The sequence below is a fragment of the Streptococcus mitis genome (assembly GCF_001281025.1).
GTDB classification, from domain to species: Bacteria; Bacillota; Bacilli; order Lactobacillales; family Streptococcaceae; genus Streptococcus; species Streptococcus mitis_AK.
This window is the reverse complement of record NZ_CP012646.1, coordinates 57672-115342: the sequence shown is the minus strand read 5'-3', so window position 1 is coordinate 115342 and position 57671 is coordinate 57672. Positions and strand designations below refer to the sequence as shown.

57 protein-coding genes, 1 tRNA gene and 3 pseudogenes (2 of these 61 cut by a window edge) are annotated in these 57671 nt (G+C 40.6%); 49 read left to right on the top strand and 12 right to left on the bottom strand.

The genetic code is table 11. The features are described 5' to 3' along the window. From RN80_RS00635 to pflA, 5 genes are all read left to right on the top strand, one after another. Positions 1 to 220, top strand: partial view of a DNA recombination protein RmuC gene (locus tag RN80_RS00635; RefSeq protein WP_060627170.1) — the 3' portion only. The gene continues 1037 nt to the left of window position 1, outside the view; only the last 220 of its 1257 coding nucleotides appear in the window; its start codon lies off the left edge, out of view; its stop codon occupies positions 218 to 220. Further along, positions 210 to 1151 (top strand): 3'-5' exoribonuclease YhaM family protein, encoded by a 942-nt coding sequence (locus RN80_RS00630; RefSeq protein ID WP_060627169.1) that lies wholly within the window; start codon positions 210 to 212, stop codon positions 1149 to 1151. Before RN80_RS00635 ends, RN80_RS00630 begins: the two co-directional genes overlap by 11 nt. Before the next feature lie 104 nt (positions 1152 to 1255). Beyond that, the gene (gene purR / locus RN80_RS00625) at positions 1256 to 2083 is read left to right on the top strand and encodes a pur operon repressor (RefSeq protein ID WP_004238844.1); all 828 of its coding nucleotides are present in this window, start codon (positions 1256 to 1258) and stop codon (positions 2081 to 2083) included. Positions 2084 to 2149: 66 nt separating this feature from the next. Next, positions 2150 to 3400, top strand: a complete 1251-nt coding sequence (locus RN80_RS00620) for a diaminopimelate decarboxylase (RefSeq protein ID WP_060627168.1) — start codon at positions 2150 to 2152, stop codon at positions 3398 to 3400. 125 nt (positions 3401 to 3525) lie between these two features. Next, a complete protein-coding gene (gene pflA, locus RN80_RS00615) occupies positions 3526 to 4320 on the top strand; it encodes a pyruvate formate-lyase-activating protein (protein ID WP_001288286.1) in 795 nt (264 codons plus the stop codon). A gap of 51 nt (positions 4321 to 4371) precedes the next feature. Here the strand turns inward: pflA and RN80_RS09475 are convergent. Beyond that, positions 4372 to 5720, bottom strand: a protein-coding gene (locus RN80_RS09475; protein ID WP_155455657.1) for an IS3 family transposase whose coding sequence is annotated in 2 segments (ribosomal slippage) — positions 4372 to 5279 and positions 5279 to 5720 — 1350 coding nt in all. Because the reading frame shifts where the segments join, the coding sequence is not laid out codon by codon here. Between the two features lie 207 nt (positions 5721 to 5927). On the opposite strand from RN80_RS09475, the gene RN80_RS00600 reads away from it, so the two are divergent. From RN80_RS00600 to RN80_RS00580, 5 genes are all read left to right on the top strand, one after another. Continuing rightward, the gene (locus RN80_RS00600; protein ID WP_060627165.1) at positions 5928 to 6638 is read left to right on the top strand and encodes an ABC transporter ATP-binding protein; all 711 of its coding nucleotides are present in this window, start codon (positions 5928 to 5930) and stop codon (positions 6636 to 6638) included. A 1-nt stretch (position 6639) separates the two neighbouring features. Continuing rightward, positions 6640 to 7425 carry an ABC transporter permease gene (locus RN80_RS00595; RefSeq protein ID WP_049502259.1) on the top strand — a complete coding sequence of 262 codons (786 nt, stop codon included), beginning with the start codon at positions 6640 to 6642 and terminating at the stop codon, positions 7423 to 7425. Between the two features lies 1 nt (position 7426). After that, on the top strand, positions 7427 to 8146 hold the full coding sequence (locus tag RN80_RS00590) for a hypothetical protein (protein ID WP_049502260.1): 720 nt from the start codon (positions 7427 to 7429) through the stop codon (positions 8144 to 8146). A gap of 61 nt (positions 8147 to 8207) precedes the next feature. After that, on the top strand, positions 8208 to 8894 hold the full coding sequence (locus tag RN80_RS00585; RefSeq protein ID WP_000323582.1) for a response regulator transcription factor: 687 nt from the start codon (positions 8208 to 8210) through the stop codon (positions 8892 to 8894). Further along, positions 8864 to 9952: a sensor histidine kinase gene (locus RN80_RS00580; RefSeq protein WP_060627164.1), complete on the top strand. Its 1089-nt coding sequence runs from the start codon at positions 8864 to 8866 to the stop codon at positions 9950 to 9952. Before RN80_RS00585 ends, RN80_RS00580 begins: the two co-directional genes overlap by 31 nt. Positions 9953 to 10128: 176 nt before the next feature. On the opposite strand, the gene yidC is transcribed toward RN80_RS00580, so the two are convergent. Further along, positions 10129 to 11055 (bottom strand): membrane protein insertase YidC, encoded by a 927-nt coding sequence (yidC, locus tag RN80_RS00575; RefSeq protein WP_060627163.1) that lies wholly within the window; start codon positions 11053 to 11055, stop codon positions 10129 to 10131. Between the two features lie 77 nt (positions 11056 to 11132). Next, complete coding sequence (locus RN80_RS00570; protein ID WP_001174612.1) at positions 11133 to 11411, bottom strand: acylphosphatase; 279 nt, start codon at positions 11409 to 11411, stop codon at positions 11133 to 11135. Positions 11412 to 11444: 33 nt separating this feature from the next. On the opposite strand from RN80_RS00570, the gene RN80_RS00565 reads away from it, so the two are divergent. The 11 genes from RN80_RS00565 (at position 11445) to RN80_RS00515 (ending at position 20368) form a co-directional block, all read left to right on the top strand. After that, positions 11445 to 12185, top strand: coding sequence for a TrmH family RNA methyltransferase (locus RN80_RS00565; protein ID WP_060627162.1), 741 nt, complete (start codon positions 11445 to 11447; stop codon positions 12183 to 12185). 54 nt (positions 12186 to 12239) lie between these two features. Further along, positions 12240 to 12923: a Bax inhibitor-1/YccA family protein gene (locus RN80_RS00560; protein ID WP_060627161.1), complete on the top strand. Its 684-nt coding sequence runs from the start codon at positions 12240 to 12242 to the stop codon at positions 12921 to 12923. Positions 12924 to 13033: 110 nt separating this feature from the next. Beyond that, positions 13034 to 14026 (top strand): aspartate--ammonia ligase, encoded by a 993-nt coding sequence (asnA, locus tag RN80_RS00555; protein WP_060627160.1) that lies wholly within the window; start codon positions 13034 to 13036, stop codon positions 14024 to 14026. Positions 14027 to 14090: 64 nt separating this feature from the next. Continuing rightward, positions 14091 to 14630: a 16S rRNA (guanine(966)-N(2))-methyltransferase RsmD gene (gene rsmD / locus RN80_RS00550; RefSeq protein WP_060627159.1), complete on the top strand. Its 540-nt coding sequence runs from the start codon at positions 14091 to 14093 to the stop codon at positions 14628 to 14630. Next, positions 14620 to 15108, top strand: a complete 489-nt coding sequence (gene coaD, locus RN80_RS00545) for a pantetheine-phosphate adenylyltransferase (RefSeq protein WP_060627158.1) — start codon at positions 14620 to 14622, stop codon at positions 15106 to 15108. Before rsmD ends, coaD begins: the two co-directional genes overlap by 11 nt. Beyond that, the gene (locus RN80_RS00540; protein WP_060627157.1) at positions 15092 to 16129 is read left to right on the top strand and encodes a SepM family pheromone-processing serine protease; all 1038 of its coding nucleotides are present in this window, start codon (positions 15092 to 15094) and stop codon (positions 16127 to 16129) included. The genes coaD and RN80_RS00540 overlap by 17 nt, the downstream gene beginning before the upstream one ends. Positions 16130 to 16186: 57 nt before the next feature. Continuing rightward, entirely contained in the window at positions 16187 to 16417 is a 231-nt protein-coding gene (locus RN80_RS00535; RefSeq protein ID WP_000250396.1) for a DUF1146 family protein, read from the top strand. A gap of 23 nt (positions 16418 to 16440) precedes the next feature. Continuing rightward, positions 16441 to 17724 (top strand): UDP-N-acetylglucosamine 1-carboxyvinyltransferase, encoded by a 1284-nt coding sequence (murA, locus tag RN80_RS00530; RefSeq protein ID WP_060627156.1) that lies wholly within the window; start codon positions 16441 to 16443, stop codon positions 17722 to 17724. Then, a complete protein-coding gene (locus RN80_RS00525; RefSeq protein WP_025169706.1) occupies positions 17717 to 17905 on the top strand; it encodes a DNA-directed RNA polymerase subunit beta in 189 nt (62 codons plus the stop codon). Before murA ends, RN80_RS00525 begins: the two co-directional genes overlap by 8 nt. A 38-nt stretch (positions 17906 to 17943) precedes the next feature. Then, positions 17944 to 18768 carry a DNA-entry nuclease EndA gene (gene endA / locus RN80_RS00520; protein WP_049543728.1) on the top strand — a complete coding sequence of 275 codons (825 nt, stop codon included), beginning with the start codon at positions 17944 to 17946 and terminating at the stop codon, positions 18766 to 18768. 268 nt (positions 18769 to 19036) lie between these two features. Continuing rightward, a complete protein-coding gene (locus tag RN80_RS00515; RefSeq protein WP_049543730.1) occupies positions 19037 to 20368 on the top strand; it encodes a hemolysin family protein in 1332 nt (443 codons plus the stop codon). A gap of 197 nt (positions 20369 to 20565) precedes the next feature. Here the strand turns inward: RN80_RS00515 and RN80_RS00510 are convergent. Then, positions 20566 to 20636: transfer RNA gene (locus RN80_RS00510), tRNA-Cys, on the bottom strand. Positions 20637 to 20793: 157 nt separating this feature from the next. On the opposite strand from RN80_RS00510, the gene RN80_RS00505 reads away from it, so the two are divergent. The 19 genes and pseudogenes from RN80_RS00505 (at position 20794) to yidD (ending at position 37388) form a co-directional block, all read left to right on the top strand. Further along, positions 20794 to 22773, top strand: a complete 1980-nt coding sequence (locus RN80_RS00505) for a peptide ABC transporter substrate-binding protein (protein WP_020902007.1) — start codon at positions 20794 to 20796, stop codon at positions 22771 to 22773. Positions 22774 to 22839: 66 nt separating this feature from the next. Continuing rightward, positions 22840 to 24336 (top strand): ABC transporter permease, encoded by a 1497-nt coding sequence (locus RN80_RS00500; protein WP_000759915.1) that lies wholly within the window; start codon positions 22840 to 22842, stop codon positions 24334 to 24336. Continuing rightward, positions 24336 to 25262, top strand: a complete 927-nt coding sequence (gene oppC, locus RN80_RS00495) for an oligopeptide ABC transporter permease OppC (RefSeq protein WP_060627155.1) — start codon at positions 24336 to 24338, stop codon at positions 25260 to 25262. The genes RN80_RS00500 and oppC overlap by 1 nt, the downstream gene beginning before the upstream one ends. 8 nt (positions 25263 to 25270) lie before the next feature. Next, a complete protein-coding gene (locus RN80_RS00490) occupies positions 25271 to 26338 on the top strand; it encodes an ABC transporter ATP-binding protein (protein WP_000159549.1) in 1068 nt (355 codons plus the stop codon). Between the two features lie 10 nt (positions 26339 to 26348). Next, a complete protein-coding gene (locus RN80_RS00485) occupies positions 26349 to 27275 on the top strand; it encodes an ATP-binding cassette domain-containing protein (RefSeq protein WP_049523558.1) in 927 nt (308 codons plus the stop codon). 452 nt (positions 27276 to 27727) lie between these two features. Then, positions 27728 to 28705, top strand: coding sequence for an ABC transporter substrate-binding protein (locus tag RN80_RS00480; protein ID WP_060627154.1), 978 nt, complete (start codon positions 27728 to 27730; stop codon positions 28703 to 28705). Between the two features lie 11 nt (positions 28706 to 28716). Beyond that, on the top strand, positions 28717 to 29610 hold the full coding sequence (locus RN80_RS00475) for an ABC transporter permease (RefSeq protein ID WP_060627153.1): 894 nt from the start codon (positions 28717 to 28719) through the stop codon (positions 29608 to 29610). 12 nt (positions 29611 to 29622) lie between these two features. After that, positions 29623 to 30426, top strand: coding sequence for an ABC transporter ATP-binding protein (locus RN80_RS00470; protein WP_000157661.1), 804 nt, complete (start codon positions 29623 to 29625; stop codon positions 30424 to 30426). Positions 30427 to 30495: 69 nt separating this feature from the next. After that, positions 30496 to 31083, top strand: a pseudogene (locus tag RN80_RS00465) (alpha-amylase family glycosyl hydrolase); the annotation flags it as partial. A 141-nt stretch (positions 31084 to 31224) separates the two neighbouring features. Next, positions 31225 to 31473 (top strand): YneF family protein, encoded by a 249-nt coding sequence (locus RN80_RS00460; RefSeq protein WP_000364990.1) that lies wholly within the window; start codon positions 31225 to 31227, stop codon positions 31471 to 31473. Positions 31474 to 31672: 199 nt separating this feature from the next. Further along, complete coding sequence (racE, locus tag RN80_RS00455) at positions 31673 to 32467, top strand: glutamate racemase (RefSeq protein WP_060627152.1); 795 nt, start codon at positions 31673 to 31675, stop codon at positions 32465 to 32467. Beyond that, entirely contained in the window at positions 32464 to 33435 is a 972-nt protein-coding gene (locus RN80_RS00450) for a nucleoside-triphosphate diphosphatase (protein ID WP_060627151.1), read from the top strand. Before racE ends, RN80_RS00450 begins: the two co-directional genes overlap by 4 nt. Further along, on the top strand, positions 33411 to 33932 hold the full coding sequence (locus tag RN80_RS00445; RefSeq protein WP_023947098.1) for a metallophosphoesterase: 522 nt from the start codon (positions 33411 to 33413) through the stop codon (positions 33930 to 33932). Before RN80_RS00450 ends, RN80_RS00445 begins: the two co-directional genes overlap by 25 nt. Beyond that, a complete protein-coding gene (gene cbpB, locus RN80_RS00440; protein ID WP_023947100.1) occupies positions 33929 to 34390 on the top strand; it encodes a cyclic-di-AMP-binding protein CbpB in 462 nt (153 codons plus the stop codon). The genes RN80_RS00445 and cbpB overlap by 4 nt, the downstream gene beginning before the upstream one ends. Continuing rightward, entirely contained in the window at positions 34387 to 35121 is a 735-nt protein-coding gene (gene xerD, locus RN80_RS00435) for a site-specific tyrosine recombinase XerD (RefSeq protein ID WP_301280307.1), read from the top strand. The genes cbpB and xerD overlap by 4 nt, the downstream gene beginning before the upstream one ends. Continuing rightward, the gene (locus RN80_RS00430; RefSeq protein WP_060627149.1) at positions 35121 to 35849 is read left to right on the top strand and encodes a segregation/condensation protein A; all 729 of its coding nucleotides are present in this window, start codon (positions 35121 to 35123) and stop codon (positions 35847 to 35849) included. Before xerD ends, RN80_RS00430 begins: the two co-directional genes overlap by 1 nt. A gap of 18 nt (positions 35850 to 35867) precedes the next feature. After that, on the top strand, positions 35868 to 36437 hold the full coding sequence (gene scpB, locus RN80_RS00425; RefSeq protein ID WP_060627148.1) for an SMC-Scp complex subunit ScpB: 570 nt from the start codon (positions 35868 to 35870) through the stop codon (positions 36435 to 36437). After that, the gene (locus tag RN80_RS00420) at positions 36424 to 37146 is read left to right on the top strand and encodes a pseudouridine synthase (protein WP_001222228.1); all 723 of its coding nucleotides are present in this window, start codon (positions 36424 to 36426) and stop codon (positions 37144 to 37146) included. The genes scpB and RN80_RS00420 overlap by 14 nt, the downstream gene beginning before the upstream one ends. Further along, positions 37146 to 37388, top strand: a complete 243-nt coding sequence (yidD, locus tag RN80_RS00415; protein WP_000821624.1) for a membrane protein insertion efficiency factor YidD — start codon at positions 37146 to 37148, stop codon at positions 37386 to 37388. The genes RN80_RS00420 and yidD overlap by 1 nt, the downstream gene beginning before the upstream one ends. 92 nt (positions 37389 to 37480) lie before the next feature. Here yidD and RN80_RS09455 read toward each other — a convergent pair. The 6 genes from RN80_RS09455 to galE form a co-directional block, all read right to left on the bottom strand. Beyond that, positions 37481 to 38829 (bottom strand): IS3 family transposase gene (locus RN80_RS09455; protein ID WP_155455681.1). Its coding sequence is split into 2 segments (ribosomal slippage): positions 37481 to 38388 and positions 38388 to 38829, totalling 1350 coding nucleotides; the frame shifts between segments, so codons are not numbered across the junction. A gap of 108 nt (positions 38830 to 38937) precedes the next feature. Further along, positions 38938 to 39903 (bottom strand): siderophore ABC transporter substrate-binding protein, encoded by a 966-nt coding sequence (locus RN80_RS00400; protein ID WP_060627145.1) that lies wholly within the window; start codon positions 39901 to 39903, stop codon positions 38938 to 38940. A gap of 95 nt (positions 39904 to 39998) precedes the next feature. Then, complete coding sequence (locus tag RN80_RS00395; RefSeq protein ID WP_060627144.1) at positions 39999 to 40751, bottom strand: iron ABC transporter ATP-binding protein; 753 nt, start codon at positions 40749 to 40751, stop codon at positions 39999 to 40001. Continuing rightward, positions 40748 to 41704, bottom strand: a complete 957-nt coding sequence (locus tag RN80_RS00390; RefSeq protein WP_060627143.1) for an iron chelate uptake ABC transporter family permease subunit — start codon at positions 41702 to 41704, stop codon at positions 40748 to 40750. The genes RN80_RS00395 and RN80_RS00390 overlap by 4 nt, the downstream gene beginning before the upstream one ends. After that, positions 41694 to 42653 (bottom strand): ABC transporter permease, encoded by a 960-nt coding sequence (locus RN80_RS00385; RefSeq protein ID WP_060627142.1) that lies wholly within the window; start codon positions 42651 to 42653, stop codon positions 41694 to 41696. The genes RN80_RS00390 and RN80_RS00385 overlap by 11 nt, the downstream gene beginning before the upstream one ends. A 143-nt stretch (positions 42654 to 42796) precedes the next feature. Further along, a complete protein-coding gene (gene galE, locus RN80_RS00380; RefSeq protein WP_080998460.1) occupies positions 42797 to 43795 on the bottom strand; it encodes a UDP-glucose 4-epimerase GalE in 999 nt (332 codons plus the stop codon). Positions 43796 to 44089: 294 nt separating this feature from the next. On the opposite strand from galE, the gene pepA reads away from it, so the two are divergent. Beyond that, positions 44090 to 45154, top strand: coding sequence for a glutamyl aminopeptidase (pepA, locus tag RN80_RS00375; RefSeq protein WP_060627141.1), 1065 nt, complete (start codon positions 44090 to 44092; stop codon positions 45152 to 45154). Between the two features lie 21 nt (positions 45155 to 45175). Continuing rightward, positions 45176 to 45472 (top strand): bacteriocin immunity family protein, encoded by a 297-nt coding sequence (locus tag RN80_RS00370; RefSeq protein WP_045605599.1) that lies wholly within the window; start codon positions 45176 to 45178, stop codon positions 45470 to 45472. Positions 45473 to 45568: 96 nt separating this feature from the next. Here RN80_RS00370 and RN80_RS00365 read toward each other — a convergent pair whose 3' ends face one another. Continuing rightward, a complete protein-coding gene (locus RN80_RS00365; RefSeq protein ID WP_060627140.1) occupies positions 45569 to 47200 on the bottom strand; it encodes a Na/Pi cotransporter family protein in 1632 nt (543 codons plus the stop codon). A gap of 303 nt (positions 47201 to 47503) precedes the next feature. Here RN80_RS00365 and RN80_RS10225 point away from each other — a divergent pair. From RN80_RS10225 to glnA, 6 genes and pseudogenes are all read left to right on the top strand, one after another. Then, positions 47504 to 47566, top strand: a pseudogene (locus tag RN80_RS10225) (YSIRK-type signal peptide-containing protein); the annotation flags it as partial. A 291-nt stretch (positions 47567 to 47857) separates the two neighbouring features. After that, positions 47858 to 52768 carry an endo-beta-N-acetylglucosaminidase gene (locus RN80_RS00360; protein WP_419965905.1) on the top strand — a complete coding sequence of 1637 codons (4911 nt, stop codon included), beginning with the start codon at positions 47858 to 47860 and terminating at the stop codon, positions 52766 to 52768. Positions 52769 to 52857: 89 nt separating this feature from the next. Next, positions 52858 to 54054 (top strand): phosphoglycerate kinase, encoded by a 1197-nt coding sequence (locus RN80_RS00355; RefSeq protein WP_001096743.1) that lies wholly within the window; start codon positions 52858 to 52860, stop codon positions 54052 to 54054. A gap of 134 nt (positions 54055 to 54188) precedes the next feature. Continuing rightward, entirely contained in the window at positions 54189 to 54716 is a 528-nt protein-coding gene (locus RN80_RS00350; RefSeq protein WP_000119915.1) for an FUSC family protein, read from the top strand. Between the two features lie 76 nt (positions 54717 to 54792). Further along, positions 54793 to 55149, top strand: a complete 357-nt coding sequence (gene glnR / locus RN80_RS00345; protein WP_000659548.1) for a transcriptional repressor GlnR — start codon at positions 54793 to 54795, stop codon at positions 55147 to 55149. Positions 55150 to 55185: 36 nt separating this feature from the next. Then, a complete protein-coding gene (gene glnA, locus RN80_RS00340; RefSeq protein WP_001122886.1) occupies positions 55186 to 56532 on the top strand; it encodes a type I glutamate--ammonia ligase in 1347 nt (448 codons plus the stop codon). A gap of 95 nt (positions 56533 to 56627) precedes the next feature. Here glnA and RN80_RS09450 read toward each other — a convergent pair whose 3' ends face one another. Continuing rightward, on the bottom strand, positions 56628 to 56735 hold the full coding sequence (locus RN80_RS09450) for a glutamine synthetase (protein ID WP_080998548.1): 108 nt from the start codon (positions 56733 to 56735) through the stop codon (positions 56628 to 56630). 236 nt (positions 56736 to 56971) lie between these two features. Here RN80_RS09450 and RN80_RS10060 point away from each other — a divergent pair. Continuing rightward, positions 56972 to 57671, top strand: a pseudogene (locus RN80_RS10060) (restriction endonuclease subunit S) (its annotated part continues 491 nt past the right edge of the window); the annotation flags it as partial.

The window sequence follows — 57671 nt, the reverse complement described above, 5'->3', positions numbered from 1 at the left end:
CAAGACTCTTGCCAGTGTCAAGACCGAGTTTGGCAAGTTCGGTGGCATTCTGGTTAAGGCACAAAAACACCTCCAACATGCCTCTGGCAATATTGATGAATTATTAAACCGTCGCACTACAGCTATCGAGCGGACGCTCCGTCACATTGAGTTGTCAGAAGGTGAGCCTGCGCTTGATCTACTCCATTTCCAAGAAAATGAGGAAGAATATGAAGATTAGTCACATGAAAAAAGATGAGCTGTTTGAAGGCTTTTACCTAATCAAGTCAGCTGACCTGAGGCAAACTCGAGCTGGGAAAAACTACCTAGCCTTTACCTTCCAAGATGATAGTGGCGAGATTGAAGGGAAACTCTGGGATGCCCAACCTCATAACGTTGAGGTCTTTACCGCAGGTAAGGTTGTCCACATGAAAGGACGCCGAGAAGTTTATAACAACACCCCTCAGGTCAACCAAATTACTCTTCGCCTGCCTCAGCCTGGTGAACCCAATGATCCAGCTGATTTCAAGGTCAAGTCGCCAGTTGATGTCAAGGAAATCCGTGACTACATGTCGCAAATGATTTTCAAAATTGAAAATCCTGTCTGGCAACGAATTGTCCGAAATCTCTACACCAAGTATGATAAGGAATTCTACTCTTATCCAGCTGCCAAGACCAACCACCATGCCTTTGAAACGGGTTTGGCTTTCCACACTGCAACCATGGTGCGTTTGGCAGATGCTATTAGCGAAGTCTATCCTCAGCTCAATAAGAGCCTGCTTTATGCAGGGATTATGTTGCATGACTTGGCTAAGGTCATCGAGTTGACGGGACCAGACCAGACCGAGTACACAGTGCGAGGTAATCTCCTTGGGCATATCGCTCTGATTGATAGTGAAATTACCAAGACAGTGATGGAACTCGGTATCGATGATACCAAGGAAGAAGTCGTTCTACTTCGTCACGTCATACTCAGTCACCACGGCTTACTTGAGTATGGAAGTCCAGTCCGTCCACGCATTATGGAAGCAGAGATTATCCATATGATTGACAATCTGGATGCAAGCATGATGATGATGTCAACAGCTCTTGCTTTGGTGGATAAGGGAGAGATGACCAATAAAATCTTCGCTATGGACAATCGTTCCTTCTATAAACCAGATTTAGATTAATAATTTAAGAAAAACGAGCATTTTTAGGATAAGAATGTTCGTTTTTTTATGTGAATATGGTATAATAGATAAAATATCAAAATTAAATGAAGTGGGAAATAGAAATGAAATTAAGAAGAAGTGATCGGATGGTTGTCATTTCCAACTATTTGATTAATAATCCTTATAAACTAACTAGTCTCAATACTTTTGCTGAAAAGTATGAATCTGCTAAATCATCCATCTCAGAGGATATTGTCATTATCAAACGCGCCTTTGAGGAAATTGAAATCGGTCATATCCAGACAGTAACTGGTGCTGGTGGTGGTGTCATTTTCACACCATCAATCTCAAGTCATGATGCCAAGGAAATGGTTGAGGACTTGCGTGCCAAGTTGTCAGAAAGTGACCGTATCTTGCCAGGTGGCTATATCTACCTGTCTGATTTGCTTAGCACACCAGCTATCTTGAAAAATATTGGTCGCATTATTGCCAAGAGCTTTATGGACCAAAAAATTGATGCAGTTATGACTGTAGCGACTAAGGGTGTTCCTCTTGCAAATGCAGTTGCCAATGTCCTCAATGTTCCTTTTGTTATTGTGCGCCGTGACCTGAAAATTACCGAAGGTTCAACTGTCAGCGTCAACTATGTATCAGGTTCAAGTGGTGACCGCATTGAGAAAATGTTCCTTTCAAAACGTAGTCTCAAGGCAGGCAGCCGTGTCTTGATTGTGGATGACTTCTTGAAAGGCGGAGGAACTGTCAACGGGATGATCAGTCTCTTGCGTGAGTTTGATTCAGAATTGGCAGGTGTAGCGGTCTTTGCGGACAATGCCCAAGAAGAACGTGAAAAGCAGTTTGACTACAAGTCACTCTTGAAGGTAACCAATATTGATGTCAAGAACCAAGCCATCGATGTTGAAGTTGGCAATATCTTTGACGAAGATAAATAAGAGATAGAACTAAAGGTTGGAACGATTGTCCCAGCCTTTCTTTGCAGATAGAATAGAAGGAAACTTATGAAAACACCATTTATCAATAGAGAAGACTTGGAAGCGATTGTTGCTGAGTTCCCAACACCCTTTCACTTGTATGATGAGAAGGGGATTCGTGAGAAGGCAAGAGCTGTCAACCAAGCCTTTTCGTGGAACAAGGGCTTTAAGGAATATTTTGCAGTAAAGGCTACTCCAACTCCAGCTATTTTGAAAATTCTCCAAGAGGAAGGTTGCGGTGTGGACTGCTCTAGTTATGTGGAGCTTTTGATGAGCCATAAACTGGATTTTCCAGGTTCTGAGATCATGTTCTCTTCAAACAATACGCCAGATAAGGAATATGCCTATGCGCGTGAATTGGGTGCGACCATTAACTTGGATGCCTTTGAAGATATTGAACATCTGGAGCGAGCAGCAGGCATTCCAGAAATCATCTCATGTCGTTACAATCCTGGAGGCGTTTTTGAACTGGGGACAGACATTATGGATAATCCTGGAGAAGCCAAGTTTGGTATGACCAAGGACCAGCTCTTTGAAGCTTTTGCCATCTTGAAGGAAAAAGGAGCCAAGACCTTTGGGATTCACTCCTTCCTAGCATCCAATACGGTGACCCATCTCTATTATCCAGAGTTGGCTCGTCAGCTTTTTGAATTGGCTGTTGAAATCAAGGAAAAGTTGGGCATTTCGCTAGACTTTATCAATCTTTCTGGCGGTATTGGTGTCAACTATCGTCCAGACCAGGAGCCGAACGATATCGCCTTGATTGGTGAGGGGGTTCGTAAGGTTTATGAAGAGGTCCTTACGCCAGCAGGTCTTGGTCAGGTCAAGATTTTTACCGAATTGGGTCGTTTTATGTTGGCACCTCACGGTGCTTTGGTCACAAGAGTTACCCATAAGAAAAAAACCTACCGTACTTATCTGGGTGTGGATGCATCAGCAGTCAACCTCATGCGTCCAGCTATGTACGGAGCCTACCACCATATTACCAATATGACTCATCCAGAAGGACCAGCTGAAGTGGTAGATGTGGTTGGTTCACTCTGTGAAAACAATGATAAATTTGCAGTGAATCGCGAACTGCCTCATACAGAAATAGGTGATTTGCTGGTAATTCATGATACAGGTGCTCATGGTTTTTCCATGGGCTACCAGTACAATGCTAAACTTCGTTCTGCGGAAATCCTTTATACCGAAGAAGGTAAAGCCCGTCAAATCCGCCGTGCAGAGCGCCCTGAGGACTACTTTGCAACCTTGTATGGCTTTGATTTTGAAGAATAAAATGATAAGTAATTGAAAATGAAATTGAAAAACAGATTGCTTTCTAAAAAATAGGCAAAAATCTTGTTTTTCCTTCAAGTCATGATATAATAAAACTATAAAACGTTTTCAAGGAAGGTAACGATATGTCTGAAGAAACAATTGATTATGGACAAGTGACAGGAATGGTGCATTCGACAGAAAGCTTTGGGTCAGTAGATGGGCCTGGTATTCGCTTTATTGTTTTTTTGCAGGGCTGTCACATGCGTTGCCAGTATTGCCACAACCCTGACACTTGGGCTATGGAGTCCAATAAGTCACGTGAACGGACGGTAGATGATGTCTTGACTGAAGCCTTGCGTTACCGCGGTTTCTGGGGGAATAAGGGTGGGATTACAGTCAGTGGAGGAGAAGCCCTCTTGCAGATTGATTTCTTGATTGCCCTCTTTACCAAGGCCAAAGAACACGGAATCCACTGTACCTTGGATACCTGTGCACTGCCTTTCCGTAATAAACCACGTTACCTTGAGAAGTTTGACAAACTCATGGCTGTTACTGACTTAGTTCTCTTGGATATCAAGGAAATCAACGAAGAACAGCACAAGATTGTCACTAGCCAAACCAATAAAAATATCTTGGCTTGTGCCCAGTATCTATCAGATATTGGAAAACCTGTCTGGATTCGCCACGTGCTAGTTCCAGGTTTGACAGATAGAGATGATGACTTGATTGAACTTGGTAAGTTCGTCAAGACCCTCAAAAATGTGGATAAGTTTGAAATTTTACCTTATCACACTATGGGTGAGTTCAAATGGCGTGAATTGGGAATTCCATATTCCCTCGAAGGGGTTAAACCACCAACAGCAGATCGCGTCAAGAACGCTAAGAAACTCATGGATACCGAAAGTTACCAAGACTATATGAAACGTGTACATGGATAAAAAAAAGCCTGATGGAAACATGTACTGACCCCAAAAAGTTAGACAATTAATTTATCCGAAGGATTTAGTTCTGTATTGCACAGGACTGAGTCCTTTTAGTTTTACCTTAATTCGTTTATTGTTGTAGTAATCAATATAGTCTACAATGGCTTGTTCCAATTGGTTGAGCGACTCAAATGACTTCTCATAACCATAAAACATCTCCGATTTCATAATGCCAAAGAAAGATTCCATCATGCCGTTGTCTGGGCTGTTACCTTTACGTGACATGGATGCTTGAATTCCCTTACCCTCTAGAAACTGATGATAAGAATCGTGTTGATATTGCCAGCCTTGGTCACTATGGAGAATCGTATTCTCGTAGCGCTTCTCTGTGAATGCTTGTTCCAACATTGTTTTTACTTGTTCTAAGTTGGGTGAAGTTGAAAGATTATAGGCGATAATTTCGCTATTAAAGCCATCTAAAACTGGTGATAAGTAAAGCTTTTGAGCGCTTGCTGGAATGGCAAATTCTGTCACGTCCGTATAACACTTTTCCATTGGTTTAGCTGCTTCAAATTGGCGTTGAATAAGGTTGTCTGCTTTCTTGCCAACATCTCCTTTATGAGAAGAATACTTGCGTTTCTTGCGGATTCTAGCTTGTAAATTGAGCACTTTCATAAAGCGTTGAACTCTTTTATGATTGACCACATAACCACGATTTCTTAATTCTAAATGGATTCGACGATATCCGTAATTTCCTTTTTGTTCGGTAAAAATAGCTTGAATTTCAGCTTTAAGCTTTTGATCCTTATCTGGTTTGTCTAGCTGTTTCAAATGATAGTAGTAGGTCGAACGAGCGAGTTTAATGGTTTTTAGAAGAATATCTAACGAAAAATCAGTGATTAATTCTTGAACAATTTCTGTCTTTCTTCTTTCTCTTTTTCCTCCTTCAAGCGGAGTTCTCTCAACTTTTTTAGGACAGCATTCTCCGCTCTCAGATACTCGTTTTCTGCTTGAAGTCGTTCTAACTCTGTCATCTCTTCGGGTTTCTTCTTTGGTTTACGTCCCATTTTAGATGGTCTCCCTTTTGTTTTCTCAACAATAGTATACCCGTTTTTCTTGTATTGTGCCATCCAATTTGGAAGCATACCACGATTTGGGAGAGCATATTCGAGAGAAACTCTATCTTGAGACCAGTTTTCATGTAGGACTTTATCAATCATTTCTTGTTTTAATTCAGGAGAATAGTAACGATTTTTTTCTTTTTTGACGAACTCTATTCCATAACGATCAATCAATTTAATCATGTACCTAATATTAGAATTGTTTATCCCAAATTTATTTGAAAGCTTCTCTAAGCTATATCCTTGTTTTCTAAGTTCATAGATCTGAACTTTATCATCATAAGTTAATTTCATAATAAAAGCCCCCCAAAAGTTAGATTTTTTCTGTCTAACTTTTGGGGGGCAGTTCAACATCGGGCTTTTAAGTTTACACAAATCTAGATAGTTAAATGAAACAAAATTTTAAATCTTTTTTACTCTCTAAATTCTGAAAAAAATCCGAAAATGAGTGTATAAGATATAGTTACTTTTAGAAATATTAAATAGAAGAGGAGAACATCTATGGAACAAAGTATTGCCATTAAAAATTTATGTAAGTCATATGGCCAAACTCAAATTTTAAAAGATATTTCTTTTGAAGCAAAAGCAGGTAGAGTGACTGCTTTCCTGGGTCCAAATGGGGCTGGTAAAAGTTCAACCTTACGTATTTTATTAGGATTAGACAAAGCAACATCTGGTCTTACCAAAATTGGAGATCAAACTTATAAGGAATTAAAATTTCCTCTAAAGACTGTAGGAGCTTCATTTGATAGTGTAGGAGCTCCTGATGATCGGACTGTTTATCAACATTTGAAAATTGTTGCTGCTAGTAATGGGATATCTAGTCAGCGAATTGATCAAGTCTTGGATATGGTGGATATTAGCCATAAGAAAAAATCTAAAATTGGAAAATTATCATTAGGAGAAGGACAACGCTTGGGGATTGCAACAGCTCTATTAGGAAATCCTCAGTACCTGATATTGGATGAACCGACTAATGGGTTGGATCCAAGAGGAATTCGGTGGTTTAGAGAGTTTATAAAAAAACAAGCTCAAGAAGGGAAAACAGTCTTGCTATCATCTCATATATTATCGGAAGTGGAAGCAGTAACAGATGATGTAGTTATCATAAATAAAGGAAAAGTTCTTATAAAAGGGACTTTACAAGAAGTGATGAAAAATCTTTCTTCACTAGAGGAAGTCTTCTTTAGTTTAACAGAGGGAGGGAAGTGATATGGCACTTATTTTCTCTCTTCATTCTGAAATATTGAAATTACTTTATAAGAGAGCTACTCATGTTGTACTATTCTTGATACTGGTATTTCAAACATTTTTAGCAAATATTGGTGCTTCTCAAATTGTTTCAGTTGGTATCCATGCTACACCAGAGACAAATCCAGAATTAGCAGAAGCTATACCTCCTATTGAATTTTTAGGTTTTGATGTCACTTTATTTGGTGTTTTTATTATGATTATCCTAGGCTCAATTTACGGAGCCGAGGAGTATAAAGGCTCTGCTATTCGTACAAGCCTCCTCTCTATTACAAATCGAAGTACTTTCCTAGTTTCAAAAACATTAGTTTGGATTGTATTTTCTTTTTTCATTTCCTTTCTATCAATATTCCTTACGATTAACATGACACATTATGTTTTAGGACAAGATGGCTTATTGCTTTTTTCACTAAATGGGAGAGTTTGGTTCTATATATTTTTAGCCAGTATAGCTTGGACTTTGTTGGGACTTCTAGCCTATATTATGGCTTTGACATTTAAAACAGCCATTGTTCCTCTATTATTTTTGCTTCCTCAAGTCTACAATTTAGGAACATTCTTAGCAAACTATATATCGGTTGCAAAATTTCTTCCAGTTGCATTGGGGCAAGGATTGATTGCTACATCTCCTCAAATTTTAGAACATAATAGTTTACAAAATATTTTATTGTTACTTTGTTGGAACTTCTCATTCTTGGTTTTAGCAATTTACCGCTTACTTAAGTCAGATATCGGAGGAGGTGAATAGGTTGAAAGAACAACTTAAAAGTGAGTATCTCAAGTTTATTATGAATCCTTGGCACTGGTTGATTATAGGTGCTCTATTACTGTGTATTCCGGCGATGGTTGTGTTTTTAAATAGTAAGCCAGATCAGTTGACTCTACAGTTTGTTTTGGAACAGCTACTGCAAAGTCTCTATTTAGGACAGGCAGGTTTCGTTAGTCTAGCGGTTCTATTTATAGGTCAAGAATTTACAGGTTCTAGCCTTCGTACCAGTTTTCTTACCTGTCAAAATCGTTTGAAATTTATAATCTGTAAACTAGCTATTGTATTATGTATGGAAATTGTATTATTGGTTGCTGTAATATCATTATGCATACTAATCGCGCAAGGATACTACAATATCAATCTTTTGAGTAATATTAAACATGTTCTAACAATTCTATTTCCAGCTTGTATTTCTATTCTAACCTTCTCTCTTTTAAGTGGTATTTTTGTATTTATTTCCCAGTCTTTTATCTTAATTTTGGGAATCAGTTTATCCCTTTTATTGGGGTTGGGACAAATGTTATTACAATTCAGTTCTTTTTTTAGAAATTTACCATTACTGGCTAGTATGAATTGTTTTTATACCTATCCATTATCTCTTTATTATCCAGTATGGCAAGGCTTAGGGATACAAATAGTTTGGTTATTAATTGTTTTTCTATTTGCTACATTGATACTTATAGGAAAAAATGTACGCTAAAGACAGGGGATATCCTGTCTTTTTCTCAGTTAGTGCTATAATATATTCAGGAGGGTGAGTTATGGCTTATAAAATTTTGGTTGTAGATGATGATCTTGCTATTCTTCGCCTAATAAAAAAAGTACTAGAATATGAAAAATATGAAGTAGTCATACGAAATAAGATAGAAGAGATTGATCTTTGTGATTTTACAGGCTTTGACTTGATTCTATTAGATATTATGATGCCTGTTAGTGGTTTAGAAATCTGTCAGATGATTCGCGAGCAGATAACTGTTCCTATCTGTTTTATAACTGCCAAGGATATGGATGAAGACTTAGTAGCTGGAATCAATGCAGGTGCTGATGATTATATTATGAAGCCCTTTAGTATGCAAGAACTTTTAGCACGTGTTAAAATGCACTTGCGTCGTGAAGAACGGACTAAAGGAAATGTTCATCAAATAAAGATTGGGAAGCTTATACTATATACGGATAGTAAGGAACTATTTGTAAACGATGATAAGATTGCTCTGACAAGGAGGGAATTTGACATAGTGAATCTTTTGGCAAGCAACCCAAGTAAAATATATTCTATTGAGGAAATTTATAATTATCTATATCCACAAAGTTCAGAAGCGCTTTTACGTTCGGTTTCAGAGTATATTTATCAAATTCGTCAAAAGCTGAAACCTTATCAATTAAATCCAATTAAAACCTTGTACGGTGGAGGATATCAATGGGTAGAATCAAAAGTTTTAGACAATTAATTCGAGAAACCTGTTGGAGAATTATTTGGCAGTTTAGTCTTGGCTTACTAATGGCCTATCTTATTCCTTTAGCTTCAGTATCTATACAAATAAATGAAGACGGGAAACCTCTAAAAAATAGTGGTGTTCTATCAATTTTTTTCAATGTGTCATCATGGATATATATTTGTGTTTTATTGATTGTTCTAATAAGTTATCACATTGGAAAATTGTTGAAAAAACTGAGTTATGAAATGACTTTGATTTATGAAAATAGTATGTGGTTGGAGAGGGAATGTACAGAAAGTTTAACGGTTAAAGAATTTCGTGAGACAGGAAATCGGATTATTGTGATGCAAGATAGAATTCGACAATTAATAGTTGATGAGAAACAGCAGAAAGAAGATTTGATGTTTCAGGTTTCAGCAGCTTCTCATGATTTAAAAACTCCCTTAACCATTATTAGGGGAAATGTGGAATTTTTGCAGGCGATAACTGAAAACGACCAATCTCAAGAATGCTTAGCAGATATAGGAAGAGCTAGTCAACAGTTACTAGATTATTTCAATCAATTGATTCACTATTCTAAAACCTATTATGATGATGAGACAGGTTGGATGGAGTATTCCTCTTCAGATTTTATCAATGAATTAGAGAAAGAAGTCTCTTTTTTGATAAAAAATCAGATGAAGTTCTCTTTTGAACAGAATGTGAAAGGAACTGAAAACTATTATATAAATCCATCTCTTCTGATTCGTGCCATACAAAATATTTTAACAAATGCTTTGGAGTATGCAGATAAACAGAATCCTAAAATTAAAATTAGGGTAGAGCAAGAGGCGAAAGAATTGAAAATAGGTATATGGAATAATGGCTCTGAATTTCCAGAGGAAGTTTTAACTAATTTTGGAAAGCTCTTTTATCGTATGGATAAAGCTAGATCGTATAAAGAGCAACATTATGGTATTGGACTTAGTTTTGTATGTAGAGTTGCAAAACTACACAAAGGCCGAGTTGAGCTTAGAAATAGAGACGCGGGAGCAGAAGTTTTAATAACTGTGAATTGTATTAAATCATAGTGATTTACTTGTTAATTTATGATTGAATAGTTTTTATATGTAAGCTTTTAAACTATTTAACTTTTTTGACTAGTATAAGATGTAACGGTAGATAATAAAAACGAATGATGATATCTAGTTGATGAAAACTATTTATCATTCATTCGTTTTTTAATTATTGGATAATTTACGTAGCTTTATCTCGAACGTTGTTTTCCAGCGTTGCGATTTTTGTGTTTTTTCTTGCTTGTGATAGCAGTTGGTTGTTCAGGGGTAACGTCTTTTCGTCCATTTGGTGTTGAGAAAGCACGTGCTTTTGGTGGGTTCTTGGCTAGTTCTTCACGGACTTTTTTGCGAAGTTTTGGACGAACGATATAGTTGACGATAAACTGTTGGAGAATCATCATGAAACCACCGACAACCCAGTAAAGTGTGACACTGGCTGGTGAGAAGAGGGAGAAGACGACGATCATGAGTGGGCTCATGTAAATCATTTTCTTGATTTGTTCTCTTTGCATTTCATCTTCTACTCCGTGAAGTGAAAGGAGCGATTGAAGATAGTAAAGAATACCAGCGAAGGCAACCAAAATCATACTTGGAGAACCTAGAGGAATTCCTAGGTAGCTTGCTTGAGCAACACCTTCAGTATGTTGGGCAGCAAAGTAGATAGCAGAGAAGAAAGGCATTTGAAGGAGGATAGGGAAACATCCTACACCGCCAAACATGCTGATGCCGTGCTCTTTTTGAGCAGCAAAGAGGGCTTGTTGGGCTTCGAGTTTTTCTTCTTGAGTAGTTGCTTCCTTGAGACGTGTTTGGTGTGGCTCAAGGACGTGCTTGAGGGCGTTCATCTTTTCAGAGTGAAGCGTTGCCTTCCATGATTGGTAGATACCAAGTGGCAAGATAATCAAGCGCACGATAATAGTTACGATGATGATACCAACCCCAAAACCAAGTCCCCTGTCATTGGCGAAGTACTTGATGGCTTCAGCCATAGGAGCTCCAATCGTATTCCAAATAAATCCTGTTGGCTGGCCTGTCGCTTTATCGACATTGACACAGCCAGTTAAGACTAGTAACATAGCCACTCCCATAGCTGAGAGTGCAAAACGTTTAATAGATTTCACTGTTTTTATTCCTTCTTTTAAAATTATACCTTTCTATTCTACTGTTTTTTTACAAAATATACAATAGTTCTAGAGACCTAATTTGCGATTTTAAAGTCAGGGTAGGGAGGAAAGTTGCTCAGTTTGACATCTAAGTAACTGACTTTTGAAAAAGGTGTCGGTCCTTTGCGGATTTCTTGGATAAATTTTGCCATGATAGCAGATGAGTCTGCTTGGGCTAAGATTTCGACTGTGCCATCGTCGTTATTCCATACCCGACCTGTGATACCACCAATTTCAAGTGCCAAGCTGTAAACACCCCAACGAAAGCCGACTCCCTGCACCCTACCTTGGGCAATCATTCTAACCTTTTGCATACCAAACCCCTTTGATTGTGTTATAATATTTCTATGACTATTATAACCTCAAAAGCCAATTCTGTGGTAAAAAATGCCAAGAAATTACACCAAAAAAAATACCGCAAGTCTGCCTATTTGATTGAAGGCTGGCACTTGTTTGAAGAAGCTGTTCAAGCTGGAGTGACAATTGAAAAAATCTTTGCTCTAGAAAATTACCGAGATCAGTTAGCTGCTTTTCCGCAAACTGTCTGGGTGTCAGAAGATATTTTGCTAGATTTGGCGGATTCTCAGACTCCACAGGGAATTGTTGCGGTGGTTCAAAAAGAAGAAGTAGGAAAAGTTGATTTGAGTCAGGGCAAGTTCTTGTTTTTGGAAGATGTGCAAGATCCTGGTAATGTGGGAACTATCATTCGAACTGCAGATGCAGCAGGTTTTACTGGAGTGATTGTTTCAGAAAAGTCGGCAGATATCTATAGTCTCAAGACTCTACGTTCCATGCAAGGCAGTCATTTTCATCTGCCCATTTACCGGATGTCTAGTCAAGCGCTTCTTAAGGAAACCAAAGAGGCAGCTATCCCAGTGCTGGCAACAACCCTATCTAAAGATTCTGTTGATTACAGAGAACTGCCTCCTATAGAAAATTTTGTACTAGTCATGGGAAATGAGGGGCAAGGAATTAGTCCCCTTATGGCTGAAAGTGCAGACCAGTTGGTCCACATTAGTATGAAGGGGCAGGCGGAGAGTTTGAATGTTGCAGTTGCGGCTGGTATTTTGATTTTCCATTTAAGCTAATTTTAACTTTCTTTGTTATAATCAAGGAAAGATGTTCATAGAAAAGGAGAAAAGATGAATCACACTATTATTCATGACCGCGCAGGTCTCAATCAATTTTACGCTAAGGTTTATGCCTTTGTTGGTCTGGGGATCGGACTATCTGCTTTGGTATCAGGCCTTATGTTGACGGTCTTTCAATCTCAGTTGGTTTACTTTTTGATGCAGGGGCGTCTCTGGTTGACCATTGCTACTTTTGCGGAGTTGGCCTTGGTTTTCGTTGCCAGTAGCATGGCCTTAAAGAATAGTCCAGCTGCTCTTCCAGTATTTTTACTTTACTCAGTATTAAACGGCTTTACCCTTAGTTTTGTGGTGGCCTTCTATACTCCAGGTACAGTTTTATCCGCCTTTGTATCAAGCGCCCTTCTCTTCTTTGTCATGGCGGCAGTTGGCATGTTCACCAAGAAAGATTTGAGTGGCCTTGGTCGGGCTATGATGGCGGCTCTTATCGGTTTGCTGATTGCCATGGTAGTTAATATTTTCTTGGCTAGCGGTTTCTTTGATTATATGATTAGCGTAGCCATGGTTTTGGTTTTCTCAGGGTTGATTGCTTGGGACAACCAAAGAATTCGCTATGCCTATGAGCAATCACAAGGTCGTGTAGCGACAGGCTGGGTTGTGTCAATGGCTCTCAGTATCTATCTTGATTTTATCAATCTTTTCCTAAGTATTCTACGTATCTTCGGTCGTAATGACTAGAAGGTCCCTAACATCAGTGTTCGAAGGAGCACTGATTTTTTTAAATTTTCTCTTTTCTTTTCTTGGAAATAGGTGTATAATGCTTTTAATTAATTTTTGAGGAGTAGCCTATGAAGAAAAGTTTTATCCATCAACAAGAAGAAATTTCCTTTGTCAAAAACACTTTTACCCAGTATTTGAAAGATAAGCTAGAAGTTGTCGAAGTTCAAGGTCCTATCTTGAGCAAGGTCGGTGACGGGATGCAGGATAACCTGTCTGGTGTGGAAAATCCAGTATCTGTCAAGGTTTTGCAGATTCCTGATGAAACCTATGAAGTGGTGCACTCACTTGCTAAATGGAAACGCCATACTTTGGCCCGTTTTGGTTTCGGTGAGGGTGAAGGTCTTTTTGTTCACATGAAGGCCCTTCGTCCGGACGAAGATTCGCTTGATGCGACTCATTCCGTTTATGTTGACCAGTGGGACTGGGAAAAAGTTATTCCAAATGGACAACGTAACATCGCTTACCTAAAAGAAACTGTTGAGAAGATTTACAAGGCTATTCGTCTGACAGAACTAGCTGTTGAAGCTCGCTATGACATCGAGTCTATCTTGCCAAAACAAATCACCTTTATCCACACAGAAGAGTTGGTAGAACGCTACCCAGACTTGACTCCGAAAGAGCGTGAAAATGCTATCTGTAAAGAATTTGGAGCTGTCTTCTTGATTGGTATCGGTGGCGAATTGCCAGACGGTAAACCGCACGATGGACGTGCCCCAGACTACGATGACTGGACAAGTGAGTCTGAAAATGGCTACAAGGGTCTTAATGGCGATATTCTTGTTTGGAATGAGTCTCTAGGTGGAGCCTTTGAGTTGTCCTCTATGGGGATTCGTGTAGATGAAGAAACCCTTCGCCGTCAGGTAGAAATCACCGGTGATGAAGACCGCTTGGAATTGGAATGGCACAAGGCTTTGTTGAATGGTCTATTCCCATTGACAATCGGTGGGGGAATTGGACAATCTCGTATGGCCATGTTCTTACTTCGCAAGAAACATATCGGAGAAGTGCAAACAAGTGTTTGGCCTCAAGAAGTCCGCGATACTTACGAAAATATTTTGTAGAGAATCGAACCGCAAGGTTCGGTTTTCTTTCTCTTTTCGCCTATAATTTGGTATAATAAACGGTATGAAAATCGTATCAGGAATCTATGGGGGACGTCCCCTTAAGACACTAGAAGGCAAGACGACAAGACCTACTTCGGATAAGGTTAGGGGAGCCATTTTTAACATGATTGGTCCCTACTTTGAAGGGGGACGAGTCTTGGACCTGTATGCAGGTAGTGGTGGTTTATCTATCGAGGCAGTATCGCGTGGCATGTCCAGCGCTGTTTTGGTGGAACGAGACCGTAAGGCTCAGGCTATCGTGGCTGAAAATATTCAGATGACCAAGGAAGTTGGAAAATTTCAACTCCTCAAGATGGATGCAGAAAGGGCATTGGAACAGGTATCTGGGGAATTTGACCTCATTTTCTTAGACCCTCCTTATGCCAAGGAACAAATCGTAGCAGATATTGAAAAAATGGCTGAGAGAGAACTTTTTTCTGAAGATATTATGGTCGTGTGTGAGACGGATAAGACCGTTGAGCTTCCAGAAGAAATTGCCTGCCTGGGTATCTGGAAGGAAAAAATTTATGGAATTAGTAAGGTGACAGTCTATGTCAGATAAGATTGGCTTATTCACAGGCTCATTTGATCCGATGACAAATGGGCATCTGGATATGATTGAACGGGCGAGCAGACTCTTTGATAAGCTCTATGTCGGTATTTTTTTTAATCCCCACAAACAAGGATTTCTTCCTCTTGAAAATCGTAAACGAGGGCTAGAAACGGCTTTGAAACATTTGGAAAATGTTGAAGTTGTGTCTTCTCATGATGAATTGGTGGTTGATGTTGCAAAAAGACTGGGGGCTACTTGTCTAGTGCGTGGTTTGAGAAATGCAGCGGATTTGCAATATGAAGCCAGTTTTGATTACTACAACCATCAGCTGTCTCCTGATATAGAAACCATTTATTTACATAGTCGACCTGAACATCTCTATCTCAGTTCATCCGGTGTTAGAGAGCTTTTGAAGTTTGGTCAGGATATTGCTTACTATGTTCCCGAGAGTATTTTGGAGGAAATAAGAAATGAAAAAAAAGATTAGATGGCCCTTATATGTCATTGCGGCCTTAATTGTGACTTTCTTGGCATTTGTAGTGCCCTTGCCCTACTATATAGAAGTTCCAGGTGGTTCGGAAGATATTCGCCAAGTCCTTAAAGTCAATGACAAAGAAGATAAGGAAGCTGGTGCCTATCAATTCGTTACGGTTGGTGTCCAGCACGCTACTTTAGCCCATATGATTTATGCTTGGTTGACGCCTTTTACAGATATTCGTAGTGCCCAAGAGACTACAGGTGGTTCTTCCGATGTTGAATTTATGCGGATTAATCAATTCTACATGCAGACATCGCAAAATATGGCCAAGTATCAAGGGCTAAAAACAGCTGGTAAGGATATTGAACTTAAATACCTTGGGGTTTATGTTTTGACTGTGACGGATAATTCGACCTTTAAAGGGATTCTCAACATCTCTGATACGGTCATAGCAGTCAATGATCAGACCTTCGACAGTTCCAAAGATTTGATTGATTACGTTAATTCTCAAAAATTAGGGGACTCAGTTAAAGTGACCTATGAAGAGGATGGGCAAACCAAGTCTGCAGAAGGAAAAATCATTACTTTAGAAAATGGCAAAAATGGAATTGGAATCGGCTTGATTGACCGTACGGAAGTGACCAGTGATGTCCCAATTCGCTTTTCAACAGCTGGTATTGGCGGTCCAAGTGCAGGTCTCATGTTTAGTCTGGCCATCTATACCCAAATAGCTGACCCTGGCCTTCGTAATGGCCGTATTGTTGCTGGTACAGGTACCATTGACCGTGATGGTAATGTGGGGGACATTGGAGGTATTGATAAGAAAGTTGTAGCTTCGGCTAGAGAAGGTGCTGCTATTTTCTTTGCCCCTGATAACCCTGTTAGCGAAGAAGAACAAAAAGAGCATCCTGATGCGAAAAATAACTACCAAACAGCTCTGGAAGCAGCCAAAACAATTAAGACAGATATGAAAATTGTGCCAGTTAAAACCCTACAAGATGCAATTGATTACTTGAAAAACAATCCCTAATTTCTAAGGGAAGTTTCCAAACTAGCGAACAAACAGAGAAGATGGTATAATAGTCAAATGGTTCAATTATTATTCACTCTAAGCAGTCACATGCTCTTTATTTATGTGAGTTTTTACCTTTTAAAGGATCTTGTTAGATGGGAAAAGGTTTTAAAAGTGACAACTGAGAATACAGGAAAAGTTCGTTTATTAGTAGCCTTTTTTAGCATTGTAATGGGCTACATCATGAGTTCTTTCTTTATCAGCCTATATCAGTTGTGGCAAGAAGCGCTTAGAGGACTATTATAAAATCAAGAGTAAAGGAAATAAGTATGGAAAAAATTGTGGTCCAAGGTGGCGATAATCGTCTGCTAGGAAGTGTTACGATCGAAGGAGCAAAGAATGCAGTCTTGCCCTTGTTAGCAGCGACTATTCTAGCAAGTGAAGGAAAGACCGTCTTGCAGAATGTTCCGATCTTGTCAGATGTTTTCACTATGAATCAGGTGGTTCGTGGTTTGAATGCCAAGGTAGATTTTGATGAAGAAGCCCATCTTGTTGAGGTGGACGCGACTGGTGATATCACTGAGGAAGCTCCTTATAAGTATGTCAGCAAGATGCGTGCATCTATCGTTGTCTTGGGACCAATTCTTGCCCGTGTAGGTCATGCTAAGGTATCCATGCCAGGTGGTTGTACGATTGGTAGTCGTCCTATTGATCTTCATTTGAAAGGTCTAGAAGCTATGGGGGCTAAGATTAGTCAGACAGCTGGTTATATCGAAGCCAAGGCTGATCGCTTACATGGAGCTCATATCTACATGGATTTCCCAAGTGTTGGTGCTACGCAGAACTTGATGATGGCAGCGACTCTAGCTGATGGGGTGACAGTGATTGAAAATGCTGCGCGTGAGCCTGAGATTGTGGACCTAGCCATTCTACTCAATGAAATGGGAGCTAAGGTTAAGGGTGCTGGTACAGAGACCATTGCCATTACCGGTGTTGAGAAACTTCATGGCACGACTCACAATGTAGTCCAAGACCGTATCGAAGCAGGAACCTTTATGGTGGCTGCTGCCATGACTGGTGGTGATGTCTTGATTAAAGACGCTGTCTGGGAGCACAACCGTCCCTTGATTGCCAAATTGCTTGAAATGGGAGTGGAAGTGACAGAGGAGACTGAAGGAATTCGAGTTCGCTCTCAACTAGAAAATTTAAAAGCTGTTCATGTGAAAACCTTGCCCCACCCAGGTTTTCCAACAGATATGCAGGCTCAATTTACAGCCTTGATGACCGTCGCAAAAGGGGAATCAACTATGGTGGAGACGGTATTCGAAAATCGTTTCCAACATCTAGAAGAAATGCGTCGCATGGGCTTGCACTCTGAGATTATCCGTGATACAGCTCGTATTGTTGGTGGTCAACCTTTGCAGGGGGCAGAAGTTCTTTCAACTGACCTTCGTGCCAGTGCTGCCTTAATTTTGACAGGTTTGGTAGCGCAAGGAGAAACCGTTGTTGGTAAATTGGTTCACTTGGATAGAGGTTATTACCGTTTCCATGAGAAGTTGGCGCAGCTAGGTGCTAAGATTCAGCGGATTGAGGCAAGTGATGAAGATGAATAAGAAATCAAGCTACGTAGTCAAGCGTTTACTTTTAGTCATCATAGTACTGATTTTAGGTGTTTTAGCCCTAGGAATTGGTTTAATGGTCGGTTATGGAATCTTGGGCAAGGGTCAAGATCCATGGGCTATCCTGTCTCCAGCAAAATGGCAGGAATTAATTCATAAATTTACAGGAAATTAGGCTGGAGAACCAGTCTTTTTCTAGAGATAAGGAGAAAAATGGATAAAAAAACAAGACAGACACTAATCGGACTGCTAGTGTTATTGCTTTTGTCTGCAGGGAGCTATTATATCAAGCAGATGCAGTCGACAGCTAATAGTCCCAAAACCAAGCTTAGTCAGAAAAAACAAGCGTCTGAAGCTCCTAGTCAAGCATTGGCAGAGAGTGTCTTAACAGACGCAGTCAAGAGTCAAGTAAAAGGGAGTCTGGAGTGGAATGGCTCGGGTGCTTTTATCGTCAATGGTAATAAAACAAATCTAGATGCCAAGGTTTCAAGTAAACCCTACGCTGATAATAAAACAAAGACAGTGGGCAAGGAAACCGTGCCAACTGTAGCAAATGCCCTCTTGTCTAAGGCTACTCGCCAGTATAAAAATCGTGAAGAAACGGGGAATGGTTCGAATTCATGGACTCCTCCGGGATGGCATCAGGTTAAGAATCTAAAGGGGACTTATACTCATGCGGTCGATAGAGGTCATTTATTAGGCTATGCCTTGATAGGTGGCTTGGATGGTTTTGATGCCTCGACAAGCAATCCTAAAAATATTGCTGTTCAAACAGCCTGGGCAAATCAGGCGCAAGCCGAGGATTCGACAGGGCAAAACTACTATGAAAGCATGGTACGCAAGGCCTTGGATAAAAACAAGCGTGTCCGTTACCGTGTAACCCTTTATTACGCTACAAATGAGGATTTAGTTCCTTCAGCTTCACAGATTGAAGCCAAGTCTTCAGACGGAGAATTGGAATTCAATGTTCTAGTTCCCAATGTTCAAAAGGGGCTTCAACTGGATTACCGAACTGGAGAAGTAACGGTCACTCAGTAAAAGATAAGATAAACTCCTATGTCACTTGTGGATGTAGGGGTTCTTTTTTGGACAATTTAAGTAGGACTAGAATAGACACTGATACTCAATGAAAATCAAAGTGCAAACTAGGAAGCTAGCCGTAGGTTGCTTAAAGCACAGCTTTGAGGTTGCAGATGAAGCTGATGTGGTTTGAAGAAATCTTCGAAGAGTATGAGAAAAAATAATATGTACTGGACTAAATTTTGTGATATAATAAAGGATAAGTTACTATTTTAGGAGAAGAACTATGGAAGACCCAAGTAGTCAGAATTTGTTGCTACAATTTGTTTTATTGTTTATCTTGACGGTATTAAATGCCTTTTTCTCAGCTACAGAAATGGCCATGGTGTCACTAAACCGTGCGCGGGTTGAACAAAAGGCAGAAGAAGGAGATAGACGCTATATCCGTCTGCTGAAGGTACTAGAAAATCCTAACCACTTTTTATCAACTATTCAAGTAGGGATTACCCTGATTACGATTTTGTCAGGGGCGAGTTTGGCAGAAACTCTGGGACGAGAAATTGCATCTTGGCTTGGAAATGGCGAAACAGCTTATGCTATTGCAAGTTTTCTATCTTTAGCATTTTTGACTTATATTTCCATCGTTTTTGGGGAATTGTATCCTAAAAGAATCGCTCTTAATCTAAAGGATGCCTTGGCGATTCGTACAGCGCCAGTTATCATTGGGCTTGGGAAACTAGTTAGTCCCTTTGTTTGGCTCTTGTCTGCATCTACCAATCTCTTGAGTCGCTTGACTCCTATGACCTTTGACGATGCTGATGAAAAAATGACCCGTGATGAAATTGAGTACATGTTGACAAATAGTGAAGAAACACTAGATGCTGACGAAATTGAAATGTTACAAGGAATCTTTTCACTGGACGAATTAATGGCCAGAGAAGTCATGGTTCCTCGAACGGATGCCTTTATGGTAGATATTCAGGATGATAGTCAAACCATCATCCAAAGTATTTTAAAACAAAATTATTCTCGTATCCCTGTCTATGATGGGGATAAGGACAATGTGATTGGGATTATTCATACCAAGAGTCTCCTTAATGCGGGCTTTGTGGACGGTTTTGACAATATTGTTTGGAAGAAAATCTTACAAGATCCTCTTTTTGTTCCTGAAACTATTTTTGTGGATGACTTGTTAAAAGAATTACGCAATACCCAAAGACAAATGGCGATTTTGTTAGATGAATACGGTGGAATGGCTGGTTTGGTGACACTTGAAGACCTCTTAGAGGAAATCGTTGGGGAAATCGATGACGAAACAGATAAGGCTGAAATCGAAGTTCATAAAATTGGAGAAGATACTTATATTGTTCAAGGTACCATGAATCTCAATGATTTTAATGACTACTTTGATGTTGAACTGGAAAGTGATGACGTTGATACCATCGCTGGTTACTATTTGACAGGAGTGGGGACCATTCCAACGACTGAAAAGCTCAGCTATGAGTTGGTAAGCCAAAACAAACAGCTTATCCTAACCAATGATAAAGTGAAAAATGGACGTGTTACCAAGGTAAAAGTCCAAATTACCGAAGTTGAAATAGAAGAAGAAACAGAGTAAACTAGAGGCTTTTGTCATCATGCGTGACAAAGCTTTTTTCAGTTGATTTTAAAAGGGAATAGTATCCTCGAAAAACTCAGTCCCCAAATCCGCCCCAAAACTTTTCTAAATCTATCCTTATTTATCCAAAGAAAAAGAAAAAAGCCCTTCAAATTGGGCTTTCTGTTCATGTGAAACCTGATAAATCAAGTTATAGAAGGCGGTAGACGGATTTGAACCGACGATCAAGCTTTTGCAGAGCCGTGCCTTACCACTTGGCTATACCGCCTTAACGTTTATTATTATACCTTGAAAATGATTTTCAGTCAATAGCTTTTTCAGATTTTTTGTGTCAATAAGCCTAAATATTCTGAAAATTCGTTTACTTTTCTTGAAATCTATGGTATAATTGATGATAACCTATACTTTATCAGAGGAGTAAATAAATGAAAAAAAGTAGAGTCTTTGTTGCAGCAGGAGTTGCTTTATTGGCAACAGGTGTGTTAGTAGCTTGTGGGAATTCAAAATCATCTGATTCGACAGCTCCAAAAACCTATGGCTATGTCTATTCGGCTGACCCAGAAACATTAGATTATATTATTTCTGGAAAAGAGAGTACGAAAGTGGCTACTTCAAACGGGATCGATGGCCTCTTCACAAATGACAAATACGGGAATTTGACTCCTGCGGTTGCAGAAGACTGGTCTGTATCAAAAGATGGATTGACATATACCTACAAAATTCGTAAAGGTGTCAAATGGATGACATCCGATGGTGAAGAATATGCCGAAGTGACTGCTAAAGACTTCGTGAATGGATTGAAACATGCGGCAGATAAGAAATCAGAAGCTCTATATCTAGCTGAAACTTCTGTTAAAGGTTTATCTGATTATTTGGCTGGGAATTCAAAAGATTTCTCTACAGTAGGTGTTAAAGCGGTTGATGACTATACTCTTGAGTATACTTTGAACCAACCAGAACCTTACTGGAACTCTAAGATGGTTTATTCAATTTTCTGGCCATTAAACGAAGAATTTGAAAAATCAAAAGGCTCTGATTTTGCTAAAGCGACAGATCCTACATCATTGCTATATAATGGACCTTTCTTGCTTAAAGGTTTGACTGCTAAATCTTCTATCGAATTTGCTAAGAACGAGCAGTACTGGGATAAAGAGAATGTTCATTTAGATACAGCAACACTTGCATATTTTGATGGTTCGGACCAAGAATCACTTGAGCGTAACTTTACAAGTGGAGCTTATAGTTTTGCTCGTCTTTACCCAACAAGTTCAAACTTCTCAAAGGTAGAGGAGTCATACAAGGATAATATTTTCTACACTCCGTCAGGAGCTGGTATTGGAGGTTTAGGTGTAAATATCGATCGACAAAATTACAAATATACATCTAAAACGACAGATGAAGAGAAAACATCTACTAAGAAAGCTCTTCTTAACAAAGACTTCCGCCAAGCCTTGAACTTTGCCTTTGACCGTACAGGTTATTCTGCTCAAGTTAACGGTAAAGAAGGTGCTCCTCTCGCAGTTCGTAATTTATTTGTGAAACCAGACTTTGTGACTGCAGGCGAAAAAACTTTCGGTGACTTGGTTGCTGAAAAAGTTAAGACTTATGGAGATGAGTGGAAAGATGTAAACTTTGCTGATGGTCAAGACGGTCTCTTTAACGCTGACAAAGCTAAAGCAGAATTTGCTAAAGCTAAAACTGCTCTGGAAGCAGAAGGTGTGAAATTCCCTATCCACTTGGATGTTCCAGTAGACCAAACCTCTAAAAACTTTGTCGCACGGATTCAGTCGTTCAAACAATCAGTTGAAAAAGTTTTAGGCGAAGAAAATGTTGTCATCGATATTCAACAAATTTCTAAAGATGAATTCTTTAATGCGACTTATTATGCTGCTAATGCGGCAGCTGAGGATTGGGATCTTTCAGGTGCGGTTGGATGGAATCCTGACTATGAAGATCCATCAACTTACCTTGATATCCTTAAATCAACTAATAGTGAGCAAACGAAAACTTATATGGGGTATGATGACCCATCAAATGCAGCTGCAGCTAAAGTTGGTGTGAAAGATTACGATAAATTGCTTGATGAAGCTGGAAAAGAAACAAGTGATCTTAACAAACGTTATGAAAAATATGCTGCTGCTCAAGCTTGGTTGACAGACAGTTCACTCTTCTTACCAGCTATGTCTTCTAGTGGTGCTGCACCATTCATTTCTCGTGTTGTACCATTCTCAGCTTCTTATAGCCAATCTGGAGACAAAGGTTCAAATCTCTACTTCAAATATATTCAGTTACAAGACAAAGTTGTAACAAAGGCTGATTATGAACAAGCTCGTGAGAAATGGATTAAAGAGAAAAAAGAATCAAACGAAAAAGTTCAAAAAGAATTGACTAAACACGTTAAATAAATAACTCTCAAGGGAACTTTCTCTCCATGAGGAGAAGGTTCTTTTGGGATTTAAAAAGGAAACGATATGAAGAAATATATTTTTATGCGTGTCTTGCGGTCATTGGTTTCTATCTTCTTAGTAACAACCTTGACTTACACGATTATCTATACAATGGTTCCTCGAAAATTGATTTTCAAACAGGATACCAACTATAACAAGATTGCGACAACTGCTGATAAGCGTGATAACTATGAGAACACTGTTTATGAGCGTATGGGCTATATCGAGTACTACGATACCAAGGAATTGCAAGAAAAAGCCAGCCAGATGGATGCCTCTGTAACAGTTGAAGCTAATGACACCAACAAGGCTATCTATGAAAAATACATCAAACAAATCGGTCATGGTTGGACCTTGGGAGAATTTACTGAAAGTGGCCAATTCTACGCTACTCGTGAAATCCCAATTTTTGAACGTGTTTTTCACTTCTATGCTAACTTGATTGATATTGACCATACAAATAAAATTCAAGACCCTGAAAATCCAGACTTGAAACGTTATCTTCGTTTTGAAAACGATCCAGCTATCGGATGGTCATTGGTCGGTTCAGGTACTAAACACAAATATCTCTTGTACTTCAACAGTCAGTTCCCATTTGTGCATCAAAACTTTGTGAACATCAATTTAGGTGACTCTTATCCAACCTATGCTAATAGCCCTGTTTTACAGGTTATTACTCAAGGACAAGGACAAACAAAAACATCTCAAGTTCAGTTCCCAACAGGTAAGAAAACTTCTTCTGTAAATATTTACTCAAGAACCTATAAATCACCTAGTCAGGCTGATTCTCGTGAAGTAGCAAACTACGGAAAAGATGATCCTTATACAGCTACAGAAAGTAACTACCAATATCCTTCAATGATTGCCAGCTCTGCTGTTGTTGGATTGATCGGTTTGGTGATTTCTTATGCGATTGCCGTGCCACTTGGTTCAGCTATGGCTCGCTTCAAGAATACTTGGATTGATAGCTTCTCAACAGGGTTTTTGACCTTCTTGATGGCCCTTCCAACCATTGCTTTGGTTTACATTGTTCGTTTGATTGGATCATCAATTGGTCTTCCAGATTCATTCCCTATTTTGGGTGCTGGAGATTGGCGTTCGTATGTTTTACCAGCAGTTATCCTTGGTTTATTGGGTGCTCCTGGTACAGCTATTTGGATTCGTCGTTACATGATTGACTTGCAATCACAGGACTTTGTTCGTTTTGCTCGTGCAAAAGGTTTGTCTGAAAAAGAAATTTCAAACAAACACATCTTTAAAAATGCCATGGTTCCGCTAGTTTCAGGAATTCCTGGTGCTGTTATCGGGGTTATCGGTGGTGCAACCCTTACTGAAACAGTCTTCGCCTTCCCAGGTATGGGTAAAATGTTGATTGACTCTGTAAAAGCATCTAATAACTCTATGGTCGTTGGTCTTGTCTTCATCTTTACATGTATTTCTATCTTCTCACTTCTTTTGGGAGATATTTGGATGACGATTATTGACCCACGTATTAAATTGACTGAGAAAGGAGGCAAATAATGTCTACAATCGATAAAGAAAAATTTCAGTTTGTAAAACGTGACGATTTTGCCTCTGAAGCCATTGATGCGCCAGCTTATTCATACTGGGGTTCAGTGTTTAGACAATTTATGAAGAAAAAATCAACTGTAGTCATGTTGGGAATCTTGCTAGCCATCATTTTGATGAGTTTCATCTACCCAATGTTTTCTAAGTTTGATTTCAATGATGTCAGTAAGGTAAACGACTTTAGTGCTCGTTATATCAAGCCAAATGCTGAGCATTGGTTCGGTACTGACAGTAACGGTAAATCGCTCTTTGACGGTGTCTGGTTCGGAGCTCGTAACTCTATCCTCATTTCTGTGATTGCGACAGTGATTAACTTGGTTATCGGTGTTTTTGTCGGTGGTATTTGGGGAATTTCAAAATCAGTTGACCGCGTGATGATGGAAGTTTACAACGTCATCTCAAACATCCCATCTCTTTTGATTGTCATTGTCTTGACTTACTCAATCGGAGCTGGATTCTGGAATCTGATTTTCGCCATGAGTGTAACAACATGGATTGGAATTGCCTTCATGATTCGTGTGCAAATCTTGCGTTACCGTGACTTGGAATACAACTTGGCGTCACGTACTCTGGGAACACCAACCTTGAAGATTGTTGCCAAAAATATCATGCCTCAATTGGTATCTGTTATTGTGACAACCATGACTCAAATGCTTCCAAGCTTTATCTCATACGAAGCCTTCTTGTCATTCTTCGGTCTTGGATTACCAATTACAGTGCCAAGTTTGGGTCGTTTGATTTCAGATTATTCACAAAACGTAACAACTAATGCTTACTTGTTCTGGATTCCATTGACAACTCTTGTCTTGGTATCCTTGTCCCTTTTCGTAGTTGGTCAAAACTTAGCGGATGCTAGTGATCCACGTACACATAGATAGGAGTAGAAATGACAAAAGAAAAAAATGTAATTTTGACTGCTCGCGATATTGTCGTGGAATTTGACGTTCGTGACAAAGTATTGACAGCCATTCGCGGCGTTTCCCTTGAACTAGTTGAAGGAGAAGTATTAGCCCTGGTAGGTGAGTCAGGATCAGGAAAATCTGTTTTGACAAAGACCTTCACAGGTATGCTTGAAGAAAATGGTCGCATTGCCCAAGGAAGTATTGACTACCGTGGTCAAGACTTGACAGCCTTGTCTTCTCACAAGGATTGGGAACAAATTCGTGGTGCTAAGATTGCGACTATCTTCCAGGACCCAATGACTAGTTTGGACCCAATTAAAACAATTGGTAGTCAGATTACAGAAGTTATTGTAAAACACCAAGGCAAAACAGCTAAAGAAGCGAAAGAATTGGCGATTGACTACATGAATAAGGTTGGGATTCCAGATGCAGATAGACGTTTTGATGAATACCCATTCCAATATTCTGGAGGGATGCGTCAACGTATCGTTATTGCTATTGCCCTTGCCTGCCGACCTGATGTCTTGATCTGTGATGAGCCAACAACTGCCTTGGATGTAACCATCCAAGCACAGATTATTGATTTGCTAAAATCTTTACAAAACGAGTACCATTTCACAACAATCTTTATCACCCACGACCTTGGTGTGGTAGCAAGTATTGCAGATAAGGTAGCAGTTATGTATGCAGGAGAAATCGTTGAGTATGGAACTGTTGAGGAAGTCTTCTATGACCCTCGCCATCCATATACATGGAGTCTCTTGTCTAGCTTGCCTCAGCTTGCTGATGATAAAGGGGATCTTTACTCAATCCCAGGAACACCTCCGTCACTTTATACTGACTTGAAAGGGGATGCCTTTGCCTTGCGTTCAGACTATGCAATGCAGATTGACTTCGAACAAAAAGCTCCTCAATTCTCAGTATCAGAGACGCATTGGGCTAAAACTTGGCTTCTTCATGAGGATGCTCCAAAAGTAGAAAAACCAGCTGTGATTGCAAATCTTCACGATAAGATCCGTGATAAAATGGGATTTGCCCATCTGGCAGACTAGGAGGAAGGAAATGTCTGAAAAATTAGTAGAAATCAAAGATTTAGAAATTTCCTTCGGTGAAGGAAGTAAGAAGTTTGTCGCAGTTAAAAATGCTAACTTCTTTATCAACAAGGGAGAAACTTTCTCGCTTGTAGGTGAGTCAGGTAGTGGGAAAACAACTATTGGTCGTGCTATCATCGGTCTCAATGATACAAGTAATGGAGATATCATTTTTGAAGGTCAAAAGATTAATGGTAAGAAATCGCGTGAACAAGCTGCAGAGTTGATTCGTCGTATCCAGATGATTTTTCAAGACCCTGCCGCAAGTTTGAATGAACGTGCGACTGTTGATTATATTATTTCAGAAGGTCTTTACAATCACCATCTGTTCAAGGATGAAGAAGAACGTAAAGAGAAGGTTAAAAATATTATCCGTGAAGTGGGTCTTCTTGCTGAGCACTTGACTCGTTACCCTCATGAGTTTTCAGGTGGTCAACGTCAACGTATCGGTATCGCCCGTGCCTTGGTCATGCAACCAGACTTTGTTATTGCAGATGAGCCAATTTCGGCCTTGGACGTTTCTGTACGTGCCCAAGTCTTGAACTTGCTCAAAAAATTCCAAAAAGAACTTGGTTTGACTTATCTCTTTATCGCCCATGACTTGTCGGTTGTTCGCTTTATTTCAGATCGTATCGCAGTTATTTACAAGGGTGTTATTGTAGAGGTTGCAGAAACAGAAGAATTGTTTAACAATCCAATTCACCCATATACTCAAGCCTTGCTTTCAGCGGTACCAATTCCAGATCCAATCTTGGAACGTAAGAAGGTCTTGAAAGTATATGATCCAGATCAACATGATTATGAGACAGATAAGCCATCTATGGTAGAAATCCGTCCAGGTCACTATGTTTGGGCTAACCAAGCCGAATTGGCGCGTTACCAACAAGGGTTAAACTAATAATGGTTTTATAATTTCCATGTCAACTTTTATGGAAATTATAAACCTTTTTTTGTTGGACTGATTTGAAAGTCTTTGAAAGCTCCTTGAAAGAATTTTCGAAAAATTTTAAAAAATTCTGAAATATTCTTGACAGGTGATGAAAAAGGTGGTAAGATAGGAAACATCAAAAAAGAAAGCAGAAAAAGAAATGAATAAGAGACAAGCTGTAATTATGAATCAAAACTTTTACTTTAGCTACTTTAGATAGTGTTTGTAGACATGTCACCATGGATGCAAACAGTTCAAGCAATTTGTTTGTATCTATGTGGCTAAGATTTTTAATTGTGGTCCATATAGATGAATATCTAAATGGACTAGCTAAGTTGTAACTTGTTAGATTATTTCAAGCATCCGTTTAGATAGTATCTAGGCGGTTTTTTGTTTTATCTTTTCTGAGAAGGAGTTTCATTATGAAAGTTGTTCGAAAATTACTAGCACCCCTCTTGGTAGTGGGGATCCTCTTGACCTCTCTGATTAGTTTGCATCAGTTGAAGGCAGATAAGAAAAAAGATGTGTTTCGTATCGGTATTTCGCAGTTTATTACCCACCAGTCCCTAGACGCTACTAGAGAAGGTTTTGTGGATGAGCTGGCCAAGCAAGGCTATATTGAGGGGAAAAATATCGAGATTGATTTGCAAAATGCACAGGGAGAACAAAGAAATCTAAAAACGATTTCCCAGCAACTAGCAGAATCTAGTGATGTCGTTCTAGCCATCGCAACGCCTTCTGCTCAGAGCTTGGCTAATACAACACAAACGACACCGGTTATCTTTTCAGCTGTAACAGATCCTGTCAGTGCCAAGTTGGTTGAGTCAAGAGAACATCCGGGGGGAAATGTAACTGGAACAAGTGATCAGTCATCAGATGCTATCTCAACCCAAATCAATTTGATAAAGAAAGTGTTGCCAAAAGCTAAAACAATTGGAATCCTCTATACTCAGAGCGAGCCAAACTCAGTTGTCCAAAAGGATGAAGCTAAGCGACTTCTGGAAGAAAAAGGCTTTACCGTTGTTGAAAAAACAATCTTGGACAGTAACAATGTCAAGGCGGCAGCAGAGAGTTTGATGGCAGAAGTGGATATGGTTTTTGTACCAACGGACAATATCATTTCGTCAACCATGGAAACAGTTAAGCAGGTTTCTATTAAACACAAGGTTCCAGTATTCGGTGGCTCAACGGAAATGATTGCGGTTGGTGGTTTGTATAACTACGGTACCAATTATGAAGAATTGGGACGGCAGACAGCCCGCATGTTGATTCGTGTCTTAAAAGGTGAGAAACCAGAAAATATAGCAGTTGAGTTGCCTGAAAAACTGGAATTGCATACCAATCAAGAAATGGCAGATGCATTGGGAATTGATATTAGTAAGTTAGAAGGCAAGGAATAAGGAGGTTTGAGATGAATTTTGTATTATCTAGTTTATCAGAAGGTTTGTTGTGGTCGATTATGGCGATTGGGGTCTACTTGACTTTCCGTATTTTGGATATTGCGGATATGACTGCTGAAGGAGCCTTTCCACTGGGGGCTGCTGTCGTCGTATCTCAGATACAGGCAGGGACAAATCCTTGGATTGCGACTTTACTTGCTTTGTTTGCAGGTATGGTAGCAGGTCTAGTATCAGGAATGCTCCACACCAAGATGAAAATTCCAGCTCTCTTGACAGGTATTGTGACCTTGACAGGGCTTTATTCAATCAATATTAAAATCATGGGAAGCGTGCCTAATCTTTCCTTGGGAGATTCTGCAACCGTCTTTAAACAATTGGCGAGCTTGGGGCTGACAACTGAAGAAGCTGTTTTCTCACTTAGTTTGGCCTGTCTCTTACTTGTTTGTTTGGTCTTGACTCTTTTGATGAAGACAGAGATTGGCTTGGTCTTGCGTTCGACTGGGGACAATATTCCGATGAGTGAGGCCAATGGGGTTAATGTAGACACCATGAAGATTGTTGGTTACATGATTTCAAACGGCTTGATTGCCTTATGTGGTTCCTTGTTTGCCCAAAATGATGGATTTTCAGATGTGACTTCTGGGACAGGAACCATTGTTGTTGGTTTGAGTGCAGTTATTATTGCGGAAGTTTTGATACACGACTTGACCATTGGAAGTCGCTTATTATCCATCGGAATCGGTGCTATTGTTTACCGTTTGATTATTTTAAATATCTATGAAATTCCAAATCTAGATCAAAACCTAGTTCGTCTCTTTAATGCAATCTTGTTAGCCTTAGTTTTATTTGCACCAGAATTGCAAAAGAGATTAAAGATTCGTGGTCTGAAATTGAGAAATGAATAGGAGGAGAAAGTTATGGCAAGTTTGTTAACACTTGAAAATATTCACAAAACATTTGAAGCAGGGACGGTCAATGAGAACCATGTCCTCAAAGGATTAGATTTAGAGGTTGAAGAGGGAGATTTTATCTCTGTGATTGGTGGAAATGGGGCAGGCAAATCCACTTTGATGAATATCTTGGCTGGCAATCTATCGGTGGACGAAGGGGACCTTTTATTGGCAGGCAAATCCATTAAAAATCTGAGTGTCAGAAAGAGAGCCAAGGATATTGCCCGTGTTTTTCAAGATCCTAAGATGGGAACAGCTTCTCGTTTGACGATTGAGGAGAATATGGCTATTGCCTTAAGACGTGGGCAGAAGAGAGGGCTTGGCTGGGGCGTAAAGGAGAAGGATAGGATCCAGTTCCAAGAGGCCTTGAAAGAGTTGAATATTGGCCTTGAAAACCGCTTGAAAGTAGATACTCAATATCTCTCAGGAGGACAAAGACAGGCCTTGACCCTAGTCATGGCAGCTCTGGTAAAACCCAAACTTTTGCTTTTGGATGAACATACTGCGGCACTTGACCCGAAAACTAGTCAAATGGTGATGGATTTGACGCAAAAGATTGTGGAACACCATCAGTTGACGACTTTGATGATTACCCACGATATGAACCATGCGATTGAGTACGGAAATCGTCTCATTATGCTCTATCAAGGCAAGATAGTGGTGGATGTCAAGGGAGAGGAGAAAAAGCATCTGACAGTTGAAGATCTCATGCATCTCTTCCAGAAAAATAGTGGTCAAAGTCTAGTCAGTGATGAATTGGTTTTGGGATAAAGAAAAAGGCTGAGATCTAGTGTCTCAGTCTTTTATTTCTTACGTTTTGCAAAATCTACAAATAGAAATTCTCGTGGAACACCTTATATTTATATGGGGGAGGAAATCGGGATGATTGACCCAGACTATGATTCGATGGCTGATTATGTGGATGTCGAATCGATCAATGCTTATCAGATGCTCTTAGAGGAAGGGAAGAGTCAGGAAGAAGCCTTCCTGATTATTCAGGCTAAGTCGCGTGATAATTCACGAATTCCCATGCAGTGGGATTCTTCGGAAAATGCAGGATTTACAGTAGGCACACCTTGGCTCAAGGCAGGAAAATCCTACCCTCACATCAATGTAGAAAATGAAATCCAAGGCCCGATTTTCACCTTCTACCAAGACTTGATTCGACTTCGTAAAGAAATGCCTATCATATCAGAAGGAAGTTACAAACCAGTTTTTGAAGATAGCAAACAAGTCTATACTTTTGAACGCCAGTATGAGGATCAAAAGTTACTAGTACTCAATAATTTTTATGCCACAGAAGTGGAAATCGATTTACCCGCAGCCTACCAAAATAGACAGATTTTGCTTTCAAACTATGAAGATGCAGAAGTGTCTGAAAAAATTCTACTCAAACCCTATCAAACACTAGCTATTTATGTAAATTAAACTCAGTAAGGAGCCCTCTTTTGCAGAAAAGCAGGGTTCTTTTTGCTGTTTATTCCATCCCTGAAAGCGTAAAACAAACTAGTCAGGGTGGCTAGTTTGTGGTATAATGAAAGGGACTCAAAAAGAAACAGGAGAAAAATGATGGATTTACTTTTAGCAATTGTATTGATTGTGCTAGCTTTTCTAGGAGGAGCTCTTGGAGGAATGTACTTGGTTCGTAAGCAAATTGAAAAAGAATTCGCTGACAACCCACGTTTGAATGCTGAAGCAGTTCGTACTCTTTTGAGTGCAAATGGTCAAAAACCAAGCGAAGCCAAGGTGCAACAAGTGTACCACCAAATCATCCGCCAACAAAAAGCAGCCCTTGCTAACAATAAAAAGAAAAAATAAATAAGGAAAAGTCTGGGATGAAAATTCCAGACTTCTCACTATGTTGGCTATGGTTTAGGGATGAGACTTTTTCCTTGCATTCTATTGATATTTGATTATGATTAAGAGAGATAGTTGTTGATTAGGCTGTCATTCGGTTCATAAAGATAAATAATCATAATGAACTATCAATCAGAAAAAAGACTAGAAAGAAGACTGTATGGATAATCGACCAATTGGTTTTTTGGATTCGGGTGTCGGGGGCTTGACCGTTGTGCGCGAGCTCATGCGCCAGCTTCCCCATGAAGAAATCGTCTATATTGGAGATTCGGCGCGGGCGCCCTATGGTCCCCGTCCTGCTGAGCAAATTCGTGAATATACTTGGCAGTTGGTCAACTTTCTCTTGACCAAGGATGTCAAAATGATTGTCATTGCTTGTAATACTGCGACTGCGGTCGTCTGGGAAGAAATCAAGGCTCAACTAGACATTCCCGTCCTAGGTGTGATTTTGCCAGGAGCTTCGGCAGCTATCAAGTCCAGCCAAGGTGGGAAAATCGGAGTGATTGGAACGCCCATGACGGTCCAATCAGACATCTACCGTCAGAAAATCCATGATTTGGATCCGGACTTACAGGTGGAGAGTTTGGCCTGTCCCAAGTTTGCTCCCTTGGTGGAGTCAGGTGCCCTGTCAACCAGTGTCACCAAGAAAGTGGTATATGAAACCCTGCGTTCCTTGGTTGGAAAGGTGGATAGCCTGATTTTGGGTTGTACCCATTATCCACTGCTCAGACCTATTATTCAAAATGTCATGGGGCCAAAAGTTCAGCTCATCGATAGTGGAGCAGAGTGCGTACGGGACATCTCAGTCTTACTCAATTATTTTGAAATCAATCGTGGTCGCGATGCTGGACCACTCCATCACCGTTTTTACACAACAGCCAGCAGCCAAAGTTTTGCACAAATTGGTGAAGAATGGCTTGAAAAAGAGATTCATGTGGAGCATGTAGAATTATGACAAATAAAATTTATGAATACAAGGATGACCAGGACTGGTATGTCGGCTCATATAGTATTTTTGGTGGTGTCCGGACATTGACTGATGAAGACTTGGATTTTCCTCTATTTGAGTTTGCCCAAAGATTTCGAGATGAGGAACAAGGTTTTCCTATTTCTGTGATTGTTTTACGCTATGGTTCTCTCTACCGTTTATTGTCTTTTGTGGTAGATATCCTCAACCAAGAAATGGGACGAAATCTGGAAGTCATCCAACGTCAGGGAGCTTTTCTCTTGATTGAAAATGGGCAACTCCTGCATGTAGCATTGCCTAAAGAAGGGGTCAATGTTCATGATTTCTTTGAGACAAGCAAGGTCAGAGAAACCTTATTGATTGCGACTCGTAACGAAGGCAAGACCAAAGAGTTCCGAGCTATCTTTGATAAGTTAGGCTACGATGTGGAAAATCTTAATGACTATCCTGACCTGCCTGAAGTAGCAGAAACAGGCATGACCTTTGAAGAAAATGCGCGCCTCAAGGCAGAAACCATTTCTCAATTAACGGGCAAGATGGTTTTGGCAGATGACTCTGGTCTCAAAGTCGATGTCCTTGGTGGCTTGCCAGGTGTCTGGTCAGCTCGTTTCGCAGGAGTGGGAGCTACTGACCGTGAAAACAATGCCAAACTCTTGCACGAATTGGCCATGGTCTTTGAACTCAAGGACCGCTCGGCTCAATTCCATACAACCCTAGTCGTAGCCAGCCCAAACAAGGAAAGCTTGGTTGTTGAAGCAGACTGGCCTGGCTACATTAACTTTGAACCTAAGGGTGAAAATGGCTTCGGCTATGACCCTCTCTTCCTTGTAGGAGAGACAGGCAAGTCCTCAGCTGAATTAACCCTTGAAGAAAAAAATAGTCAATCTCACCGTGCCTTAGCCGTTAAGAAACTTTTGGAGGTATTTCCATCATGGCAAAGCAAACTATCATTGTAATGAGCGATTCCCATGGCGATAGCTTGATTGTGGAAGAAATCCGTGATCGCTATGTGGGCAAAGTTGATGCCGTTTTTCATAATGGCGATTCTGAACTGCGTCCAGATTCTCCCCTTTGGGAGGGCATCCGCGTTGTTAAAGGGAACATGGACTTTTACGCCGGCTACCCAGAACGTTTGGTGACTGAGCTTGGTTCGACCAAGATTATCCAAACCCATGGTCACTTGTTTGACATCAATTTCAACTTTCAAAAGTTGGACTACTGGGCTCAGGAAGAAAATGCTGATATCTGCCTTTATGGTCACTTGCATGTGCCAAGCGCTTGGATGGAAGGCAAGACCCTCTTTCTAAATCCAGGTTCCATCAGTCAACCACGCGGGACCATAAGAGAATGTCTCTATGCTCGTGTGGAGATTGATGACAGTTATTTCAAAGTGGACTTTTTGACACGAGACCATGAGGTGTATCCGGGCTTGTCCAAGGAGTTTAGCCGATGATTGCCAAGGAGTTTGAGACTTTCTTGTTGGGGCAAGAAGAAACTTTTTTGACCCCTGCTGAAAATCTAGCTGTGTTGATTGATACCCACAATGCAGATCACGCGACCCTCTTGCTCAGTCAGATGACCTATACCCGTGTTCCTGTTGTGACAGATGAAAAACAGTTTGTTGGGACGATTGGGCTCAGAGATATTATGGCTTACCAGATGGAGCATGACTTGAGTCAAGAAATCATGGCAGATACGGATATTGTTCTTATGACGAGAACGGACGTAGCGGTCGTCTCGCCTGATTTTACTATTACGGAGGTCTTGCACAAGCTGGTAGATGAGTCCTTCTTGCCGGTTGTGGATGCGTCAGGGATTTTTCAAGGAATTATCACGCGTAAGTCTATCCTCAAGGCTGTCAATGCCCTCTTGCATGACTTTAGTAAGGAATATGAGATTCGATGCAAATGAGAGACAGGATTTCAGCCTTTTTAGAGGAAAAGCAGGGTCTGTCTGCCAATTCCAAGCAGTCCTATAAGTATGATTTAGAACAGTTTTTAGATTTGGTAGGCGAGCGGATTTCGGAGACCAGTCTCAAGATTTACCAAGCCCAGCTAGCCAATCTAAAAATCAGCGCCCAGAAGCGAAAGATTTCGGCCTGTAATCAATTTCTCTACTTTCTCTATCAAAAAGAAGAAGTGGATAGCTTTTATCGTTTGGAATTAGCCAAACAAGCTGAAAAGAAGACCGCAAAGCCAGAATTGTTAGACCTAGACTCTTTTTGGCAGGAAAGTAATTATCCAGAGGGGCGTTTACTGGCTCTACTTATCTTGGAAATGGGGCTCTTGCCGAGTGAGATTTTAGCCCTTAAGGTTGCAGATATCAATCTGGATTTTCAAGTGTTGAGAATTCAGAAGGCTTCCCAACAGAGGATTGTAACTATTCCCACGACCTTGCTTTTAGAATTGGAACCCTTGATGGGGCAGACCTATCTCTTTGAAAGGTCAGGGAAAGCCTATTCTCGTCAATGGGCCTTTCGTCAGCTAGAGTCCTTTGTCAAGGAGAAAGGTTTCTCAACCTTATCCGCCCAAGCCTTGCGGGAACAGTTCATTCTAAGACAGATAGAAAAGAAGGTCGATTTGTACGAAATTGCAAAAAAATTAGGATTAAAAACAGTCCTGACCTTAGAAAAATATAGATAATGGATATTAAACTAAAAGATTTTGAAGGGCCCTTGGACTTGCTTTTGCACCTGGTTTCTAAGTATCAGATGGATATCTACGATGTGCCCATTACGGAGGTTATCGAACAGTATCTAGCTTATGTCTCAACTCTGCAGGCCATGCGTCTGGAAGTGACGGGCGAGTACATGGTTATGGCCAGTCAGCTCATGCTGATCAAGAGCCGCAAGCTTCTTCCAAAGGTGGCAGAAGTGACAGACTTGGAGGATGACCTAGAGCAGGATCTTCTCTCTCAAATCGAAGAATACCGCAAATTCAAGCTCTTGGGTGAGCACTTGGAAGCCAAGCACCAAGATCGGGCCCAGTATTATTCCAAAGCGCCGACAGAGTTGATTTACGAAGATGCGGAGCTCGTGCATGACAAGACGACCATTGACCTCTTCTTGGCTTTTTCAAATATCCTAGCCAAGAAAAAAGAGGAGTTTGAACAGAATCATACGACTATCCTGCGGGATGAGTATAAGATTGAGGACATGATGGTTATCGTGAAAGAGTCCTTGGCTGGACGAGACCAATTGTGCTTGCAGGATTTGTTCAAGGAAGCCCAGAATGTCCAAGAGGTCATCACCCTCTTTTTAGCAACCCTAGAGTTAATCAAAACCCAGGAACTAATCCTCGTGCAAGAGGAGAGTTTCGGAGATATCTATCTCATGGAAAAGAAGGAAGAAAGTCAAGTAGCCCAAAGCTAGACTTGATAGAGAGGAAAGATGAGTACTTTAGCAAAAATAGAAGCGCTCTTGTTTGTAGCGGGTGAAGATGGGATTCGGGTCCGCCAGTTAGCTGAACTCCTCTCTCTGCCACCGACAGGCATCCAACAGAGTTTAGAAAAATTATCCCAGAAGTATGAAAAGGCCCCAGATTCCAGTTTGGCTCTGATTGAGACAGGGGGTGCTTATAGATTGGTGACCAAGCCTCAGTTTTCAGAGATTTTGAAGGACTATTCTAAAGCGCCCATCAACCAGAGTTTATCTCGGGCTGCCCTTGAGACCTTGTCCATCATTGCTTACAAACAGCCCATCACACGGATAGAGATTGATGCCATCCGTGGGGTCAATTCGAGTGGGGCTTTGGCAAAGTTGCAGGCATTTGATTTGATACGAGAAGACGGGAAAAAAGAAGTGTTGGGTCGTCCCAACCTCTATGTGACTACAGATTATTTCCTAGATTACATGGGGATAAATCATTTGGAAGAATTACCAGTGATTGATGAGCTTGAGATTCAAGCCCAAGAAAGCCAATTATTTGGTGAAAGGATAGAAGAAGATGAGAATCAATAAGTATATTGCCCACGCAGGTGTGGCCAGTAGGAGAAAAGCAGAAGAGTTGATCAAGCAAGGATTGGTGACGGTTAACGGCCAAGTGGTGCGTGAACTCGCAACGACCATCAAGTCAGGCGACAAGGTCGAAGTTGAAGGTCAACCTATCTACAATGAAGAAAAGGTCTACTATCTGCTTAACAAACCACGCGGTGTCATTTCCAGTGTGACAGATGACAAGGGCCGCAAGACGGTTGTCGACCTCTTGCCCAATGTCAAAGAGCGCATCTACCCTGTAGGTCGTTTGGACTGGGATACATCAGGAGTTTTGATTTTGACCAATGATGGAGACTTTACGGATGAAATGATTCACCCCCGTAATGAAATTGATAAGGTCTATGTCGCGCGTGTTAAAGGTGTGGCCAATAAGGACAATCTCCGCCCCTTGACCCGTGGACTTGAGATTGATGGCAAGAAAACCAAGCCAGCTGTTTATGAAATTCTCAAAGTGGACCCAGTTAAAAATCGCTCTGTGGTGCAGTTGACTATCCATGAAGGGCGTAACCATCAGGTTAAAAAAATGTTTGAAGCTGTTGGTCTTCAAGTGGACAAGTTGTCGCGTACACGTTTTGGGCACCTAGACTTGACAGGCCTTCGTCCAGGTGAATCCCGTCGTCTGAATAAAAAAGAAATCAGCCAACTACACACCATGGCTGTAACCAAGAAATAATGAAACGAATCTTAATAGCGCCAGTACGCTTTTACCAACGTTTTATCTCGCCAGCCTTTCCACCCTCTTGTCGCTTTGAGCCGACTTGTTCCAACTATATGATTCAGGCTATTGAAAAACATGGCTTTAAGGGTGTCTTGATGGGTTTGGCTCGGATTTTACGTTGTCATCCCTGGTCTAAAACAGGCAAGGACCCCGTCCCAGACCATTTTTCCCTCAAACGGAATCAAGAAGAAAAATGAGGCTAGGTAAAAATATTTTAGTGAAATGATAAAAACGCATCCTATCAGGTTTGAGTGAACTTGTACTGACCCCAAAAAGTTAGACAATTAATTTATCCAAAGGATTTAGTTCTGTATTGCACAGGGCTAAGTCCTTTTAGTTTTACCTTAATTCGTTTATTGTTGTAGTAATCAATATAGTCTACAATGGCTTGTTCCAATTGCTTAAGCGACTGAAATGACTTCTCATAACCATAAAACATCTCCGATTTCAGAATGCCAAAGAAGGACTCCATCATACCATTGTCCGCGCTGTTACCTTTACGTGACATGGATGCTTGAACTCCCTTACTCTCTAGGAACCGATGATAAGAATCGTGTTGGTATTGCCAGCCTTGGTCACTATGGAGAATCGTATTCTCATAGTGCTTCTCTGTGAATGCCTGTTTTAACATGCTCTTCACTTGTTCCAAGTTCGGTGAAGTAGACAGATGATAAGCGATGATTTCGCTGTTGAAACCATCTAAAACTGGTGATAAGTAAAGCTTTTGAGTACTTGCTGGAATGGCAAATTCTGTCACATCTGTGTAGCACTTTTCCATTGGTTTAGAACCTTCAAATTGACGTTGAATAAGGTTATCTGCCTTCTTGCCAACGTCTCCTTTATGAGAAGAATATTTTCGTTTCTGTCGCATTTTAGCTTGTAAATTGAGTACTTTCATCAAGCGTTGAACTCTTTTATGATTTACCAGATAACCACGATTTCTTAGTTCTAAATGAATCCGACGATAACCATAATTTTCCTTGTGTTCGGTAAAAATAGCTTGAATTTCAGCTTTAAGCTTTTGATCCTTATCTGGTTTGTCTAGCTGTTTCAAATGATAGTAGTAGGTCGAACGAGCGAGTTTAATGGTTTTTAGAAGAATATCTAACGAAAACTCAGTCATTAATTCTTGAACAATTTCTGTCTTTCTTCTTTCTCTTTTTCCTCCTTCAAGCGGAGTTCTCTCAACTTTTTTAGGACAGCATTCTCCGCTCTCAGGTACTCATTTTCTGCTTGAAGACGTTCTAATTCTGTCCTCTCTTCAGGTCTCGTTTTTGGCTTACGTCCCATTTTAGGTATTCTCCCTCTTGTTTTCTCAACAATAGTATACCCGTTTTTCTTGTATTGTGCTAGCCAATTAAGAAGTATCGTACGACTTGGGAGGCCGTATTCAAGAGAAACTCTATCTTTAGTCCAGCCTTCATGTAAGACTTTATGAATCATTTCTTGTTTGAAATCAGGAGAATAGTAACGATTTTTTCCTTTTTTAACGAACTCTATTCCGTAACGATCAATCAATTTAATCATGTACCTAATATTAGAATTGTTTATCCCAAATTTATTTGAAAGCTTCTCTAAGCTATATCCTTGTTTTCTAAGTTCATAGATCTGAACTTTATCATCATAAGTTAATTTCATAATAAAAATACCCCAAAAGTTAGATTTTTTCTGTCTAACTTTTGGGGTGCAGTTCAACTTGATAGGATGCGTTTTATCATGTAAAGATGTGATTGAGTTTAAAGTAGCTTATTTCAAGGCTTTTTGTGCGTCTTCAATCATGAGTTTTGTTGATTCAAGTCCGCCTCCGCTTAGATACCAGAGGTCTGGTGTTAGTTGGATAATTTTACCATTTTTAGCTGCAGGTGTTTCAGCAATGAGGGCATTTTCTAGGACGCCATCGTTGCTTGAGTTGTCACCACCGATAGCAAGGGTACGGTTGATGACAAAGAGGATGTCAGGATTGATTTCTTTGACACTTTCAAAGCTGACTTCTTGTCCGTGGCGAGAATCTTCAAATTGAGTATCAGTTGGCTTGAATTTCAAAGTTTGATACAAGAAAGAGAAACGAGATTGGGCACCAAAGGCAGCCATTTTTCCTTCGTTGAGGAGGATAGCCAGGGCTTTTTTGTCAGAACTTTCGTTTTTAGTAGCGACTTCTTGGATACTCTTGTCTAGCTTGGCCAATTCTTCCTTGGCTTTCTGTGTGCCAGTTTCACCAAAGGCGCCTGCTAAGGATTCAATGTTGGTCTTAGTAGAAGTCCAGTAGTCGTCCTTGCTTGCTTGGAAGAGAACAGTCGGAGCGATTTCTTTGAATTTATCAACAAATTTTTGGGTACGTGGTGAAGCGATAATCAAATCTGGTTCAAGAGCAGCAATGGCTTCTAGGTCTGGCTCAACCATAGAACCAACATTTTTAACTTTTCCAGCTAGGTCTTTTAGGTAAGCCGGAACAGTTTTTGTAGGCATTCCCACGATATTCTTTTCAAAACCTAAAGCGCGAATAGTATCCGCGGCACCGAGGTCAAAGGTCACAATTTTTTCAGGAACCTTTGAAAGTTTGACCTCATCTAGTGAACTTTTAATGGTCACCTCTGTTGGAGCAGAGCTACTTGTCTCCGACTGGCTGGTACTTGAGTTTGTACTACATGCACCAAGTAGGAGCAAGAAACTAGCCATTAGGGCAGTGAGGTAAAGTTTAAGGGATGTTTTCATAATTTCTCCTTTTTAAAATGTGATAACGATTTAGGGAGTCTCTAGGTATTATTGACTAAGAGACTGAAGGTTCTCTAACTTGAGCTTCTATGTTACTAGCTATAGATGCAGATCTTTTTGCCATTGATATCAGCTAGCGTGATGGGAATCTCATAGAGTTGACTGAGCAGATCAGACTGCATGATTTGATTGGTTGTTCCCTTGCTAAAGACTTGGCCGTCCTTGAAGGCGACAATTTCATCTGCATACTGGCTGGCCATGTTGATATCGTGGAGGACGATGATAATGGTCTTGCCGAGTTCCTCCACCAGTCGCTTGAGAATCTGCATCATACTGACACTTTGCTTGATATCGAGATTGTTGAGTGGTTCGTCTAGCAAGATAAAGTCTGTATCCTGGGCCAGTACCATAGCTATAAAGACCCGTTGGAGCTGGCCTCCAGACAGGCTATCGATGTAGCGGTCTTTTAAGTTGGTCAGTTCCAGATAGTCCAGAGTTTCTCGGATTTTTTCCCAATCTTCTGGTCTCAGTCGACCTCGGCTGTAGGGAAAACGTCCAAAACTGACCAGTTCTTCCACCGTCAATTTGGCTTGGTAATTGATCTTCTGCTTTAAGATGGTGAGTTCTTGAGCGAGTTCTTGCGAATTCCAGCTTTCGATTTCACGGCCCTTGATACTGAGAACCCCCTGATCTTTCTTGGTTAGTCTGCTCATAATGGAGAGGAGAGTTGATTTTCCAGCACCATTGGGACCAATAAAGGCTGTCAGTTTCTGAGGACTGACTTTAAGCGAAATGCCTTGCAAAATATCCTGTTTTTGAATGGATTTGTCAATGTTTTCCAGTTTCACTGACGCGCCCTCCTGTATAGTAAGATAAAGAATAAGAGCCCCCCTACACTCTCGATAATCATGCTGATGCGAATTTCCAGTGCAAAGACTCGTTCAATCAGGGCCTGCCCCAAGGTCAAGCTAATAAATCCAATCAGAATAGCCACGATAAAGAGCATCTTGTGCCGATAGTCTTTGACAATCAGGTAGGTGAGGTTGGCCAGCATAAAGCCGAAGAAGGCCATAGGCCCTACCAAGGCAGTGGCCGTTGAAGTTAAAAGCACGATGCCCCAGAGGAGCTCTCTCTGTTCTTTTTCAACATCGAGTCCCAATATCTGAGCTGTTTCTCTTTGTAGGTGCAAGACATCCAGAATGACTGCTTTTCGAAAGAAAAAGATTGTCAAGGCAAGGATGATCAGAGAACCGATGGCTAGGATGGAAGTGTTGAGATGCTGAAAGGAGGCAAAGAGACTGTTCTGCAGTTTATCGTATTCATTTGGATCCATCAGGACCTGAAGGAAGGTACTGATATTTCGAAAGAGACTTCCGAGTGCTAGACAGATCAGCAGGATGAAGACCAGGTCTTGCTTCATCAGTGTCTTCAAGTAACCTTGTAAGGCAAGAAAGAAGAGGGATTGGAGCGGAAGTAAGACTAGGAATTCTAAGATAGGGGACTTACCAAGTTGAAGAAACTTACTTTCAAAAACCAGTAGTAGGGTTTGTAGTAGGACGTAGAAGGATTCGATTCCCAAAATACTAGGTGTCAGGAAGCGATTTTCCGTCAGGGTTTGAAAACTAATGGTTGAAATCCCAGTCGCGATGGCTACCAAGAGATAAACGATAATCTTTTGAGAACGCAACTTCCAAGCAAAGGCAGATAGGTGGGTGATGGGCCAAAAGTAGAGCAGACAAGCTCCGATAGCCAGAATAATGAGAAACCAGAAGAGCTTGGTATGTTTGCTTTTAAACTGCATCTCTTCGTCCTCCTCTCCAGAGAAGTAGGATAAAGACGAGGCTACCGATGATTCCTAGTAGAAGACTGACAGACAACTCATAGGGACGAATCAGAACTCGGGATAGGATATCGCAGGCCAGAACCAGATTGGCACCGACCAGTGCGACCATGAGCTTGGTTTCACTCAGATTATCTCCATAGCGCTTGCGAACAAGATTGGGAACGATAACTCCGAGAAATGGTAAGCCACCCACGGTAATCATGGTGACGCTTGTCGTTAGCGCAACCAGAAAGAGGGCCAGTTTTTCAAGTAGGGAGTAAGAAATCCCCAAACTCTCACTGGTTTCCTTACCCAGATTCATGATGGTAAAGGTTTGGGACAATTTCCAAACGGCAATCAGGATAATGAGGCCTAAGAAGAGCCACTCATACTGATGGGTCTGAATCATGGAGAAGGAACCCTGGGTCCAAGCAGTCATACTCTGAACCAGATTGAAACGGTAGGCGATAACTTCTGTGACAGAACCGATAATTCCACTATAGATGATCCCAATCAGAGGCAACATCCACCTCTCCTTTACAGTAAAAATAGTCATAAAGGCCAGAAAGAAGAGGGTAAATACTATGGATGAAACAAAAGCAAAGAGCATCTTTTGGGTCAGACTAGCCGACGGAAAGACAAAGAGGCTCAGTACCATTCCTAGTTTGGCGGCTTCAGTGGTCCCAACTGTACTCGGAGCAGCAAACTGATTTTGGGTAATGGTCTGCATGAGGAGGCCTGCCATACTCATACTAGAGGCTGTCAGGAGAATGCTAATCGTCCTTGGAAGACGGGACTCTTGAAAGAGGAGCCAAGTTTCATGATCCAGAGCAAAGAGTTTTCCCCATGAAAAATCACTGGTTCCAATGCTAATAGAGAGAAAGACTAGGAGTAAAAGTAAGCCAATTAAATAATGAGAAAGTTTCATACCCCGTCCTTTCATATAGATTTGGTATCGAAAGATACCTGCGGATATTACTGTAACATGATTTCTTTAATCTGTCAATGAATTTTCTGACAATTTAATAAATAAAACAAGGAGAGAGCACTAGGACTTTCTCCTCTGTTTTCCTATTCCAAAATGTTTTTGCCTTCTTTAACACGCCAATGATAATCTGATAAAATAATATCTTCAAGAGAGTAGCTAGCCTTCCAATCAAGATATTTTTTAGCTTTTGATGCGTCTGCTAGGACGCTGGCTGGGTCACCAGCACGGCGAGCAACAATTTCGTGTGGTATTTTTTGATCCAGCAATTCTTCAGCAGTTTTAAAGATTTCTTTGACAGTATAGCCTTTTTCAGTTCCTAAGTTAAAGATTTGAGAAGAACTGTCTTCTTGAAAGAGGTAGTTCATTCCTTTAACATGAGCCTGTGCAAGGTCCAAGACATGAATGTAATCTCGAATACATGAACCATCACGTGTATCGTAGTCATCTCCAAATATTTTCAGGCTATCATTTTGTCCCAATGCAGTCTTGTTGATGTTAGGGATGATGTGAGTTGGATTTTTAACACGCAGGCCGTTTGAAGCATCCATTTCAGCCCCAGCTACATTAAAGTAACGGAAAATGACATATTTCCAATCGTAGCGATTGGCCATCCAGTAAATCATTCGTTCACCCATCAGTTTTGTTTCTGCATAAGGGTTGACAGGGTCAAGCAGGGTATCTTCAGTCGCTGGCTTGTCAATACAGTTATTACCATAGAGAGAAGCAGTTGAAGAGAACATGATTTTTTGAATGCCAACTTCAGATAGGACTTTGAGAACTTGATTCATACCAGCAACATTAGCAGTGAAGTATTTACTTGGATTTTCAATACTTTCGCTCACAACAATTTCACCTGCACAATGCAGAACAGCATCAATTTGATTTTCTTCCAAGTAAGCTTTTAGGGCACTAGCATCATAAACATCCAGTTGTTTAAAGCTAGCACGACTATCCACAGCCGAACGATTTCCTGTAGAGAGATTATCGAGGACATGTACCTGGTAGCCAGCATTTAAAAGAGCTTTAACTGTATGGGAGCCAATGTAGCCAGCTCCACCCGTAACAAGAATTGTTTTGGTCATGATTTTTTCCTTTTCCTAGTTTTCTACTATTTTAAAGAAATAAGAAGGCGAAGTCAACCGTTTTCTGTAAATTTCATGAAAAACTGAACAAATATAGTGTTGAATTGTTTTTTTGTTTGGAAATTAAAGATTGGGTTGCTCTTGGAATATTTCTTAGATTTCACCCAACATGCGAGAGAATACGATCTTTTTCTAAGACACAGCAAGACTAAGATACTAATTTAGAAATCCACCTTCCCACTACCCTTCTCCTATAAAAAGTGGTAAAATGGATGAAAGAAAGAAGGAACTGAAATGACAACATTATTTTCAAAAATCAAAGAAGTAACAGAACTTGCTGCGATCTCAGGTCATGAAGCACCTGTCCGTGCTTATCTTCGTGAAAAGTTGACACCGCACGTGGATGAAGTGGTGACAGATGGCTTGGGTGGTATTTTTGGTATCAAGCATTCAGAAGCTACGGATGCGCCTCGCGTCTTGGTCGCTTCTCATATGGACGAAGTTGGTTTTATGGTCAGCGAGATTAAGCCAGACGGTACCTTCCGTGTCGTAGAAATCGGTGGTTGGAATCCTATGGTAGTCAGCAGCCAACGTTTCAAACTCCTGACTCGTGACGGTCGTGAAATTCCTGTGATTTCGGGTTCTGTCCCTCCACATTTGACTCGTGGAAAGGGTGGACCAACCATGCCAGCCATTGCAGATATCGTCTTTGATGGTGGCTTTGTGGATCAAGCTGAGGCAGAAAGCTTTGGCATCCGTCCTGGCGACACCATCGTACCAGATAGCTCTGCAATCTTGACAGCCAATGAAAAAAATATCATCTCAAAAGCTTGGGACAATCGCTATGGAGTTCTCATGGTGAGCGAGTTGGCTGAAGCTCTGTCAGGTCAAAAACTTGGCAATGAACTTTATCTGGGTTCTAACGTCCAAGAAGAAGTTGGTCTCCGCGGTGCTCATACATCTACAACCAAGTTTGATCCAGAAGTCTTCCTAGCAGTTGATTGCTCACCAGCAGGTGATGTCTACGGTGGTCAAGGCAAGATTGGGGATGGAACCTTGATTCGTTTCTACGATCCAGGTCACCTGCTTCTCCCAGGTATGAAGGATTTCCTTTTGACAACGGCTGAAGAAGCTGGTATCAAGTACCAATACTACTGTGGAAAAGGCGGAACAGACGCTGGCGCAGCTCATCTGAAAAATGGTGGTGTCCCATCTACAACAATCGGTGTTTGCGCTCGTTATATCCATTCTCATCAAACCCTCTACGCTATGGATGACTTCCTAGAAGCTCAAGCTTTCTTGCAAGCCTTGGTGAAGAAATTGGATCGTTCAACAGTTGATTTGATTAAAAATTATTAAACCATAAGGGAGGTGGTAGGGATGGTAGAACCAAACCTAGAAAGCCTTGTAAAAGATCTTTACAATCATGCTCGACATGATTTGAGTGAAGATTTAGTTGCTGCTCTCCTAGAGACTGCTAAAAAACTGCCTTCTACAAATGAGCAATTGCTGGCAGTCCGTCTCTCGGGTCTAGTCAATCGTGAATTGCTCCTAAATCCTAAACATCCGGCACCTGAGTTGCTCAACTTGGCTCGCTTTATCAAAAGAGAAGAAGCTAAGTACAGAGGAACTGCAGCTTCTGCGATTATGTATGGGGAGCTCTTTAAAATGCTTTGATTCCATTGTGGATCAAAGCATTTTTTATATGGTAGAAAAGCAATTCTTGGTTAGGAAAAGAAAAAAGCCATCCCATTCAGGATAGCTTCTTGGTTCTTAGATTTGTTCAGCGATGACCTTTTCAGCAAGGTTCATGGCGTGGTCAGATACACGAGTATAGTGGGAAATGATGTCGATAAAGTTGACCCCAGCTTGTGTTGAACACTCACCCTTGTTGAGGCGTTTGATGTGGGTCTTTCTGAGAACACGCTCCATATTGTTGATTTCTTTATGGCGTTCAATCAGACTTTGAGCTTTTTCAATATCATTGTTTTCCACGCTATCAAGGGCATCCTTGATAAAGCCAGTGGTTTTTTGATAGATATCAGCCAATTCCTGCAAAGCAGCTTCAGAAAACTCAACATTTTTACGTTGAAGGTAGTCAGTCAGATTGATTAGGGCCTCAGCGTGATCCCCAATCCGTTCCAAATCACGGGATGAATCAAGGATGTTGGTCAGCACTTCACTTTCTTTCTGGCTAAGGGCTTCACTTGAAAGAGTAATAAGGTAACGAGTCAATTTTTCATCAATGGTATTGATGGCTTCCTCTGTCTTGTGTCCTTTTTCAGCAACCTTTTCATTAAGGTCAATGATGTAGTTGTATGAAAGGTCAAAGGCTTTAGAAGCATAATTTCCCAAGTGAAGGAGTTCTTTTTTGGCATTTCCGAGAGCGATTGATGGTGCTTGTTTAATCAAATGCTCATCAAGATAAAGTGGCTCGTACTTGACAACCTCATCTTCACCAGGGATGAGCTTGGTTACAAAGTAGGCCAAGGCTCCGATGAATGGAAATTGGATAATAGTATTTGTGATATTAAAGGTTCCGTGGGCGAAGGCAATGGTCATTTCTGGAGCCAGATTGAGTGTAGATTCAAACCATTGAATCAAGCCAGTGAAAGGTACAAGGAAGACAATACAGATAACCGTACCAATCACGTTAAAGGCGACATGGGCACCAGCAACACGTTTGGCAGCGATATTGGCTCCAAGAGAAGCAATAATAGCTGTAATGGTCGTTCCGATATTATCACCAAACAAGACTGGTAGGGCACCTTGTAGATCAATCAAACCACTTGCGTAAAGATTCTGTAGGATACCGATAGTTGCGGAAGAAGCTTGAATGAGTAGAGTTAGTCCAGTTCCGACAAAGACACCTAGAATAGGACTCTTACTTAGTTCAACCATATAGTCTCTAAAGACTTGCAGGTCTTTTAGAGGTTCCATTGCACCGCTCATAAGATTGAGAGCGAAGAAGATACCACCTACACCAAAAATGATACGTCCGATGTTATTGATAGAGCGATTCTTGGTGAAGAAGAGACAAATCGCTCCGACGAAAAGCATTGGTAAGGCGTAATCTCCTAGCTTAAAACCGATGATAAAGGATGTAACGGTAGTTCCAATATTGGCACCCATGACAATACCGATAGCTTGACGCAAGGTCAAAAGTCCTGCGCTGACTAGCCCCACTGTAATGACTGTGACCCCAGAACTTGACTGAATTAGCGCCGTCATACCGATACCAACTAGCACACCGAAGAACGGATTGCTAGTGTACTTGTCAATGTAAAAACGAAGGCGATCTCCAGCAGCTTGTTGCAAACCGTCTCCCATGGTCTTGATACTATATAAGAATAGTCCCAGACCACCTAAAAAGTGAAATAAAATTTCCTGCCAATTAATGGACATTTCTTTTTCCTCCGAAAAATAATAACGGAATTTCTCCTATTCTATTTTAAAGGATAAAAGTAAATCTAACAAGTGTTAAGCTAAGATTTTAGAAAGAAAATTCGTTAGAATGGGCCTTAATTATATTAATTTTACCAATTTCTAACCTAGATATAGGTATTTCCTTTTATATATTGACATTTAAAAGAAATATTTTAAAATGAGGGAGAAATTATCTTGGTCCCTGTGATTGGGATAAAAATTTTATAAAGAAGGTTAAGCGCTTTCTTTTATGCAACAAAATCAATCTTTTAGGAGGAGAAAATGAAGAATCCATTTTTTGAAAGACGTTGTCGTTACAGTATTCGTAAGTTATCAGTAGGAGCCTGCTCGCTGATGATTGGGGCTGTTTTATTTGCTGGTCAAGCCTTAGCAGAAGAAACTGCAGTTCCTGAAAATAATGGAGCCAATACAGAGCTTGTTTCAGGAGAGAGTGAGCATTCAACTAATGAAGCTGACAAGCAGCATGAAGGAGAACATGCTAGAGAAAATAAGCCAGAAAAGGCAGAAGGAGTAGCGACAGCATCTGAAACTGCTTCGCCAGCAAGCAATGAAGCTGCAACTACTGAAACTGCAGAAGTAGCTAGCTCAGCTAAACCAGAGGAAAAAGCAAGTGAGGTGGTTGCAGAAACACCATCTTCAGAAGCAAAACCTAAGTCTGAAAGGGGAACAGAAGCAACAGCTAGCCAAGGGGATGAGTCTAAGCCAGCTGAAGAAGCTAATAAGGCTGAAAAAGAAGTTCAGCCCGATGTCCCTAAAAATACAGAAAAAACATTAAAACCAAAGGAAATCAAATTTAATTCTTGGGATGAATTGTTGAAATGGGAACCAGGTGCTCGTGAGGATGATGCCATCAACCGGGGCTCTGTTGCCCTCGCTTCACGTCGAACAGGCCATCTGGTCAATGAAAAAGCTAGCAAGGAAGCAAAAGTTCAAGCCTTATCAAACACCAACTCTAAAGCAAAAGACCACGCTTCTGTTGGTGGAGAAGAGTTCAAGGCTTATGCTTTTGACTATTGGCAATATCTAGATTCAATGGTCTTCTGGGAAGGTCTCGTTCCAACTCCTGACGTTATTGATGCAGGTCACCGTAACGGGGTTCCTGTATACGGTACACTCTTCTTCAACTGGTCAAATAGTATCGCAGACCAAGAAAAATTTGCTGAAGCTTTGAAGCAAGACGCAGATGGTAGCTTCCCAATTGCCCGTAAATTGGTAGATATGGCCAAGTATTATGGCTATGATGGCTATTTCATCAACCAGGAAACGACTGGGGATTTGGTTGAACCTCTTGGAGAAAAGATGCGCCAATTTATGCTCTATACCAAGGAATATGCTGCTAAAGTAAATCACCCAATCAAGTATTCTTGGTACGATGCCATGACCTATAACTATGGACGTTACCACCAAGATGGTTTGGGAGAATACAACTACCAATTCATGCAACCTGAAGGAGATAAGGTTCCGGCAGACAACTTCTTTGCCAACTTTAACTGGGATAAGGCTAAAAATGATTATACTATTGCAACTGCCAACTGGATTGGTCGTAACCCTTATGATGTATTTGCAGGTTTGGAATTGCAACAGGGTGGTTCCTACAAGACCAAGGTTAAGTGGAATGATATTTTAGATGAAAATGGGAAATTGCGCCTTTCTCTTGGTTTATTCGCCCCGGATACCATTACAAGTTTAGGAAAAACTGGTGAAGACTACCATAAAAATGAAGATATCTTCTTTACAGGTTACCAAGGGGACCCTACTGGTCAAAAACCAGGTGACAAAGATTGGTATGGTATTGCTAACCTAGTTGCAGACCGTACGCCAGCAGTAGGTCATACCTTTACTACTTCCTTTAATACAGGTCATGGTAGAAAATGGTTCGTAGATGGTAAGGTTTCTAAGGATTCTGAGTGGAATTACCGTTCAGTTTCAGGTGTCCTTCCGACATGGCGCTGGTGGCAAAAATCAACTGGTGATAAGTTGAAAGCAAGCTATGATTTTGAAGATGCCTATAATGGTGGAACTTCTCTCAAATTTGCAGGGGATCTTTCAGGTGCGACCAAGCAAGATGTGAATTTGTACTCTACTCGCTTAAAGGTGACAGATACAACCAAATTGCATGTTGCCCACAAAGGAGGTAAGGGTACCAAGGTTTATGTAGAATTTGCAACCAAGAAAGATTATACCTACGGTGATGAAGCTGCCCGTAAAGAATTGACAGTTTCAGATAACTGGACTACCGATGATTTTGATTTAAGTGCCTTGGCAGGTAAAACAATCTACGGTATTAAACTCTATTTTGAAAATGATAAAGACTTAAAAGGTTATCAATTTAACCTGGGGCAATTGACCATCAGCAATAATCAAGATGCTCCTCAGGCACCAACCACAGTAGCTGTGGCCAAACAAGTCCTTAAAAATGCCCAAGAAGCGGAAGCAGTTGTACAATTTAAAGGCAACAAGGATGCAGATTTCTATGAAGTTTATGAAAAAGATGGAGACAGCTGGAAATTACTAACTGGCTCATCTTCTACAACTATTTATCTACCAAAAGTTAGCCGCTCAGCAAGTGCTCAAGGTACAACTCAAGAACTGAAGGTTGTAGCAGTCGGTAAAAATGGAGTTCGTTCAGAAGCTGCAACCACAACCTTTGATTGGGGCATGACTGTAAAAGATACCAGCCTACCTAAACCACTAGCTGAAAATATCGTTCCAGGTGCAACAGTTATTGATAGTACTTTCCCTAAGACTGAAGGTGGAGAAGGTATTGAAGGTATGTTGAATGGTACCATTACCAGTCTTTCAGACAAGTGGTCTTCTGGACAGTTAAGTGGTAGTGTGGATATTCGTTTGACCCAGCCACGTACAGTTGTTAGATGGGTGATGGACCATGCTGGAGCTGGTGGAGAATCTGTAAACGATGGTTTGATGAACACCAAAGACTTTGACCTCTATTATAAAGATGCGGATGGTCAATGGAAGTTGGCTAAGGAAGTTCGTGGCAATAAAGCTCATGTTACAGATATTACCCTTGATAAACCAATCACAGCTCAAGATTGGCGCTTGAATGTTGTCACTTCTGACAATGGAACTCCATGGAAGGCTATTCGTATCTATAACTGGAAAATGTATGAAAAGCTTGATACTGAGAGTGTCAATATTCCGATGGCCAAGGCTGCAGCCCGTTCTCTGGGCAATAACAAGGTACAAGTTGGCTTTGCGGATGTACCAGCTGGAGCAACCATTACCGTTTATGACAATCCAAATTCTCAAACTCCGCTTGCGACCTTGAAGAGCGAAGTTGGAGGAGATCTAGCAAGTGCACCATTGGATTTGACAAATCAATCTGGTCTTCTTTACTATCGTACCCAGTTGCCAGGCAAGGAAATTAGTAATATCCTAGCAGTTTCCGTTCCAAAAGATGACAGAAGAATCAAGTCAGTCAGCCTAGAAACAGGACTTAAGAAAACAAGCTACGCCGAAGGGGAGGATTTGGACCTTAGAGGTGGTGTTCTTCGAGTTCAGTATGAAGGAGGAGCTGAGGACGAACTCATCCGCCTAACTCACGCAGGTGTATCAGTATCAGGCTTCGATACGCATCATAAGGGAGAGCAAAATCTTGCTTTACAATATTTGGGGCAACCAGTAAATGCTAATTTATCAATAACTGTTACTAGTCAAGATGAAGCAAGTCCGAAAACTATTTTGGGAATTGAAGTAAGTCAGGAACCGAAAAAAGATTACCTAGTTGGTGATAGCTTAGACTTGTCTGAAGGACGCTTTGCAGTGGCTTATAGCAATGACACCATGGAAGAACATTCCTTTACTGATGAGGGAGTTGAAATTTCTGGTTACGATGCTCAAAAGACCGGTCGTCAAACCTTGACTCTTCGTTACCAAGGTCATAAAGTCAACTTTGATGTTTTGGTATCTCCAAAAGCAGCATTGAACGATGAGTACCTTAAACAAAAATTAGCAGAAGTTGAAGCGGCTAAGAACAAGGTGGTCTATAACTTTGCTTCACCAGAAGTAAAAGAAGCCTTCTTGAAAGCAATTGAAGCGGCTGAACAAGTGTTGAAAGACCATGAAACTAGCACCCAAGATCAAGTCAATGACCGACTTAATAAATTGACAGAAGCTCATAAAGCTCTGAATGGTCAAGAGAAATTTACGGAAGAAAAGACAGAACTTGATCGCTTAACAGGTGAGGCTCAAGAACTCTTGGCTGCCAAACCAAACCATCCTTCAGGTTCTGCCCTAGCTCCGCTTCTTGAGAAAAACAAGGCCTTGGTTGAAAAAGTAGATTTGAGTCCAGAAGAGCTTGCAACAGCGAAACAGAGTCTAAAAGATCTGGTTGCTTTATTGAAAGAAGACAAGCCAGCAGTCTTTTCTGATAGCAAAACAGGTGTTGAAGTACACTTCTCAAATAAAGAGAAGACTGTCATCAAGGGCTTGAAAGTAGAGCGTGTTCAAGCAAGTGCTGAAGAGAAGAAATACTTTGCTGGAGAAGATGCTCATGTCTTTGAAATAGAAGGTCTAGATGAAAAAGGTCAAGATGTTGATCTCTCTTACGCTTCTATTGTGAAAATTCCAATTGAAAAAGATAAGAAAGTGAAGAAAGTATTCTTCTTACCTGAGGGCAAAGAGGCAGTAGAATTGGCTTTTGAACAAACGGATAGTCATGTTATCTTTACAGCACCACATTTTACTCATTATGCCTTTGTTTATGAATCTGCTGAAAAACCACAACCTGCTAAACCAGTAGAAAAAGTTATTTCAAGCAAGGAACCAGCTGAAGGTGTCAAGAATTTGGTTGTGGATACTCCGAAATTAGAAGTCGAAGAGACAAGTATCGCCTTCGAACACCAAGAACGACCAAATCCAAATCTCCCAGTCGGTCAACGTCAACTTGTCCAAGCAGGAGTTGAGGGAAAAATTCGTCGCTTGATTGAAGTAGATAGTCAAGGCAATCGTACGCTTCGCGCTACAGAAGTTTTGAAAGAAGCAAGCCCTGAAATCGTAGAAGTAGGTACTGGTCTCATTCCTGCTAATCCAGCACCACAAAACACAGACCTTCCAAAACCTACTAATCAACCGGCTTCTGATCAACAAAAGGCTCCTAAATTGGAAGTTCAAGAGGAAAAGGTTGCCTTTGATCGTCAAGAGCATGAAAATGCTGAGATGCTAGTTGGGGAACAACGAGTCATCATACAGGGACGAGATGGTCTATTAAGACATGTCTTTGAAGTTGATGAAAACGGTCAGCGTCGTCTTCGTTCAACAGAAGTCATCCAAGAGGCGATTCCAGAAATTGTTGAAATTGGAACAAAAGTAAAAACTGAACAAGCAGTAGCGCCTACACAAGAAAAACCAGCCCAAAATACAGCAGTTAAATCAGAAGAAGCAAGCAAACAATTGCCAAATACAGGAACTGCTGATGCTAATGAAGCCCTAATAGCAGGATTGGCCAGCCTTGGTCTTGCTAGTTTAGCCTTGACATTGAAACAGAAAAAAGAAGATGAAGATTAAATATCGAAAAATCTTGTGAAATCTTTCCTTATATTTCCAAAGTGTGATATAATAGTTTCGAATAAAATAAATAAAGGGGTTTTTGTAACATGGCAAAACTTACTGTTAAAGACGTTGACTTGAAAGGTAAAAAAGTCCTCGTTCGTGTTGACTTCAACGTACCATTGAAAGATGGCGTAATCACTAACGACAACCGTATCACAGCAGCTCTTCCAACTATTAAGTACATCATCGAACAAGGTGGACGTGCAATTCTTTTCTCTCACCTTGGACGTGTGAAAGAAGAAGCTGATAAAGCTGGTAAATCACTTGCTCCTGTAGCAGCAGACTTGGCAGCTAAATTGGGCCAAGACGTTGTTTTCCCAGGTGTTACTCGTGGTGCTGAATTGGAAGCAGCTATCAACGCTCTTGAAGATGGACAAGTTCTCTTGGTTGAAAACACTCGTTACGAAGATGTTGACGGCAAGAAAGAATCTAAAAACGATCCTGAACTTGGTAAATACTGGGCATCACTTGGAGATGGTATCTTCGTAAACGATGCATTCGGTACAGCTCACCGTGCACACGCATCTAACGTTGGTATCTCAGCAAACGTTGAAAAAGCAGTTGCTGGTTTCCTTCTTGAAAACGAAATTGCCTACATCCAAGAAGCAGTTGAAACTCCAGAACGTCCATTCGTGGCTATCCTTGGTGGTTCAAAAGTTTCAGACAAGATCGGTGTTATCGAAAACTTGCTTGAAAAAGCTGATAAAGTCCTTATCGGTGGTGGTATGACTTACACATTCTACAAAGCACAAGGTATCGAAATCGGTAACTCACTTGTAGAAGAAGACAAATTGGATGTTGCGAAAGCTCTTCTTGAAAAAGCAAACGGTAAATTGATCTTGCCAGTTGACTCAAAAGAAGCTAACGCATTTGCTGGTTACACTGAAGTGCGTGACACTGAAGGTGAAGCAGTTTCTGAAGGCTTCCTTGGTCTTGACATCGGTCCAAAATCTATCGCTAAATTTGACGAAGCTTTGACTGGTGCCAAAACAGTTGTATGGAACGGACCTATGGGTGTATTTGAAAACCCAGACTTCCAAGCTGGAACAATCGGTGTGATGGACGCTATCGTGAAACAACCAGGCGTTAAATCAATCATCGGTGGTGGTGACTCAGCTGCCGCAGCGATTAACCTTGGCCGTGCAGATAAATTCTCATGGATCTCTACTGGTGGTGGAGCATCAATGGAACTTCTTGAAGGTAAAGTTCTTCCAGGACTTGCAGCCTTGACAGAAAAATAAGATTTTATAAACAATCAAAGAAGAGAGGAATGAAAGTTCCTCTTTTCTTTTGCTTAAAATAAAAACGCTTCCTCTCAACTATTACTCATAAAAATCACCGATTTATGATAAAATGGAAATAGAAAGTTGAGATTATGAGTTATTTTAAAAAATATAAATTCGATAAATCCCAGTTCAAACTTGGTATGCGAACCTTTAAAACAGGTATTGCTGTTTTTCTAGTTCTCTTGATTTTTGGCTTTTTTGGCTGGAAAGGTCTTCAAATCGGTGCTTTGACAGCGGTTTTTAGTCTGAGGGAGAGCTTTGATAAGAGTGTTCATTTCGGAACTTCGCGTATTCTTGGAAATAGTATCGGTGGTCTCTATGCCCTGGTCTTCTTCCTATTAAATACCTTTTTCCACGAAGCCTTTTGGGTGACCTTGGTAGTTGTTCCAATCTGCACCATGTTAACCATTATGACAAATGTAGCCATGAATAACAAAGCAGGGGTTATTGGTGGTGTAGCAGCTATGTTAATCATTACCCTATCGATTCCGAGTGGTGAAACAATTTTGTACGTGTTTGCGCGTGTATCAGAAACGTTCATGGGAGTTTTTGTCGCAATTCTCGTAAATTACGATATTGATCGTATTCGGCTCTTTTTAGAGAAAAAAGAAAAATAATGTTACATTTTATAACATTATCAATTGACGTTTGTCTTTTTTTAGACTATAATAGACAGAAAGAAGGAAATTGTAAATGAAGGAAAAAGAATTTCGCCGAAATATGGCTGTTTTTCCTATCGGCAGTGTTATGAAGTTGACCGATTTATCGGCGCGTCAGATTCGTTATTATGAAGATCAAGAGTTGATTAAGCCTGATCGAAACGAAGGGAACCGTCGCATGTATTCCTTGAATGACATGGATCGTCTGCTTGAAATCAAAGATTATATCTCTGAAGGTTATAATATCGCTGCCATTAAGAAAAAATATGCTGAACGTGAAGCGAAATCCAAGAAAGCGGTGAGTCAGACTGAGGTGCGTCGTGCACTTCACAATGAACTCCTCCAACAGGGTCGCTTTGCTTCAGTACGGTCACCTTTTGGTCGCGGTTAGGCAACCGCAAGTAGTCATACATTAAGGAGAAAACTCATGCCAATCACAGCTGCAGATATTCGTCGTGAAGTCAAGGAAAAAAATGTTACCTTTATTCGTCTCATGTTCTCAGATATTTTGGGAACCATGAAAAACGTCGAAATTCCTGCTACAGATGAACAGTTAGATAAAGTCTTGTCAAATAAGGCTATGTTTGATGGATCTTCTATTGAAGGTTTTGTACGTATCAATGAGTCAGATATGTACTTGTACCCAGACTTGGATACATGGACAGTCTTCCCTTGGGGAGATGAAAATGGAAGTGTTGCAGGTTTGATCTGTGATGTCTATACAACAGAAGGTGAACCATTTGCAGGTGACCCTCGTGGCAATTTGAAGCGTGCTCTTCGTCACATGGAGGAAGTGGGATTCAAGTCCTTCAACCTTGGACCAGAGCCAGAATTCTTCCTATTTAAGTTGGATGAAAATGGAGACCCAACACTTGAAGTGAATGACAAGGGTGGCTACTTTGATTTGGCGCCTACTGACCTTGCGGACAACACACGTCGTGAGATTGTGAATGTCTTGACCAAAATGGGATTTGAAGTAGAAGCGAGTCACCACGAGGTTGCGGTTGGACAACATGAGATTGACTTCAAGTACGATGAAGTTCTCCGTGCTTGTGATAAGATTCAAATCTTTAAACTTGTTGTTAAAACTATTGCTCGCAAACATGGGCTTTACGCAACTTTTATGGCCAAACCAAAATTTGGTATTGCCGGATCAGGTATGCACTGTAATATGTCCTTGTTTGATGCAGAAGGAAACAATGCCTTCTTTGATCCAAATGATCCAAAAGGAATGCAGTTGTCAGAAACGGCCTACCATTTCCTTGGTGGTTTGATCAAACATGCCTACAACTATACTGCCATCATGAACCCAACGGTTAACTCATACAAACGTTTGGTTCCAGGTTATGAAGCGCCGGTTTACATTGCTTGGGCTGGTCGTAACCGTTCGCCACTTGTGCGCGTGCCTGCTTCACGTGGCATGGGAACTCGTCTTGAGTTACGTTCAGTGGATCCGATGGCAAACCCATACATCGCTATGGCTGTTCTTTTGGAAGTTGGTTTACATGGTATTGAAAACAAAATCGAAGCACCAGCTCCTATCGAAGAAAATATCTACATCATGACAGCAGAAGAGCGCAAGGAAGCTGGTATTACAGACCTTCCGTCAACCCTTCACAACGCTTTGAAAGCTCTGACTGAAGATGAAGTTGTCAGAGCGGCTCTTGGAGAACATATCTATACTAGTTTCCTTGAAGCCAAACGAATCGAATGGGCAAGCTATGCAACCTTCGTTTCACAATGGGAAATTGATAACTATTTAGACCTTTACTAATACTAATATAGAAGAAAGATTGCCTGAGGGCAAACAGTCATACAGCAGTCTAAGCCATCAAATATCTATAACCCTTAAAATAGCGATTTCGGTCGCTATTTATTTTTCAAAAAATCCTCTTGACTCTTTTGAGAATTAGATTTATCATCAGACGTGTAGAAGAAAACCAAGGAGTAACTGCAGAAAAGGTGGAAGTTTTGAATATTCGATTGGAAGTAAAAAATTGAATTATCGACAATCTCATCAACAATAAACCTATTTCAACCCCATTATCTATAGGCGTATTTTTACGCCTTTTTATATACTTGAAGCACATAAGAAACATTATGAGAAGTTCGCTGATGGAAGCACTCAAGAAATTGATGTTCCTTATGATATTCCTGAGAATTGGGAGTGGGTGAGAGTTAAAGATGTGACGATTACTAATCCTAAAAATAATATGAATGATGATAGCTTAACATCTTTTTTACCCATGAAATTAATTAGTGACGGATACAGTACAAACCATAGCTTTGAAATTAAAAAATGGGGAGATATAAAAAAAGGATTTACACATTTTCAAAATAAAGATGTGATACTAGCCAAAATAACTCCATGCTTTCAGAATAGAAAATCAACAGTATTAACAGACCTAGAAGGAGGAATGGGAGCAGGAACTACCGAAATATATACTTTTCGAACACTATCAAGTCTACTTTCTGAATTTCTACTCTATATATTTAAAACTCAAGATTTTATCTCTGCAGGAATTAAAAATTTTTCAGGTACTGCAGGACAACAGCGTGTGCCCAGAATTTTTGTAGAAAATTACTGTATCCCCCTCCCCCCCCTCTCCGAACAAAAACGTATCGTTAAAGCAATTGAAGAAGCCCTAGCTAAAGTAGATGAATATGCTGAAAGTTATAATAGATTAGAACAGCTAGATAAAGAATTTCCAGATAAACTAAAAAAATCTATTCTTCAATATGCTATGCAAGGAAAATTAGTTGAACAAGACCCAAATGATAAATCAGTCGAAGTTTTACTTGAAAAAATACGAGCAGAAAAGCAAAAACTTTTCGAAGAAGGCAAGATTAAAAAGAAAGATTTAGAGATTCCAATTGTTTCCCAAGGAGATGATAACTCTTATTATCTGAATA

What these genes read in the sequence shown, in the direction of transcription:
- RN80_RS00630 (WP_060627169.1), top strand. Translation starts at nt 210, where the DNA reads ATGAAGATTAGTCACATGAAAAAAGATGAGCTGTTTGAAGGCTTTTAC.
- purR (WP_004238844.1), top strand. Translation starts at nt 1,256, where the DNA reads ATGAAATTAAGAAGAAGTGATCGGATGGTTGTCATTTCCAACTATTTG.
- RN80_RS00620 (WP_060627168.1), top strand. Translation starts at nt 2,150, where the DNA reads ATGAAAACACCATTTATCAATAGAGAAGACTTGGAAGCGATTGTTGCT.
- pflA (WP_001288286.1), top strand. Translation starts at nt 3,526, where the DNA reads ATGTCTGAAGAAACAATTGATTATGGACAAGTGACAGGAATGGTGCAT.
- RN80_RS00600 (WP_060627165.1), top strand. Translation starts at nt 5,928, where the DNA reads ATGGAACAAAGTATTGCCATTAAAAATTTATGTAAGTCATATGGCCAA.
- RN80_RS00595 (WP_049502259.1), top strand. Translation starts at nt 6,640, where the DNA reads ATGGCACTTATTTTCTCTCTTCATTCTGAAATATTGAAATTACTTTAT.
- RN80_RS00585 (WP_000323582.1), top strand. Translation starts at nt 8,208, where the DNA reads ATGGCTTATAAAATTTTGGTTGTAGATGATGATCTTGCTATTCTTCGC.
- RN80_RS00580 (WP_060627164.1), top strand. Translation starts at nt 8,864, where the DNA reads ATGGGTAGAATCAAAAGTTTTAGACAATTAATTCGAGAAACCTGTTGG.
- RN80_RS00570 (WP_001174612.1), bottom strand. Translation starts at nt 11,411, where the DNA reads ATGCAAAAGGTTAGAATGATTGCCCAAGGTAGGGTGCAGGGAGTCGGC.
- RN80_RS00565 (WP_060627162.1), top strand. Translation starts at nt 11,445, where the DNA reads ATGACTATTATAACCTCAAAAGCCAATTCTGTGGTAAAAAATGCCAAG.
- RN80_RS00560 (WP_060627161.1), top strand. Translation starts at nt 12,240, where the DNA reads ATGAATCACACTATTATTCATGACCGCGCAGGTCTCAATCAATTTTAC.
- asnA (WP_060627160.1), top strand. Translation starts at nt 13,034, where the DNA reads ATGAAGAAAAGTTTTATCCATCAACAAGAAGAAATTTCCTTTGTCAAA.
- rsmD (WP_060627159.1), top strand. Translation starts at nt 14,091, where the DNA reads ATGAAAATCGTATCAGGAATCTATGGGGGACGTCCCCTTAAGACACTA.
- coaD (WP_060627158.1), top strand. Translation starts at nt 14,620, where the DNA reads ATGTCAGATAAGATTGGCTTATTCACAGGCTCATTTGATCCGATGACA.
- RN80_RS00540 (WP_060627157.1), top strand. Translation starts at nt 15,092, where the DNA reads ATGAAAAAAAAGATTAGATGGCCCTTATATGTCATTGCGGCCTTAATT.
- RN80_RS00535 (WP_000250396.1), top strand. Translation starts at nt 16,187, where the DNA reads ATGGTTCAATTATTATTCACTCTAAGCAGTCACATGCTCTTTATTTAT.
- murA (WP_060627156.1), top strand. Translation starts at nt 16,441, where the DNA reads ATGGAAAAAATTGTGGTCCAAGGTGGCGATAATCGTCTGCTAGGAAGT.
- RN80_RS00525 (WP_025169706.1), top strand. Translation starts at nt 17,717, where the DNA reads ATGAATAAGAAATCAAGCTACGTAGTCAAGCGTTTACTTTTAGTCATC.
- endA (WP_049543728.1), top strand. Translation starts at nt 17,944, where the DNA reads ATGGATAAAAAAACAAGACAGACACTAATCGGACTGCTAGTGTTATTG.
- RN80_RS00515 (WP_049543730.1), top strand. Translation starts at nt 19,037, where the DNA reads ATGGAAGACCCAAGTAGTCAGAATTTGTTGCTACAATTTGTTTTATTG.
- RN80_RS00505 (WP_020902007.1), top strand. Translation starts at nt 20,794, where the DNA reads ATGAAAAAAAGTAGAGTCTTTGTTGCAGCAGGAGTTGCTTTATTGGCA.
- RN80_RS00500 (WP_000759915.1), top strand. Translation starts at nt 22,840, where the DNA reads ATGAAGAAATATATTTTTATGCGTGTCTTGCGGTCATTGGTTTCTATC.
- oppC (WP_060627155.1), top strand. Translation starts at nt 24,336, where the DNA reads ATGTCTACAATCGATAAAGAAAAATTTCAGTTTGTAAAACGTGACGAT.
- RN80_RS00490 (WP_000159549.1), top strand. Translation starts at nt 25,271, where the DNA reads ATGACAAAAGAAAAAAATGTAATTTTGACTGCTCGCGATATTGTCGTG.
- RN80_RS00485 (WP_049523558.1), top strand. Translation starts at nt 26,349, where the DNA reads ATGTCTGAAAAATTAGTAGAAATCAAAGATTTAGAAATTTCCTTCGGT.
- RN80_RS00480 (WP_060627154.1), top strand. Translation starts at nt 27,728, where the DNA reads ATGAAAGTTGTTCGAAAATTACTAGCACCCCTCTTGGTAGTGGGGATC.
- RN80_RS00475 (WP_060627153.1), top strand. Translation starts at nt 28,717, where the DNA reads ATGAATTTTGTATTATCTAGTTTATCAGAAGGTTTGTTGTGGTCGATT.
- RN80_RS00470 (WP_000157661.1), top strand. Translation starts at nt 29,623, where the DNA reads ATGGCAAGTTTGTTAACACTTGAAAATATTCACAAAACATTTGAAGCA.
- RN80_RS00460 (WP_000364990.1), top strand. Translation starts at nt 31,225, where the DNA reads ATGGATTTACTTTTAGCAATTGTATTGATTGTGCTAGCTTTTCTAGGA.
- racE (WP_060627152.1), top strand. Translation starts at nt 31,673, where the DNA reads ATGGATAATCGACCAATTGGTTTTTTGGATTCGGGTGTCGGGGGCTTG.
- RN80_RS00450 (WP_060627151.1), top strand. Translation starts at nt 32,464, where the DNA reads ATGACAAATAAAATTTATGAATACAAGGATGACCAGGACTGGTATGTC.
- RN80_RS00445 (WP_023947098.1), top strand. Translation starts at nt 33,411, where the DNA reads ATGGCAAAGCAAACTATCATTGTAATGAGCGATTCCCATGGCGATAGC.
- cbpB (WP_023947100.1), top strand. Translation starts at nt 33,929, where the DNA reads ATGATTGCCAAGGAGTTTGAGACTTTCTTGTTGGGGCAAGAAGAAACT.
- xerD (WP_301280307.1), top strand. Translation starts at nt 34,387, where the DNA reads ATGAGAGACAGGATTTCAGCCTTTTTAGAGGAAAAGCAGGGTCTGTCT.
- RN80_RS00430 (WP_060627149.1), top strand. Translation starts at nt 35,121, where the DNA reads ATGGATATTAAACTAAAAGATTTTGAAGGGCCCTTGGACTTGCTTTTG.
- scpB (WP_060627148.1), top strand. Translation starts at nt 35,868, where the DNA reads ATGAGTACTTTAGCAAAAATAGAAGCGCTCTTGTTTGTAGCGGGTGAA.
- RN80_RS00420 (WP_001222228.1), top strand. Translation starts at nt 36,424, where the DNA reads ATGAGAATCAATAAGTATATTGCCCACGCAGGTGTGGCCAGTAGGAGA.
- yidD (WP_000821624.1), top strand. Translation starts at nt 37,146, where the DNA reads ATGAAACGAATCTTAATAGCGCCAGTACGCTTTTACCAACGTTTTATC.
- RN80_RS00400 (WP_060627145.1), bottom strand. Translation starts at nt 39,903, where the DNA reads ATGAAAACATCCCTTAAACTTTACCTCACTGCCCTAATGGCTAGTTTC.
- RN80_RS00390 (WP_060627143.1), bottom strand. Translation starts at nt 41,704, where the DNA reads ATGCAGTTTAAAAGCAAACATACCAAGCTCTTCTGGTTTCTCATTATT.
- RN80_RS00385 (WP_060627142.1), bottom strand. Translation starts at nt 42,653, where the DNA reads ATGAAACTTTCTCATTATTTAATTGGCTTACTTTTACTCCTAGTCTTT.
- galE (WP_080998460.1), bottom strand. Translation starts at nt 43,795, where the DNA reads ATGACCAAAACAATTCTTGTTACGGGTGGAGCTGGCTACATTGGCTCC.
- pepA (WP_060627141.1), top strand. Translation starts at nt 44,090, where the DNA reads ATGACAACATTATTTTCAAAAATCAAAGAAGTAACAGAACTTGCTGCG.
- RN80_RS00370 (WP_045605599.1), top strand. Translation starts at nt 45,176, where the DNA reads ATGGTAGAACCAAACCTAGAAAGCCTTGTAAAAGATCTTTACAATCAT.
- RN80_RS00365 (WP_060627140.1), bottom strand. Translation starts at nt 47,200, where the DNA reads ATGTCCATTAATTGGCAGGAAATTTTATTTCACTTTTTAGGTGGTCTG.
- RN80_RS00355 (WP_001096743.1), top strand. Translation starts at nt 52,858, where the DNA reads ATGGCAAAACTTACTGTTAAAGACGTTGACTTGAAAGGTAAAAAAGTC.
- RN80_RS00350 (WP_000119915.1), top strand. Translation starts at nt 54,189, where the DNA reads ATGAGTTATTTTAAAAAATATAAATTCGATAAATCCCAGTTCAAACTT.
- glnR (WP_000659548.1), top strand. Translation starts at nt 54,793, where the DNA reads ATGAAGGAAAAAGAATTTCGCCGAAATATGGCTGTTTTTCCTATCGGC.
- glnA (WP_001122886.1), top strand. Translation starts at nt 55,186, where the DNA reads ATGCCAATCACAGCTGCAGATATTCGTCGTGAAGTCAAGGAAAAAAAT.